This window comes from Fictibacillus sp. WQ 8-8, assembly GCF_024494405.1.
GTDB lineage: Bacteria > Bacillota > Bacilli > Bacillales > Fictibacillaceae > Fictibacillus_C > Fictibacillus_C marinisediminis.
This window is the reverse complement of record NZ_JAMXKG010000018.1, coordinates 1-57,671: the sequence shown is the minus strand read 5'-3', so window position 1 is coordinate 57,671 and position 57,671 is coordinate 1. Positions and strand designations below refer to the sequence as shown.

The window sequence follows — 57,671 nt, the reverse complement described above, 5'->3', positions numbered from 1 at the left end:
TTTTCTACGGGAGATATGGAAGATGTTGTTTTAGATATGATTGATCATTTTGAGGAGGGAACTGGTACAGCGTATCGCAATCAGACTTTAACTAAAAAAGCGAGTGAGCATGAGACAACAAAAGCCTATGTTGAATTTGTCAAAAATGCGTTAGTTGATGAGTTAAAGAAAAATGGAGGTAATTTGGCAGCACTTCAGTTTGATAAAAGTACAAAGGACACTAATAAATTTTATCAATATATACAGGATAATGCTTCTTACCCGGTGTTTCATAATAACAGTGATATTATAGACGGACTTACAATTACAGTAAATGATACTTGGGGGAATACCGTATCCGTAAAAGATTTTTCAGTAGAGAACAATCACTTTAAAGGTGTCATGCATGTTCGTTTATATGATCATTTTGGGTTAGATCAGCCAGATGTGGAGAAGGTGTATGTCAACTTAGCAGGATTTCGTGCCTGGTTTGTCTTACAGCATTATGATGAATATGATGGCAAATATAAGCCCTTTGTTTCTTTAATGGAAATGAATATACCATTCGAGGGGGAATTGTAATTAAAGTTAATTTAAAAATTTTAGTTTTGATTATTGGTATATTCTTCATACCATTATACTTAATTGGATGTACAAAGAATGGGGAATCAAGCGGGGAAACAAAGATTTTCGAAATTGCCAATACAGAAGAGATCGTTGGTAGAAAGGATGAAGAAGTGACGACTCTTAGAAAACATTATATGATTCTGAATCCACCCAATGATTTAATAGATTTAAAAGAATTAGTTGAAAAATACATTAAGAATCATCCAGTTGAAGATGAAATTAAAGTAATAGAAGGCAAAAACAGGATTTTTTATATGTCCTTCTATAGGGAAAGTGACGATTTGCCAAGAGACTGGCAGCCTGATGAAAGTTACATGAATACGGATCGGATGGAACATCATAAGCGTGATCTCATTGCATCGATCATTTGGTCAGATGCTGAACCACAAAGAGAATACAATGTTTATGATAAAAGTAAGGAAGGAAAGGTCATGAAGCGGATGCATTTTATTGAGGATCAGCTTGTTGAGTAATACACTAACATATAAAACGATATGCAGCCGGTTACAACGTTAAATAAGCCAGCTGGTAACATAATCGTAGTTCACGGAACCAAGTCAAACATGCAAAACCCTGAATTTGGCCAAATAAGCCTAAATTCAGGGTTTTGCTTTGTGCCAAAGAGAGGGAAAAAGCACGTTTTCCGGAAGGGGCAGCGTACCTTGGTTTATCATGGCCAGCTCTTTAAGCCGTTTGTTAACATCTCCGGAATAAAGTCCTCCGTGATAGCAAATTACCTGTTGAATATCCAATACGGTAAGCTTCTGAAGGGACCTAATCGCTTCTTCCATATCCAATGTTTGCTGAGAATCAGGCGGGTGCAGAACGCCGTCTATAATGACTAAAGCATCTCCTGCAATAAGGGTTTTGCTTTCCAAATGATAGAGGCTCGTATGTCCGGGTGTGTGTCCGGGAGTGAAAACAACTTGTATTCCATAGCCGTAGGGGAGGAATTCTCCATCTTTTATTGTCCTGTTCACTCGGCCTTTTGGCGGGTTATTGAGTACTGCTTTAAAAGCTTTTACCCAATCTTCGGGAACATTGGGAGGAATCATTGAGTCGACTTGTGCTATGGCTTCAGGCGTCATCTTTTTCCCCTCAATATAAGGCTTTTCCAATTCAGTTGTGAGAACTTCAATCTCCGTGGGAGCATGTTCCAAAATTGCAGGCAGGCTGCCAATATGATCTAAATCCTGGTGAGTTATGATGATGTTTCGAAGTTTCTCCAGCGGGACATCTGCTTTCTGGAATGCTTCTAGAAATAAAGGAAGCTGTCCGGGGTATCCGGTATCAATGAGAACAGCCCTTTCCTCATCCCAGATCAGTGTGGGGTGGACAGTATCCTTTTTTCCTAATACTGCCGCAGAAATGTCCAGCATTTCAATTCCTTTGTGAATCCTCATGCGCATCCCTCCATACATATATTTCAGTTAGTACTCAATTTCCGATCTTAGTTGTCTACTATTAGAATAATGAAGGAATACAACTGGTGTCAATGAAAAATATTTTATTATAACATAATAAAATATTTTTGTCAATATAAATTTTAGATCAATAAATCAACTTTTTATTCTATTAATAGGTGTGCCTAGATTCATCATATTATTGTTTCAGAGTTATAAAAACATTATTAAAAAGCAAGGAAATGGTATTTTTAATAATGTTTTGAAAGTTGGCAAAGAGGGAAATTAAAAAGGAAAAATCCCTATATAAGGATAGTAATATACATTTTTCAAATATAGAGAACTTGCATATTTACCGATTCTTAACCTAGTAAGCTCATTTCCACACGGATTATGTAGGTTCGTTGGGTACATTTTTTGGAGTAGATCACATGGCTTTAGATGCTACAAAAAGTAAACTTTTTATTTCTTTAAGTGGAGTTCTTGCGGCAATTAAGACGGATGGCAAGTACTATGTTATGGATGTTCGAAAAAGGGGAGGTATGCCAAGTGACATTAGAAAAGTTGATACCTGGTCTTGGGGATTATCTTTTCATCGAACCAAAGTTCATAAGGTCTTCAGACAACAAAGATTTTGAGGAACTTGTCTCAGAAGTAGCTCCATCAGCACAAGTGTTAGAAAGTACTGGAGGAGATGACACACAGATATTACAGGATGCCATTGACCATTCCAATGGTGAAAGCTGGATTGTCCTTAATGGGGAATTCAACCTAAGTGGAAACTTGTCAGGAAAGAAAGCAAGAATACTGGCCAATGATGCTGTACTAAAAACCAGTGCTGCGGGCGATGCTTTGACCATTCAAGGGGTAAAAGTTGGGAACTACCAAGCAACAGGAGGTTACACCCAAGGAAGGTCTTATGTTTTGCTGAAAGATACGACAGGAATAAAAGCGGGTCACCTAATCCGTTTCGTGTCTACTACTGAACAATACCATCCATCAAGAAGCTATTTCTACAAGGGTGGGGATTTTATTGTCACCAGAGTTGCCGCAGATAGGGTATATCTCACTGGAGCTTTAAATCACGACATTAGTGCTGTGGATACGGTTGAAGTTTATGAGCCGGGACAACTAATGCTTCAAGGTAAGCTTAGAATTGAAAATACGGGTGCTTTACCAAACGGACAAACTGGTCTAATGTTAAAGTATTCTGCTAACAGTATCATAGAAGGGTTAACAGTCGACAACTTCGTCACTTGTATCTCCACTACCTTCTGTGTTAATGTCAACCATATCGGTTCAACCACAGAGAGAGCTTGGTATACAGGCTCAGGAACCAGCTATGGATTTGCAACCATAAGCTCAAGAAACGTTCAATATGAAAGCTGTTCAACACGTACTGGACGACATGGTCATACAGGAGGTGGATGGGAGCCAGTTGACAATGTCGTTATGAAAAACTGTCATTGGTTTAGCGAACAACAGGGCAATCAGTATTCCCTTGACTTCCATGATAACTGTGGCTCAATTACAATCGAAAACTGTGAAATGGATAGTTTCACAATAAACGGGAACGTGAAAATGGAAAACTGTACGGTTCATCACCGGGAGAAAGTGGACAGCTCCTATAAATCGGGAGATGATGCCAATAAGTGTAACTACGTTTTTGACAATATCCAGTTCCCTAATGGAGGACAGCTAACGTTGTCAGGTTACGCTCAGTCTGGCGGTACTTGGACAATGGATAAGGTTGGTTCCATTAAGCTAAGTAACATCCACGTTAAGGGTGGGTCACTACAATTCAACATGAGAGCGAAAGACAGCCAAGCTTCCATGCCTACACAGAACATTGACAATGTTATCGTAGAGAACTGTACAAACGTTATGGTGTTGATGAAAGATAGTATCGAGAACCTAACGTTACGAAATTATAAATTCCTAAATGATGCTGTTCATATCTACCAGTATACAGGAGCTTCCTTGATAAAGAACATAATTATTGAGAATGCTTATACAGCTGCTAGATACACAGGCATTCAGCTATTAAACTTCAAAAGAGCAACGTTCATCAACTGTTCTGATTTGAGTATGGGATATGATTCTCCACGTGGAATCATAACATCTCCAAATACTCAGGCCCACGTTACGTTCATAAACTGTGATTACACTAACCATACTCAAGGCTTTTCTTTTGACATATCAGTGTATACCAGAATTGATTCAGCAGTAGGAACGTATGGAACACCTAAAGGTCAAGCCATAACTCAAGTTCCAACCCTAACAGGAACAGCTGCACCTACAGTGATTCCATCTGCGATTGGACAAGAGTTCCTAGATACTGCAAATAAGAAACTGTATAAAGCTTTTGGAACTACGGCGGAAACTGATTGGGTTGTACAAAACTAACACTAATTAAATATCATGATTTTAGAAGCTAGGGAGTTTTATCATTTTCTGCCTGCCGATGTAATTGGTTGACAATGACATATAAGTATTGATCCGGACCAATCGAAAAAGTATCCGGCCATAAAATTCTCGGATCATGTGCGATGGTTTTCATTGTGCCATTCGGCAATATCTTTCGAATACTGTTGTTTTCATAGTCACCAGCATAAACGGTTCTTTTTGCATCCGTGATCATTCCATCAGACGCACCTTTTTCTCCCCAATATTCCACATGATAAAGTAAATCATTATGCGGTATAGTTCTGTCTCTCAGTGCTTCTGTTGAGATCGAGAACAGATGACGGCTGGTTAGTGGACAAAAAAATAAAATCTTTCCATCTGGAGAAATTGCGATACCATCAGACGCCAGTCTAAAGGGAGAAGTTGAGCCATCTTTGTTTCGATTCATCAAAATTTTACCTTCTACTTTTGGTAAAAAATAGGGATCGGGTGAAGTTGGATTGGCTCCATTTAACCGTCTAAACGCATTTCCATTTTCTAAATCTACGACAATAATAGCTCCTGGTCCTTTGGAAGAAGAATCCGTTATATAGGCATAACCTGCTTTACCAACACGAAAATCAAATCGGACACATTCAGATAAGTTGTTGGGCAGTACAACATCTTCTGTAAAGGTATATACTTTTCTTATTGTATTGGTTTTTAAATCAACAGCGACCAGTTTTGCTCCCCCTTTAATAGGTTCTGAAAAATTTGGTGCCGCTGTGTCTAATACCCAGAGTGTTCCCTTCCCATCAGCAACTACACTTTGGACACTGATGAAAGACATTGTGATATTCCCTGGGTTTACCAAATTGGTTTCTAAACTAGGATAAGGCTGCAAATCATCCCCAACAATTTCCCCCACTGTAAATTTAACGTCGTCTCCCCATTTCGGAAAGCAAATGAAAATACGCCCAGTTTCTGAAACACTTACACCTGTAGGCATAGCCCCATAAAATGAATAAACTAATTCTAACTTACCGAAATATTTTTCCATAGGGAGTATATATCCCCCTCAACAAATTAGAACGAATATACTTATATATGATTGAAATTTTTTCTAGTGCCTGGTTCTTAATGAGGTTTTCATGTAGATTCAATTCATTGTTTTGGAATCTATGAAACGTCTCAATAATAAGGTTTTTCTTAAGAAAGCGAGATTAAAAGTAAAAAGGCGTTAAGGGCTTTGACGAGAGTCCCAGCAATTCCTCCTAGTGGAGGATATAACTGGCTGAGGGTTTTTTACACCTTTATTAACTATGAAGGACGTATATCCAGAACTGATATAGACAAATACGTATCAACAGGATTATGTGAGTAGAAAAAAGTTCTTGCTGCCGGCAAGAACTTTTTTGACAGATTGATGATTAGCTAATTGTATAATTAAATGGAACTAGGAAGTAAGAACAAAAATTAGTTAAAAGCGATTGAATAAGGGGGATCCGTAGTTCCACATTCATACTGTAGAAAGCATAAATACGATGTCCTTATTTTTATAAATGGAGACGTAACGATAAGCAGTTATTGGATGTTAAAGTAAATTCATACATCTAACTTACTCACTAGACTCTTGCATAATTAGCTGATTTCCCGAAAAAAGGGCATACGGGTAGTGTAGCTAACAAAATCAATTTTTTAAGCGATCAGTTTCAGGGTTCTAAGGACCTGTTCCAACGGGGTATTTGCCAGTCCTTCCTGGTAAACATACACCACCAGTTGCCCCATCATCTCGCTTCTGATTCTTCTGACTGTGTCTCCCAGCGTTATGGGGATTCTTTTGACCAACAATAGGAAACTTTTAACCTACCGGACTATCCATGCTATACTACATGTAATCCTTGAGCTTTTTTCTTCTGGACTTGCCACAGAGGAATGGTTGGCAGAGAGCCATCCTGTGAGAGGAGAGGTTGTATGGAGATCAATCTGAAAATTAAAATCTCCCCAGAAATGATGCAGGTTATCATTCTGGAATACTCTACTTCTGCTTTTAAGGCAGAGGGCAAAGGTCATCACTTTCCTTGTTGGGGGTGGTGGCTTTTGTTTTATCCAAAGTGGTCTTACTGTTTGACTCAGCAATATCGCAGGGTGAAATTATTACAGCCTTATCCTCTGGGAACAGCTCAAGCTGACTGTCCAAAACAGATTTATCAAACCTTGTGGTTACATTACTTGAAAATTCGATTTTTCCTCGAATCAATCGATGAAGAATGAACCCACCGAAAGAAGGGTGCTATGTGTGCCGTTCAATTTTTCTTCAGACCACAAACAAAAATCCTAACTGACAACCCATTGATAGGGTTTTTTTATTCTAGTATTTTGAATAAATACCCCTAGATACAAAATGAATTTCCAAGTGATTTTCGAATAAGTTATAACACGATTTGGAAAATAAGCATTTTTACTCATGAAATATGTTTAAAATCGATATAAAATCAAATCATGTTATAATTATTGTTATAATCAAACTGTGTAAAGGAGGGGATTTATGGAGGGATTTGGCTCAAAAGAAAAAAGAAAGTGGGGATCCCACCTTCTAGTTTTATCTTTCATTTTTCATATACTCGTCTATAATACGAAATATTCTTTCTTTGAATTTCGCTTCTGATGATTCTGGATTATTTGTAATAATGATCTTCCCATTATCGTAAGTCATTCGAACCAAATCGTCTTCTCCTACACCTAAGTTTTTTAACATTTCAAATGGAATTATTACACCTAGTGAATTTCCAACTTTTCTAATTTTTATATCTTTCTCCAATACAGCATCACTCCTTAAATCTCGCAATAAAATAACTGGATGAAGGAGCTGCACCTCCTTCATCCGTCTTAATTGATTATACTACATCGCCACATTAAAACAAAAAGACGTGGATGAGGGTTGCTGTTGACTTTTTAATTACGCAAATAACTACAAATGAAAAAAGGGAGTTGGTAGTCGTGACAGTATCAAGTAAAGGTCAGTTTAAAAAAATGGGTGTTGTGTTTGTATTAGCCGCATCCGTTAGTATGGGAATTGGAAACGGACAGGCTTTTGCAGATACTTATCAGGAAACGGGAAAGATGTCCGGCCCCCATTACGGTAATGATGCACTTTTAAAGTATCTTCCAACTTTACCCGATGACGGTTACAGGCTTGCTGAGGATGCGTATACAGGATGGGAATATGAAAAGGTAACAAAATCAAAACACAAGAAAACCTATTGGGATCATGAAGCAGACAATTCAAAAAACAAAGAGAAACGGACAGTATCGATGAGTGTGGAACGGTCTAAATATACAAGCTCAACGGCTTCATCAACAGGAAGTCTTAAAGCGGCCGTAGCAGAAATTGCGATCCATTATGAAACCGGATGGGGTAAGACAAAGAGCGTGAGTACAACATGTACGTATACTATTCCTGCAAAACAAAAACATCTTCTGAAGTTTGGTAGTAAATATGTAAAATCGGCTGGATATGAACGCTACTATAATATGGGCAAATTAAAAAAGAAAAGATCCATCCATAATAAGTGGACATATAGGGAGTATTCAGCACAAGAACCCATTTAAAGGATGAGGAGAATGAACAAATATTTGGCCTGCCTGATATTATCTATAGCAATCACAGCTTGTTCCAATGAGGAAAAGAAATCTAATCCTAAAGAAAGAGAAGCCTCAACCCAAGAATCTAAAGCTCACAAAAGTCAAACAGCGCAGTTAACTAACCATGAAAGATTGGATTTTGGTAAACGGTTTGACAACTTCAATTTTCATCCAACATTATTTAAGGTACAAATTAAGAATAATAAGCTCGTTCTTGATATGGATTATCAATTAAGTGGAAAGCTTGTAAATTTCTTATCAAAAGGAATCGTTTACTCCTATGGAATTGGTTTTCCTGATCAGACTGTTGAAGTAACTTCGCTGGAACAATCCACATTTAAGCCTGGCCCATCTTTTTCTCAGGGTGATTCACAGCGCAAGTTTTGTCATTTGCGCTTAGTTGAAGACATCCCTCATCGCTTAACGAAAAAGCAAATCAATACTTTAGAAAAGCAAATCAAAGGTTATTCATTCGTTGTTTTAAATAAAGATAATGATACTGTATTTATCATGAATGACATCTATGAACGGTCAACGATCGACCCTGGGAATGCTATACAGGAGGATTTAGGAAAAGTGAAGATAAAAAGCTTACAAGGATCCATGCTCGCTCCACAGTTGGACAAATAGGGACTTACTTTTTAGAGGTTACCCAATCATAAATACTTGCGATTATACAAACATTTATGAAAGTGTCAACACAAGTGTTTATGTAGATGTAGATAATAAGCTATACACGAATAAAGTAATGGGCTCTGTCAGTGATTATCTTTGTATTCAAAAATTCAAAAAACTGAAAGGACCAAACCCGGTCTGTCTTCTCAGCTAAAGCCTCATAACTTTTTGAACCATTCACGTACTTCATAACGGCTTTCTGTTTAAAGTCATCGGAATAGGAAACAAATCGCTGTCCCTTTTTAACCATAGAAAATCCCCTCCAAGTAGTGACTTTGCCTCCATGGTACCATGGAGGCTTTTTCTGCCCCGTTTTTTCTTAAAACCACTGTATCGGAATACCTGAAGCCTCCAATTCCGGGAATATAGATTCCGGGCTCAACGCAGAATACCATGCCTTCCTCTAAGAGTAAATCACTTCAAAACGGATATAAGGCTCTTCGTGGGCAGAAAACCCGAGGCCGTGTCCTGTCCGGTAAACGGCATAATCCGCGACGCCGGCTTTTTGGAACACATCTTGTAATCTGGTCCACCTCTGAAGCGGAAACTACTGACTTTATGAAATCAAGCGCCATTTTCTGGGCTGTTGTTGCCAGATCAAACATCTTTTGCTGATCATCATTTGGCTTTCCTATAAAAATCGTTCGTTCCAGCTCTGCGCGATAACCATTCAGTGCAACCTGCCGGCTATGAATAACTCCATTCCCATTTTGAAACCGTCTCGTGTTCGAGAAAACATGGGGAAGAATCTTCCGTTCTTTTCCTGAAGGCGACATAACAATCGTATCGAGTGTGGATCCTGGATAATCCCTTGATGCCTTTGCGTACAAAGCAGCATTTCCTTTCGCATCCACCTCGAGTTCACTGACGTTTTCTACACACGCTTTTAATGAGGTTTCCAATGCGAGGTTAACCAGTTCTCCCGCTTTCTTCATCATGGCAATCCTTCACCTGGTAGCCCCAATATGTTAATGCTTGATAAAGGCTTGTGGGTGCGTTTGCAAAATCAAGGCCAATCGTGGAACCTTTGGTATTTCCTTTAACAACAGATTCTACTAAACTCATATGCTGTGTTTGTGATTCTTCAGGATGTTCATAATAGACCTTGACTTCTTCTACTTGGGCTGATTGCCCGGCATGGAGTTCTTCAAGACCAGGAAAAACAAGCGTTGATCTTTCTTTATTTATAATAAGGAAAATAGAACTTGAATAAATCAGTGCTTTAAAACTAGTTAGATAATATTGGTGATCCGGCAGCATAATAACTGCCGCATCCATGCCCCACGTTCAAGATACCTTCTGAATGTTTCAACTCGATTTCGGATGTTCAACATTTTTCATCACCTTTCTTATTTTATGGAAATTGTATTTTGGTCAAGCGCTTGTGGCTTATTAATGGTAAACAGACTGATAACAATAAGAGCAAGGATTGAAAGCGGCAGGGAAAAATGCTGTTCCAACCCATCGGCTTGCCGAGAACCAATTCCCAAATAAGAGTGGCTAGTCCACCTGTGATAATAGAGGATATTGCACCTGCCGTCGTCGCTCTTTTCCATAGAAAGCTGGCTAATATGGTAGGTGTAATGGCTGCGCCGTACATCGTGTAGGAATACATCTGGATTGACAAAACAGACGGGAAAAACTGACCCATCGCATAAGCTAATATGCCAAGAATAATCACGACTATCCGGTTAAATCCTAAAAGTTTTTCCTCTGGCACAGAATCGAAAGGACAAAATTTATAAAATACAAATATAATTTAATGAATATTCTAAAAAGTTTTGTTATAATAAATGGGATCCAATATCCCATTTTGAACGGTTACGATTTTCCAAACAAATTGATGGAGGAATAATTATGGATTTAGTTGATCGAGTCACCATTTATGAAGTGGGTCTCAGGGATGGTCTCCAATTAGAGTCCAAACTTTTAACCAGTAATGAGAAATTGAGTGTTATTGAATTATTACATCAGGCAAATGTTTCTGAAGTTGAATTTGGCTCCTTTGTTCATCCAAAGCTTGTTCCGCAAATGGCGAATACAGGGGAACTGTATTCGCAGCTTAAGACCTTCCAAGGGGTGCAATTTGTCGGACTTGTTCCAAATTTAAAAGGTCTTGAGATCGCAAAAGAAAACGGTGTGAAGGCTGTCAACTATGTCTTATCAGCAAGCAATACGCATAACGAACAGAATACGCCAAACGACAAAAGCTTCATTGGAAAATTTTAAGTATCTCGTACAGTTTGCCTGTGAAAACAGCATTGATTTACACGTAACATTGGCCACCACTTTTGGCTGTCCATTTGAAGGTCCCGTGCAGCAAGAGAGCATCATGAAGATTATTGATAAGCTTCTATTACATAACATCAAAAGAATAACATTAGCAGATACCACCGGAATGGCAAATCCTAAACAAGTGTATCAGTTAACCAAACAAGTAGTTAACGAATGGAGGGCTATTGAATTTGGCTGTCATTTTCACAACACCAGAGGAATGGGACTCGCTAACATTCTTGCCGGGTTAGAGGCAGGCATTACGATTTATGATGCGTCCATTGGCGGAATTGGCGGGTGTCCTTTTGCTCCTGGTGCGACTGGAAATGTTTGTACGGAGGATGTTGTACACATGTTACATGAGATGGGTGTCAAAACGGGTATTGATCTTGATCCACTAATAGAGGCTTCCAAACGAATGAGAGACCTCCTAGAGCATGATTTACCTGGACAAGTCATGAAAGCAGGGAAAAGTTCGCGGCTGTACCCTGTCCCCAACTTAAGCTAACAATAGACAATTAAACTATTTCTAATCTCAAGGAGGCATTACCATGGCAGTAGCAACCTATGAAACGATTACGTTATCGAGAGCAGATCAAAATAATGGAATAGCGGTTTTAACTTTAAACCGTGCCGATTCTATGAACGCAATGAATACCAAAATGGCAATTGAAATCATTGAGGCTTTTCGTGAATTAAAGTATGACGATACGGTTCGAGCGGTGGTTATAACCGGCAGTGGTACGAGAAGTTTTTGTGTTGGAGCCGATCTGAAAGAAAGAAATGGGATGTCCAAGAAGGATTGGAAAAAACAACATGATTACTTTGAAGAAGTGACAGAGTGTATCCGTCAATTCCCATACCCGGTAATTGCTGCGGTTAACGGATATGCACTAGGAGGAGGGCTGGAAATTTCCCTTAGCTGTGATTTGCGAACAGCATCTGATCACGCAGAATTTGGATTACCAGAAGCCAAACTAGGTCTTATCCCTGGCATAGGAGGCACTCAACTTCTTCCCCGCATTTTACCGATTGGCATCGCAAAAGAAATTTTATATACCGGTAAGCGGATATCAGCCGAAGAAGGAAAACAATGGGGGCTGATAAACCATGTTTATTCAGCGGAAAATCTTTTGGAAGAAACTACTAAACTCGCTGAAAGTATCGCTAAGAATGCTCCTCTGTCTTTAGTGGCTCTAAAGAAAGCTGTAAATAATGGCACTGAAACGGATTTATCAACAGGGATTGTGCTTGAACTCGAAGCTTATTACAAATGTGCAAATTCAGAGGATAGAATGGAAGGCGTTTGTGCCTTTAATGAAAAAAGGCTCCCTCAGTGGCAAGGCAAATAGCTCATAACCAAACGTATTCACAGTGAGTTATTAACACAAAAATTTCGGAGGTAAAATAATCCATGTCAACTAATACGATGGTAAATAGTGAACACGAAATGATCCGTAAAAGCGTTAGAGCTTTATGTGAGCGCTTTCCTGAAACGTATTGGAGAGAACTCGATGAAAGAGATGCCTACCCAACGGAATTTGTAAGTGCTTTAACACAAGAGGGATGGCTGTCCGTACTTATCCCTGAAGAATACGGTGGTGCGGGACTTGGAATGGTAGAGGCCTGTATTATTTTAGAAGAGATTAATCGTTCTGGAGGCAATGCTGGAGCCTGCCACGCACAAATGTATACCATGGGTGCGTTGCTTCGACATGGCAACGAGGAACAAAAACAAAGGCTTCTTCCTAAAATAGCCAGTGGCGAACTACGCTTACAGGCCTTTGGAATAACTGAGCCGACAGCTGGCAGTGATACAACGAACATCCAAACGTTCGCTGAGAAAAAAGGGGATCGCTACATTGTTAATGGCCAAAAAATTTGGACATCCCGCGCAGAGCATTCGGATTTAATGATGCTGCTGGCGAGAACCACACCGAAAGATCAGGTACAGAAGAAAACAGATGGTCTAAGTCTGTTTATATTAGACATGAAAGACCAAGTGGATAAAATCGATATTCGGCCCATCGATACCATGATTAATCATGCTACTACCGAAGTATTTTTTGAAAATGCAGAAATCCCCTCTGAAAACTTGATCGGCGAAGAAGGAAAGGGATTTCGTTATGTGCTGGGAGGCATGAATGCAGAGCGCATATTGATTGCCTCTGAATCTGTTGGAGATGGCATGTACTTCGTTGATAAGTCGGTTCAATATGCCAATGAACGAGTGGTATTTGGAAGACCTATCGGACAAAACCAAGGGGTTCAATTTCCAATTTCAAAATCCTATATGGATATACAAGCGGCGAAATTAATGAGAGACAAGGCCGCAGAGATGTTTGATAGTGGTCTGAATTGCGGTGCAGAAGCAAATATGGCAAAATACCTTGCATCTGAAGCCACATGGCGTGCGGCGAATGCTGCAATGGATACTTATGGTGGATACGGGTTTGCTGCAGAATATAATATTGAGAGGAAATTCAGAGAAGCCCGTCTCTTTATCGTAGCCCCCGTTACCAACAATCTCGTGGCCAGCTATGTGGGGCAGCATGTCTTAGGTTTACCACGTTCATTTTAAGTACCCCAAAGCAAAAAATCATTAAGGCAAAACATGAGGGAAGAGTTGTATTCCTAGAATAAATAAGTAAGAATCTCCTGCTTAATCAGGAGATTCTTATTTAACTGGCAGTGAACAAAATCAGGGTATTATTTTCAAAGGATTTCTCAATTACTTCGTTACTTCTTCACGATGCACAGGTTGGTCTCTTTTTTCTAAATAATTAAGGGCCTATAAAGTAAAAAAAGAAATAAGAAATTTTCATAATATATAGACAATTTATATCGGATCCTGTATCCTAAAATAAAAAGTTTAATCGTTGGGTAGGGAAGGAAGCAGCAAGATGGTTGAAAATCTTCGTTTAGAAAATCGCGACACACTCCATCAAAAAGTGTGCAGTATCTTAAGAAAAGCAATATTGCAAGGTGAATTTAAACCAGGTGAAAGGTTAAAGCAATCTGATTTGGCGGATTCCATAGGAGTAAGCAGAATGCCAGTAAGGGAAGCACTTAGAAAGCTTGAATCAGAAGGTTTGGTGGTCCTTGAACCACATAAAGGGGCAATTGTTAAGTCCATTCAGGTTGAAGACATATTAGAAATATATGAATTACGTTCCCAGCTTGAAAAAATGGCAGTTGAACTAAGTGTAGAGAAGTTAAAGGATGAAGATGTTGAACAGCTAAAAAATCTAGTCGTGAAAATGGAGTCTACAAATGAAGTTGATGAGTTCGTTTATACTAACATTGAATTTCATCAATTATTAATTAAATACTGTCCATGGAAACGGCTGTTGAAGTTTATAGAAACGCTCTGGAATGGTTTTCCTCAAGATACACCCCAGATTTTAACAGGACAAATTGATAAATCAAATCAGGAACATAGGGCGATTTTAGAAGCTGTTTTAATAAAAGATAATGTAAAAGCTTCTAAATTGGTTTCAAATCACATTAAACGAACGGGAACCATGTTGGTTCAGAAGTTACAAGATGGCCAAGCCGATAAATAGGAAAAGCGAAGCACGCTCCAACATACTAAGCAATTCAGACATTGCTTAGTTTTTTTAAAAAATATTGGATCCAATATCCTATTTTGGGTTATCCAAAGTCGTCGGTTTCCGCTTTTGTGAAGCCAATCATCAATTTAGATGCCACAGAAGATGCTGAGTCTCTATTAATTTTTGAATCTAGAATATGTACCTTTTTTATGAATGAATGGAGGAAGAACTGTGGAAGTGAAACAAAAAACTTGGACAGTCATCCCTAGGGGTAATTCGAGTAAAAAATTTATTTATTCACGTTTACACTCATTGGCAGGGATTGTTCCGCTGGGATTATTTTTGATCGAACATTTCTACTCAAATGCTACGGCAATGTTTGGCGAAGAAACTTATAACAAACAAATTGAAGGGCTTCAAAGCATCCCATTTTTACCGGTTATTGAAATTATTTTTATCGCTATTCCGTTGCTTTTCCATGCTGTATATGGCATTTATCTATCATTTGTTTCTTCTAACAACACAAATACATACCAATACAGACGAAATTTAATGTACTTGTTCCAGAGAATTTCTGGCATCGTAACACTAATCTTTGTTGTGTACCATGTATGGTCCTTTCGATTGTCCACAGCATTTACGGGGACTGAAGTAAATTTTCAGTTAGTCAGTGAACATTTACAAAATCCATTGATTTTCGCATTTTATATACTCGGTGTGGTCTCCACCACTTATCATTTTTGCAACGGCTTATCTACCGGTCTAATCACTTGGGGAATCACACTCGGCAAAAATTCTCAAAAGATCGCCGTGCAGCTTAGTCTTTTATTATTTGCAGTAATGTGCCTGATAGGGATTGCAACTTTGTACACTTTTGCATGAGAGATTTGAAAGCGGAAACAATTTTCTGATGAGTCTTTTTTCTCTACATTAAATATATGTGTATTACTGATTACATACCGGAGGTGGAGCGAGTGAATACAGAAGATTATATTGTAATTGGCGGTGGCTTAGCTGGATTAATGGCTACCATTAAAATCGCAGAATCAGGTGGTACAGTGAAGCTATTTTCGTTAGTACCCGTTCGTCGGTCACACTCCGTTTGTGCACAAGGCGGAATAAACGGAGCAGTAAATACAAAAGGTGAAGGCGATTCAGCCTGGGAACATTTTGATGATACGATTTATGGCGGTGATTTTCTCGCAAACCAGCCTCCTGTGAAGGCTATGTGTGATGCTGCACCAGATATTATTTACTTGCTTGCACGTATGGGTGTTCAATTTAACCGTACAGTTGAAGGGAAAATTGATTTCCGCAGATTAGGTGGAGCTAAATATTCCAGGACGGCCTTTGCAGGTGCAACTACCGGGCAACAAATCCTGTATGCATTAGATGAACAAGTTCGGAAATACGAAGTTGATGGGTTAGTAGACAAATATGAGCATTGGGAATTGTTATCTTTAGTGCTGGATGATGAAAAAAGGTGCCGTGGCATCATAGCACAAAACTTAGCAACGATGGAAATCAAAGAATTTCGGTCAGATGCTGTTATTATGGCTACCGGGGGCATTGGTAATATTTATAGAAAAAGCACAAACTCTATTATCAACACTGGAAGTGCCCACAGCATTGCTTATCAGCAAGGCGCTCATTATGCGAATGGTGAATTCATTCAGATACACCCAACGGCTATACCTGGAGATGATAAATTACGGTTAATGTCAGAATCTGCGCGGGGGGAAGGCGGAAGGGTATGGGTTTATAAAGAAGGAAAGCCATGGTATTTCCTTGAAGAAAAATATCCAGCCTACGGGAACTTGGTTCCTCGTGATATCGCTACACGGGAAATCTTTCACGTTTGCGTTGATCTTAAGCTAGGCATTAACGGTGAGAATATGGTTTATCTGGATCTTTCGCATCTGCCTGTAGAAAAGCTGGAGCAAAAACTGGGTGGAATATTAGATATCTACGAAAAATTTGCCGGGGATGATCCGCGGAAAGTGCCGATGAAAATTTTCCCTGCTATGCATTACTCTATGGGCGGATTATGGGTGGATTATAATCAAATGACAAACATTCAAGGATTGTTTGCCTGTGGGGAATGTGAGTATCAATACCATGGTGCAAACCGGCTTGGTGCAAACTCTCTGGTTTCCGCTATATACGGCGGGATGGTGGCAGGCCCAAACGCTGTCAAGTATGTGAAGGGGCTTGATCAGCGCTGTCATGACCTTCCGGATTTGCTTTATGAGGAGGAGCGTTTGTTCCAAGAACATCAAATGGAAAAAATTTATCAAATGGATGGGGAGGAAAACCCCTATCAGCTTCACGTCGAAATGAGTGACTGGATGGTCGATAATGTAACGGTTGTAAGATATAATGATCGGCTTCAAAAAACAGATGAAAAGCTTCAAGAGTTATTAGAACGTTGGAATCATATTGGAATTGATGATGATTCATCTTGGAATAATCGGACCGTTACCTTTGTCAGACAGCTACGAAATATGATGGAATTAGCAAGAGTCATTACACTCGGAGCCTTAAATCGAAACGAAAGCAGGGGGGCGCATTATAAACCTGACTTCCCTATTCGTGATGATGAGAACTGGTTGAAAACCACCATCGCTAAATATACACCAAATGGCCCCGACCTTAGTTATGAGCCAGTAGATTTAAGTTACATAAAGCCGCGCCCAAGAAGGTACGATGTCGTAACCAGCAGTAAAGATGAGGAGGAAAAGGCAGAGTCAGTAGCTACAGGGAAGGGGGATGCTAAATGAATCAAGTAAAAAAGAAAGTGCTTCGTTTTAAAATTAAAAGGCAGGATGACTCAGACGCACCTTCATATTGGGATGAATTTGATATTCCTTATCGCCCGAATATGAATGTCATTTCCGCTCTGATGGAAATCCAGCGGAATCCAATCAATGTAAAAGGGGAAAAGGTTCGGGCGGTTATATGGGACTACAATTGTCTTGAGGAAGTTTGTGGCGCCTGCAGTATGAGAATTAACGGAAAAGTAAGACAAGCTTGTTCCGCCCTGGTAGATAAATTAGAACAGCCGATTATTTTAGAACCGATGAGTACGTTTCCTATTGAAAAGGATTTGGCTGTCAACCGGCAGCGAATGTTTGACGGATTAAAAAAAATTAAAGGCTGGATTCCGATTGATGGAACATATGCACTGGATGCGGGCCCAAATATATTTCCAACCGAACAACAGGAGGCCTATGATTATTCGACGTGTATGACCTGTGGATGCTGCTTGGAAGCCTGTCCTAATGTGAATAGCCGATCTCCATTTTTAGGTCCTCAAGCGATGGCGCAAGTGAAATATTTTAATATGCATCCAACCGGTGCTATGAAAAAAGATGAGCGAATGGAAGTGCTGATCGGTGAAGGAGGTATATCCAATTGTGGTAATTCACAAAATTGTGTGGAAGTGTGCCCAAAAGAAATTCCATTAACAAGTGCCATTGCTGAATTGAATAAAGAGGCCAACCGCTATGCGTTAAAAAGCTGGTTTAAAAAATAGAAAATAAGTGGTTAATAGATTGCTGAAATAATAAGTTTTAAAACCTATTAATGAACGACTACTATTGTTTCAAAGAGGCTGACAAAACATGAATGAACAAAAAATAATACAAGAAATCAAAGAAAGTTTAGATGAATTTAATCAACAAGAACTTCAACAAATCCAGCATACGATACATTCAATTAAAGCTTCAAAAGAAGGCGGTTTATACTTCTTAGGCCGGCTTCTAGGCATAGATGTAACAAATACGGATCATGTAACGATGGATCTTGGAATGCAAAATGCCAATACGTATGGAGTCGCACAAGGGGGAGCCGTGTACACCTTAGCCGATGTAGCTCTCGGTTATAAAATTATTTCTGAAGCTTCAGAGGCAGGTAAGGTGTTTACCATCGAGTTAAAAGTGAATTACGTTAAGCAGGGGAAAGGCAGTAAACTTTATGCTCATCCCGTTATTTTGCATAATGGGAAAAATACGGTTGTCGGTCAATGTACTGTCACCGATGATGAAAATAATCTGGTTGCAGTTGCTCTTGGCACATTTTTTATGATGAAGCCAGCCTAAGGCTAGAAGGGGGTTTTAATTTTGAGAACCGTAGACTACCGAGACATTGTGGATAATGTTGCTGTGATGTGTCAGGAAGCGAATTATGACCTTGGAGAAGATGTAGTTAACGCGTTTAAATCTTCTTTAAAAACAGAAGTGTCCGAAACAGGAAAAGACGTTCTTAATCAATTGATTTTAAATGCAAATATCGCCACTAGTGAACGCGTTCCCATGTGCCAGGATACTGGGGTTTCAGTTTTTATTGTTGAGTTAGGTCAGGATTGTCATATTGATGGAGGAAGTTTATATGACGCGATTAATGAAGGAGTCAAAAAAGGTTATGAGGAGGGCTATTTAAGACACTCTATTGTTGATCACCCGATTACGAGGGAAAAAGGTGCCGGATACAATACACCTTCAGTCATTCATGTTGAGCTTGTGCCAGGCAATCAACTAACCATTCACATGTCGGCTAAAGGTGGAGGAAGTGAAAACATGAGCACGCTTAAGATGTTAAAACCTGCAGACGGCCTCCAAGGAATAAAAGAATTCATTCTCAATACGGTCCGAGTGGCGGGTCCTAATGCCTGTCCACCTCTCGTTGTAGGAGTTGGAATCGGCGGCAATTTTGAGAAATGTGGTTATTTGGCTAAAAAATCGTTGTTTAGGCCCATTGGTGAACGCAGCAATCTTGATGATATTGCTAAGCTGGAAAATGAGTTAATGGAAGAAATCAATCAATTAGGGATTGGCCCACAGGGGATGGGCGGCAGCACGACAGCCCTTGATGTGAAAATAGAAATTGCTCCATGCCATATTGCTGCGCTGCCAGTAGCGGTTAACTTAAATTGCCATGCCAGCCGTCATAAAGAAATTACACTTTAATGGAGGTGATCATATTTGTCTGTGATAAAAATAACCGCTCCTTTTAATGAAGAAACGGTTCAGTCACTAAAGTCAGGAGACCGGGTGTTAATCAGTGGAACGGTCTATGCGGCAAGGGATGCTGCGCATAAACGAATGATAGAAGCACTGGAGCAAGGAGAAGATCTCCCTTTTAACATAGAAGGCGAGGTTATCTATTATGTCGGACCCACTCCCGCCAAGCCCGGACAAGTGATTGGTTCTGCAGGGCCTACAACCAGCGGCCGGATGGATAAGTATACTCCTGCTCTTTTGGAGAGAGGGTTAAAAGGGATGATTGGAAAAGGTTATCGAAGCCAAGAAGTCATAAATTCAATTGAGGAAAATCAGGCTATTTATTTTGGTGCTATCGGTGGTTCAGGCGCCTTAATCGCTCGCACTATTAAAGAAGTTGAAGTGATAGCCTATGAAGACCTGGGAACAGAAGCGATTCGAAAAATTGTAGTAGAAGACTTTCCTGCTATTGTCATAAATGATGCCTATGGAAACGACTGGTACAAGCAGGGTGTGGAAAAATATCGTTTAAACAATGAAACAAGTTCAGGAGCGGAAGAAGATAAAGAGATAGAAAGAGTAACAGAAATCGAGAAGATCAAAAAATGAGGGCCGTAATCCATCAATCCTAGCACATTAGCTTTTCTCGAGATCTTACATCGAACATATAAAGGAGGCAAACTTCTATGTTGCCATTACAGGGGATAACGGTAGTATCGTTAGAACAGGCGGTAGCTGCTCCATTCGCTACCAGACAGTTAGCGGATTTAGGAGCACGTGTTATTAAAATCGAGAGACCGAATACTGGAGATTTTGCCCGTAATTATGATACCACTGTTCATGGCATGTCCAGCCACTTTGTTTGGTTAAACCGCTCCAAAGAATCCTTGGCTCTGGATTTAAAAAATGAGGAATCCAAAACAATCGTGGATAAAATTCTTTCTGAGGCGGATGTTTTTATTCAAAACTTAGCTCCTGGCGCTGTTGATAGACTGGGTTTTAGTCCGTCTGTTCTCAAAGAAAAATATCCCGAACTGATTACCTGTGGTATATCCGGCTATGGATCATGTGGGCCCTATAGGGATAAAAAAGCCTATGATTTGCTGATTCAGTGTGAGGCAGGAATGGTTTCTATTACTGGAACAGATGACACTCCATCAAAGGCAGGAATATCCATTGCAGATATAGCGGCCGGCATGTATGCATATTCAGGAATATTAACTGCTCTTCTTGCTCGGTATAAGACAGGAAAAGGCACGGTATTGGAAGTTTCAATGCTTGAGGCGCTTGGAGAGTGGATGGGTTATCCGCTTTATTACTCAGGGTATGGCAGCGATGAGCCGAAGCGAACAGGTGCCAGCCATGCCACCATTTATCCATATGGCCCCTTTGCTGCAGGCGATGGCAAGCTCGTATTTATGGGTATACAAAATGAACGAGAATGGACCCAGTTCTGTGAACTGGTATTAAAGCAACCTGAACTGGCTGCCGATAGCCGCTTTAACAGCAATTATAATCGGGTATCCAACAGTGATTTACTGAAACCGTTGATTGACGCAGAATTTGAACAATTAAGTGCAGACCAGATCATTTATCGACTTCAGGAAGCTAAGATTGCGAATGCACGATTGAATACGATACAGGAATTTATTAACCATCCTCAATTAACTGCCCGGAACCGATGGAGAGAAATCGATTCCCCTGTCGGAACATTAAAAGCATTAATTCCACCGGTCACTTTTGAAGATATTGATCCAGTTATGAACCCTATCCCTACAGTTGGCGAACACACAGCAGCCATATTAAAGGAGTTTGGATTTGAATCGGTAACCGTTGATCAATAATTTTTTTGAAGTCATTTAGGATCCAATATCCATATTCTTTTAAAAGCGTTAAATATGGACAGTTTGCATTTTATAAATCGTTTGGATCTTTTATAGAGAGGAAATACGTCATCCAGCACTATAGAATTAACCATCGGCATTAGAGTATTACGCAGTATTACGCAGTATTACGCAGTATTACATTCGGAAGTAAAAACAATAGGAGGTGAATCACATGTCGTTATATCGCAGCTGGATGTTTGTCCCGGGGTCTGACTCAAGAAAGATTGAAAAGACTCGGCAACTTGAAGCGGACGTCATCATTTTTGATTTAGAAGATGCTGTAGCTGTATCTGAGAAGGAAGTTGCACGAACAAAGGTAAAGCAAGCGCTTCAACAATACCCAAGGCCTTATAACGTGGTGCGAGTGAACGCTGCAAATACTCCATATTTCATTGAAGACGTAAAGGAAATGGTGAAATATGGAGCAAAAGCGATCATGTTGCCCAAATCCGAAACCAGCGAACAAATTCTCCTTTTGAAGGAAATTCTTAGTAATGCTGAAAAAGAACAGGGACTCGATTACACCATTGATATTATCCCGTTAATCGAGAGTGCACGTGGTGTTCATCAAGTGGATCAAATAGCTGCATCCAGTACTAGAATTAAATGTTTAGCCTTTGGTTCAGTAGATTACGCTCTAGACATTGATGGGGAATTAACCAAAGAGGGTTTTGAACTTTTATATGCCCGCTCCCGAATCGTTAACGTTTCACGTGCGATAGGTATAGAACAGCCTATTGATGCAGTCTTTACCGATATTAAAGACCGCGAGGGATTAAAGAAAGAAACACAATTTGTGAAACGATTGGGATTCCAAGGAAAGCTTGTTGTACACCCAAACCAGATAGATGTTGTAAATCAAGCCTTTGTTCCTTCTAAAGAAGATATTGAAAACGCACAATTAATTATATCGGCATATATGGAATCATCACAAGAAGGTTCTGGGGCTGTTGAAGTAAATGGTAAAATGGTGGATTACCCAATTGTTGAAAGAGCCAAAAGAATACTGGAAAAAGCTCAAGCCGTAAGCTGTTGATTTATACTACACGTTATAAGGCTCGAGCTGCCATGCAGAAGAATTTTCATCGATGAATTTCAACCTGGATAAGCCAGTAAGAAAATTAACAGAAGCGTTTCACCGTGCATTGGAAAGATGATAAAAATAGCGTCCTTACACGCATTTAAATCCTATTCCAAGGTCCTATCCCGCTAACGACTGCGCGTCTTTTTACCGTTAGCGGGAGATAATGTGCCTCCACCTCATATTGGAGTGGCACTAAATGAAAGCGCTAACTTCGGGTTAATCAATGAAGTGAATACGAAGGAGATGAATTCATCGTGGTGAAAAAAATTTCTAAAAACCTTACTTTGCAAGTCATCATTGCCATATTCTCAGGTATTATTGTTGGAATGTTATTCCCTAGTTTTGGTATTGAGTTAAAAGTTCTCCCTGATATTTTTATTAAAATGGTTAAGATGGTTATCGCCCCCATAGTTTTTTTTACAGTTGTCCTCGGAATTTGTGGTATGGATGATATAAAAAAGATAGGTAAAATTGGCGGAAAAGCGATTATTTATTTTGAAATCGTCACTACCATTGCATTAGCTATTGGATTACTTGTGGCTAACCTTGTGAAACCCGGTGCAGGCGTTGATATAAATTCTGGCGGAAAAGTGGATGTGTCAAGTTTTACCAAGGAAGCAAAAGAGTCGGAACATGGTTTTATTGATTTTATAGTTGGACTTATTCCGGATAATCTGATCGGGGCGTTCGCTAGCGGAGAAATGTTGCCTGTACTATTCATTTCTGTTTTGTTTGGACTGGCATTGGCACCCATGAAAGATACAGCTAAACCTGTCATCACTTTATTTGACAAATTAATGCATGTATTTTTTAAGGTCGTTCATATCATCATGAAGTTTTCCCCATTCGCTGCATTTGGGGCAATGGCATACACCATTGGAGAATTTGGAACAGGCACTTTATTCGCAATGGGTAAACTAATTGTAAGTGTCTATGCATGTATGTTTATCTTCATTATTGGTGTATTAGGTTTGATCTTAAAATTTTATGGATTTAATATCTTCAAGTTTCTCGTATATATAAAAGAAGAAATTTTCTTAACATTTGGTACTTGTTCTTCAGAACCAGCATTGCCTGATTTAATGAAAAAAATGGAGAAGTACGGTTGTTCCAAATCGGTTGTTGGATTTGTAACTCCTACTGGTTATGCATTTAACCTCGATGGGACTGCAATTTACTTAACTTTGGCATCTCTTTTTATCGCACAAGCATATGGAATAGACTTAAGTTTATGGCAACAATTAACCTTAATGGGTGTGATGATGCTAACATCCAAGGGGGCAGCTGCCGTAACAGGTGGAGGCTTCATCACACTTGGTGCCACACTCGCTGCTTTTCCAATGTTACCCATAGAAGGTCTTGCCATCCTTCTTGGTGTAGACCGTTTCTTAGCCGAAGCTCGTGGTGTAACCAATTTGATTGGTAACGGGGTGGCAACGCTTGTCATTTCCAAATCTGAAAATGAATTCAATCCAGCTATGGAAACAGAAGATAATCAACCTGATGAAGTTGATGGAGATCATCAACTAATGAAAAAAACGAATTCATTATAACATTCACATCTTGCCGACAGGGACGCTTGCTTAATTTTTAGGCGAGTGGGATTGTCGGCATTGTTTTTCCCAAGATTGCATGTATCAAACGGCGTTGGGTGCAACGTCATTCTTCAAGTTAATAGGTTAATTAATGATTATCTGGAGTGGGGAGAGAGCTATGGCAAACGTCGGTATTCGACAAGAAGATTTGGCAGTTCCACTTAAAAGAGGCCGATGGCTGGTTGTACTAAAAAGTCCGATTTTTATTGTTGTGTCCATTTTGTTATCGATCCTAGTCTACACACAATTGCCTGCAAATGTGGACTATGAACCTAGGGCGACTCTGGCTATAAGTACAGGGGCTATCGCTCTTTGGGTTCTAGAACCCATACCTTTTTCAATGACAGCCATTTTAATTTTGATCTTGCTTCCTGTATCAGGCGCGGTATCCATGGACCTGGTTTTGTCGGGATTTGCTTCCCCAGCCATTTTTCTTATTTTAGCTGGAATGATGCTGGCCTGTGGGTTAGATCAGACATTACTTGGAAAGCGATTGGCTTTTCAACTTTTATACTGGTTTGGTGAAAAACGTGGCGGTATTTTAGCTGGAATTATCTTAATTCCACAAATTATGGCTATTTTTATTCCTGCTGCAGCTGTAAGAACGACTATGCTATTGCCGATCGTATTTTCCGTTTTTTCAATTTTGGGCATCGAAAAAGGTAATGTACAAGGAAAGAAGTTTATGTTGGGTGCAGCTATAGGGTGCAATGTTAGCGGAACGGGGATTCTACCGGCTGCTATCGGAAACGTAGTTACCGTTGATCTTATTAATTACTATTTGAAACAACATATCACTTATATGGATTGGCTGATCCTGAGCCTTCCCCTGTGGTTGATTTTAATACCGGTCTCTTGGTGGGTGCTTAATCGTACATTCCCGATGGAGGAGAAAGTCCCGAAAGGGCTCAAGAAAGAGATGAAAAGGTTGATAGTTGAACTTGGGCCCATTACAGCTCAAGAAAAAAGAACTTTATTGATATTAACGCTTGTTTTTCTGATGTGGGCTATGGAAGATATCACGGGTTGGCCCCCAGTGATCCCGACCTTTATCGGAGTGCTACTAATGGCTACGCCAGGTATCAAAATCGCGAACTGGGAAAAACTTCTTGACATTAAATTTGGTCCGTTAATCCTGCTAGCGGTAACCCTTTCTTTGGGACGTGCCCTTTTTGAGACGGGTGCGATTAAACATATTTCCCAGTGGTTAGAAAATGACTATACGCTGTATCTTTTTTCACAACCGGCTTTATCTGTATTAACTGTGGCCATCCTAACACAATTGATACATAAAGTAACCTCAAATGTTTCAACGGCTGTGATTGCTACCGTCCCTGTGGTGATTTCTTTAGCGCAGCATGCAGGACAATCATCATCACCTCTTTTATTAGGATTTACCGCCGGAATAACATGCTTATTCGGATTTCTGTTTGTAGTTGAAACGATTCCTAATGTAATGGTCCAACAAACAGGGTGGGTGACTCAACGAGATTTCATTAAACCAGGATTATGTTTAACAATCATTACCACCGTTTTAACTTACGTGTTGGCATTAACGTGGTGGCCATGGTTAGGCTATTTATAGCTGACAAACATAAAAAAAATTGATAGATAGTAGTAATTAAAATGCAACGGGGCCGATAAATGTGGATAGACCAGCAGCTAAGCAATAAATGGCAAGTGAGTTGCCCTTGTCTTTCTGTCTGCTACCGACGCAATCACTTAAAGGCGCTAGCTAATTATCATCCGGGTAGCTATGTTTACTGTTAATTAGTTGTTCCAAGTTCCCTCAAATAGAGAATCTGAAGTTCGGGCTGCCCGACTTTCTATGCAGGATGAATGGTAAAATATGGTGTTTTTGTCTGCTCCTTTATTTCACTATGCCTTTCACGAAGCCTTTAGATCCCAAAGTTACTCTATCTATCCGTTAGCTTAAATTCAGTGGTTTTGAAATCCTGTGAATAAGCGAGTATTCGCAAGAAAATCGTATTAAACTGAGGGAGTTGATGAATACGTATTAAGTTACTCTACCTTCATGTATGAAAAAGGAAAAAGAAGGGGAATATAATTTTTGCGTTGGACAGGAAGAACCCTCTCACAGGAATATAGATGTAAGGTAACAATTTTTTTTATTTAAACATCGAGAAAGCTCTATCTGTTTTAGATACCAGGGCTCTTCTCTTCTTTTGCTGTCTCAATTAGAAGGAAGAGGTTAAACAAAGGTCATACTTCGCGTTGGTTTTAAATATTATTTATTTTCTTAAAATTTTGCTTTCTCTTCTGTTTTCTGTTAGAATAAAAAAGGATTATTTTTGTTCGGTGTAAAAGAAGTTTAAGTATTCGATTTTTCATCTTGATGATCACTTTGGGCAAGGATAGTAACATTTTGTGTGTTTAACGCACTAGGAGGAAACAATTATGGAACAAGGTACAGTTAAATGGTTTAATGCAGAAAAAGGTTTCGGATTTATCGAACGCGAAGGTGGAGAGGACGTATTCGTTCATTTCTCTGCTATCCAATCTGAAGGTTTCAAATCATTAGACGAAGGTCAAAAAGTTACTTTTGATGTTGAGCAAGGTGCTCGTGGACCTCAAGCTGCAAACGTTCAAAAAGCATAATAATTATTTATTTTATATAAAACAGGTCCTTTTTATGAACTGCACCCCAAATTTTAGACACCATCTAAAATTTGGAGGTGCTTTTTCTTTTGGCTAAATTTACTAAGGAAGATAAATTAGAAGCTGTAAAACGATATCTAGAAGAAGGCGAAGGGTGTTGTTCCATCGCTAATGATATAGGTGCGCATAAAAGTGTCGTTGAGTATTGGGTGAGGAGATATAAATACCACGGGGAATGTGCTTTTATCAAAAGCTATACAAATTACTCCGTAAACTTTAAACTAGACGTACTCAATTCTATGAACGAACATGGGACGTCTATCTTTGAAACTGCTGCGATCTTTAATTTGCCTTCTCCTTCTTCATTGAGGAACTGGCAACATGTATTGGAGACGCAAGGGTGGGCTGCCCTAGAACCAAAGAAAAAGGGGCGTCCAAGGATGAATAATAAAAATCAAAAGGCTTCCAAGAAATCGGCATCAGCTGAAGGATCCGTAGAAGCTCTTCAACAGGAATTAGAACAGTTACGTATGGAAAATGCGTATTTAAAAAAGTTGAATGCCTTAGTTCAAAACAAGGAAAAATCACCAAACAAGACAAAGCGCAAGTAGTCTATGAATTGAGGCATGAGTTCCCGGTGAAAGCCCTCATCAAGCTCGCGTGTATCCCTCGCAGTTCTTACTATTATTGGGTGAACAACAGGAACCGTCCTGACCCAGATGCGGAGTTGAAAAAGCTGATTCAGGCCATTTATGATGAACATGAAGGACGTTTTGGCTATCGTCGGATTCGTGATGAACTTAGAAATCGAGGACACAAAGTGAACCACAAAAAAGTTCAGCGTATCATGCAGGAAATGGGCTTAAAATGCCTCGTACGCATGAAAAAATACCGCTCTTATAAAGGAAAAGTCGGCAAGATTGCACCAAATATCTTAAATCGTAACTTTGAAGCTGAAAAGCCAAACCAAAAATGGGTTACAGATATTACAGAATTTAAGTTGTTCGGAGAAAAGCTGTATTTATCACCTATCTTGGACTTATTTAATGGAGAAATCATCACATATACTCTTGGTTCCAGACCGACATATTCCCTTGTCTCTACCATGTTAGACCAAGCTTTAGTACGTTTGACAGATAAAGATACGCTCCTGATGCATTCTGATCAAGGTTGGCATTATCAAATGAAACGATACCGAAAGGTCCTGGAGAAACATGAGATCACGCAAAGTATGTCTCGAAAAGGGAACTGTTACGATAACGCTGTGATGGAAATTTTCTTTGGGATTCTAAAATCTGAACTTCTTTATCTAAAGGAGTTTGAAAGTGTAGACCACTTTAAGATCGAACTGGATAAATACATAAAATACTACAATCACAAGAGAATTAAGGCAAAGTTAAAGGGTATGAGTCCGGTTCAATACCGTACTCATACCCTGCAAGCTGCCTAATGAAATAACCGTGTCTAACTTTTAGGGGTCACTTCATTAAAAGGGCCTGTTTTTTTGATTTCTAAAAAAAGCACAATAAAAAACCCGCTCAACGCAAGAGCAGGTAAATGGTACAAGTAAGTAAATGGTTTAACAAAGTATAACATAATGATTTAAGATTTCCTAATTTTTTCTAATTTTTTGTAATGGGGTATGGTACGTTTTTAACAAGGAAAATTTAAGATACTGTATCAACAAGAATGTGCTTGTCAACCTCAGTAATTGTTGTTTCCCCTATAAAAAATCAACCAAACCAGACGTTGACTAAATTACTACATTATTTTTTGTATTCTTTATATAACTCAATCATTGGTCGAATAGGAATGAAAAGTGCTCCTCCAGTCATCCATGCAAAGGCTAAACAAAGGACCCTTTAAACAAAGGCAAACTATACACATAGTCTTTTAAAAACCTGATTCCCGGCCATTTGGCAATTAATACTAGACTTAAACCAATCACAATTAATTGCTGAACTTCCATACTATGCTATTTAACGGTTTTTCCTTCACCCATCACTGCCACAGCGAATCTCCCTGTCTTACTATTTTCATTTTATTGGAATCGTCTCACTACTTTGGGGGCGACTTGGGGAATAATTGGAGGACTTATTGTAGCCGATATGTGAAAGCATTTCTTGTTCTGCTTTTGCTGGATTTCCTTCCTGAAGGCTAAATAGATACGTTCGTGATCTTCAACAAATTCCGCAAAACTCTTAAAACGGTTTTTTAAAATACAGTTTCGAATATAAAGGACTTTAGCGACTACAACTTTATCTCTAAAGTCAGCAAAGATAGAATCAATGATATTCAGATGTGGACTCGTTTTCATGTACTATTTTAAAAATAATGCATTATTTTAATAAAAAAATACATTATTTTTAATTTTACTATTGAAAAAATAAAAAAAAGACACTATGATAATAAAAATAGATGGAGGTATTGCATGGAGAAAAAACAAAAAAATTCTGTTTCACGTCAAAAAGGAACCGAATTTCAAATCGATGACGTGGACAAACAAATAATTCAATTCTTACAAATAGACGGTAGAAAATCCTATACCGATATCTCCGAAGAATTGGGCATTACAGTGGGCACTGTAAGAAACCGGGTCCAAAGACTGATGGAAAACGACATTCTCAAGATTGTCGGGGTAGTGGATCCCTTCAAAACAGGAACCGCTACGGTTGCCATGTTAGGGTTAAGGGTGAGGTTAAGTAAACTGGAGAATGTCATAAGCGAGCTTGTAAAGATCCCTTCTATTCGCTTTGTGGCAGCATCAACTGGAAGCTTTGATTTATTTGCGGAAATTATTACATCAAGCAATGAAGAACTTTATCGCATATTTACAAATGAACTAAGCAAAATTGATGGGATTGAATCAAACGAATCGTCAATGATTTTAAAAATTCATAAACAGTCATATGACTGGGTGGATTAAGCCCAAAGAGGATTGATTGTAATCTTCCTAGAGGAGGTCACGTTTATCCTCTATATTTTTTAAAATAATTTTTCTGAATATTACTCTAATTTTGTAAATTCTGATTTCATATAACATAGCTTCGAGTGATGTTCAATGTTTTAATTTCTTTTGCGAATGTCGCAACAGTAGACGAACCCTTCAGCTCAGATTGCGAAGAAAATTTCCTAAGTCTCTTTAAAAAAGAGATTAATAAAAAAGTTTCTGGTAGTAAGGAGGTGGTGTGTGCACCAAAAGGAGATTGTACAAGCTAGGGCCATCCCGCAAATACATGATGGATCTCGACACCTGTCTTGGGAAACTTAGAGGCACTTAAAAGAACTCGACTAACAAAAGGAGGATTTACATGCAACCATCTTATCAATTGGAGCAAGCCCCAACTGAAAAAAAAGTCCGTAAAGCGGTGATTGCAGGGGCAATAGGAAATGTATTGGAAATGTATGATTGGGCAATTTACGGATTATATGCAGCAATAATTTCAGATCAATTTTTTCCCGCAAGTGATGCCACTGCTTCTCTTTTGCTGACCTTTGGTGTTTTTGCTGTCGGTTTTATTATGAGGCCGTTGGGTGCTCTTTTTTTTGGACCACTTGGTGATCGGGTTGGACGAAAAAAGGCATTATCCATATCAGTTATCATGATGGCGGTTGGGACGGTTTTAATTGGTATCCTTCCTAACTATAATCAAATTGGCATTGCTGCACCGATTTTACTCGTCCTAGCTCGTTTCATTCAAGGTTTCTCTGCAGGAGGAGAGTGGGGAGGATCCACCACTTTTCTAGTTGAATATGCACCAAAAACAAGAAGAGGATTTTTCGGCAGCTTTCAACAGGTTAGTACAGCTGGAGGTGTTTTACTAGCAGCCCTTGTTTCATTGGCTTTTTCGTTAATGATGACACCTGAGACTCTTAATGCATGGGGCTGGAGATTACCCTTCCTAATCGGAATTCTCCCTGGATTACTAGGTCTTTATCTTCGTATGAGGGTGGATGAAACACCAAAGTTTAAGGAAATTGAAGAAACACAGGAACATGTAAAAATGCCTCTTAAAGAAATCGTTACTAAATATCCGATACCATTTTTAAAAGCTATTGGGTTTACGATTCATTGGACCGTTTCATATTATATTTTCATAAATTATATGCCAGCCTATATGAATAAAGTACTCAATTTGCCTTTCAGTACGGCATTGGCTGTTAATGTTACTGTTCTCTCTTTCTTTATTATTTTAATTCCGATTATGGGACATCTCTCGGACCGCATTGGGAGAAAACCACTGCTTATATGCTCATGCCTAGGATTTATCGTCTTATCGTACCCTATGTTTTTATTAATAGGGAAAGAAGGAATTTTATTCGTCCTATTACCTCAGTTTATCTTGGCTATATTTGAATCCATGTATTGCGGTACAGGACCTACTGCATTGGCTGAATTATTCCCTACAAAGGTACGTAATACGGCATTATCTGTGGGATATAATCTGGCTGTTGCAGTGTTTGGGGGGACTGCTCCATTCATGGCCACTTATTTAATTTCTGTAACGAATAGCAAAGTATCTCCAACCTATTATCTTATCGGATGTTCTATCGTTACCTTACTCGTTCTTTTTACTCTAAGAGAAACGAAAAATGACGAACTGGATTAATTCAATCCATAGATACATACATGATTCTTCCTTGGATTAGAGGGAGCAGGATTCCCTCTTTTCCTATCCTTTTGGTGCAGCATGTTGAAGTAACTTACTAATAAAAAGAAGAAAGCGAAGGAGTTCATTAAATATGAAAAAAAAATTCACGATTGCCGCGGTCGGGGATCTGGCTCCTCTGCGTAGTGTAACGGACTGCCAGCCAGCCGTAAATAAGGTTTGGGATTTATTGCGAAATGCAGATTTGTCCATTGCGAATTTGGAACTTCCTTTAACCAATTCTGAGGTAAGAGTAGATAAGGCGATTACGTTAAAGGCATCACCTAGTATAGCCCCTTCTTTAATGGAAGCAGGAATCGACGCGGTAACTGTGGCTAATAATCATGCTTTGGATTTTGGAGCGACAGGGCTTTTGGAAACAATGGAAGTCTTAAAGGCTTCTGGGGTTCATGCGGTTGGTGGAGGGATAAATATGGAAGCGGCCTCACAGCCTTTATTCATGGAGATCAATGGCATGCGGGTAGCTATTTTGGGTTTCTGTAGTGCATTACCAACCGGGTATGCCGCAGGTACAAATCGTCCAGGGATCGCTCCTATTCGAGCACATGCTAGATTCTATATTGATAATATGACACTGGATGAACAGCCAGGAATATCTCCATGGGTAGAAACCACAGTCAATCAGGGTGACCTAGAGTATGCTTGTAATATTGTAGAGTCAGCCAAAAAAGAGTCGGATTTTGTCATTGTGAATATGCATTGGGGAATTCCCAACGGATGGTGTGCAGCTTTCCAGGGACCTTTAGCAGATTATCAACAACCGCTTGGGCACGCTTTAATCGATGCGGGTGCCGACATTATTCTGGGGCATCATCCTCATGTAATACACGGTATTGAGAAGTACAAACATGGACTAATCGCCTATAGTTTAGGTAATTTCTTATTTCACAGTATGGGTGAGGATCACGAAATGAAACTAACAGTAGCATATCCTCCATATAAGGTGGACAGCCTGGAAACAGGGGAAGCTCGGGAAGCTGTGGTTGTGGAATTAGAAATGGAGAATAATAGATTAGTAAGCGTTCGATTGCTTCCTATTCATCTTAACTCGAAGGGAGAACCCGAGTTTTTAAACCCAGAAGCCTCAGAACGAGTATTAAAGCGACTCGAACAACAATCCTTAACGCTCGGTCTACCAATTTCAGTGGAAAAACAAGTGGGTAGCTTCTATTTATAGCAGATAACAAAAATGGAGGAGACGTTATGAATTTTGTTCGGAAGCGAGTTATCATCACTGGTGCTGCCGGATTGATTGGTACATGGATTGCCAAGGCGTTTGCTGAAAAAGAGGCATGCCTCTGGTTATTGGATATACGCAAGGAAGAGTTGGATGAACTAATAAAAGAGGATTCTTTTGGCAGGGCTTCGGAGGTTAGAATTGAACAGATCGATTTATTAGATTATGAGGCCATTCAATCATTTGCAAAAAAAGTAGAGGAAGCGTGGGGAGCACCCGATATAGTGATTAATAACGCCGGCGTGTACCCAAGCCAAATGTTATTAGATGTAACGCAAGAAGAGTGGGAGAAAGTGCTAGGGTTAAATTTACATGCTCCTTTCACGTTAACCAAAGAATTAGCAAAACAAATGATTCTGGAAAACGTTCAAGGATCGATTGTCAATATCATCTCGAGATCTGCTTTTGTTCCGAGATTGGGTTCCGGTTCTTATGCGGTTTCCAAGGCGGGACTACATATGTTGACGCGGTCGTTTGCTTTAGAATTAGCACCACATAAAATTCGAGTAAATTCGCTAAGTCCAGGTTTAACTCCTGGCAGTCAAGTCAATTCATTGTCAGAAAATTATATTGAGGCTATGTTAAAAAATATCCCGCTTGGCCGAACAGCGGGTCCAAACGACGCACCCCAAGCCATTCTCTTTTTGTGTTCCGAGCATGCTTCGTTTATCACTGGCGCTACTCTAACAGTGGACGGTGGAAATTCAGCAGGTATTTTCAACCTGCCGCTTAGTAACGAATAAATATTTTTACAAATGCTGTGGCAAGCTTCTTTTTGCAATCGTTGTCTGATTCCTGGTGTCCTAGTATCTACTCTAAGATTATTTACAAACAAATTCCAGAAGAATGTCTCAAGCCAACTCCAAAAAGAAAAAAGCAACATAATCTACCCACAATTAATGCGAAGGAAGGTCAGTTTCATAATGAATGATTCACTAGCTGGAAAAACAGCCGTTATCACCGGGTCTGCCTCAGGAATAGGGAAAGGCATTGCCAACGAATTTCTGAACGAAGGTGCTTCTGTACTTCTTGTAGATATTAATGAAGAAAAATTAATCGAGACCGTTTCCGAATTAAAAGGCGAACAAATGCATAACGATGTAGATTATCTGGCAGTAAACTTAAAAAACTTGAAAAACATGAATACGATCGTTGAGACAGCTATTTCAAAATTTAATAAATTTTCCATTTTAGTAAATTGCGCAGGCGTTTATCCTTCCACCTCTGCTTTAACTATTTCAGAAGAAGAGTGGGACAATGTTTACGAGTTAAATGTAAAAAGTACGTTTTTTCTATCACAAGCTGCCGCCAAACAAATGGTTAAGCAAGGTAATGGCGGCTCTATTATTAATATTACGTCAACGGCAAGCGAAGTAGCCAGACCGGGCGTAGCTCATTACTGTTCCTCTAAGGCAGCAGTAAAAATGATGACCCAAGTGTTGGCATTAGAATGGGCGAAGTATGGTATCCGTATTAATGCGTTAGGACCGGGACTAGTAGAAACGGAGACATTGCTTCAGACCTTGACCACGGAAGCGGCCCGCCGTGAACATGAAGAAAAACTAACATATAGTCCGATGAATCGGCCAGCATTGGTTGAGGAAATTGCAAAAGGAGTATTGTACTTTGCTACTAACCAGTCAAGCTATGTAACTGGTCAAACCCTTTTAGTAGACGGCGGCTACTCCGCAGGAAGGTTTTTCAACACATCTTTGGTTGAGGAGGAGGCAGCACGATGAATGAAACGCTTAAGTTTTTGAAAGAAAAAGAGAGTGAAATGCTTTCTACATTGCGGACTTTAGTAGAAAAAGAATCCCCTTCATTAAATAAAGAGTTAACAGATGAAGTAGGTGAGCTAGTCCTCGACACTTTTTGTGGGTTAACAGGAGGCAGTGCAACCGTCATTCCAAATCAAGAATATGGAAATCATATCCGCGGTGAATGGGGAGAAGGAGACGAACAAATTCTTATCCTAACTCATTTTGATACGGTGTGGCCGGAGGGAGAAATTGAGAGGCTCCCGTTCAAAATCGAAGACGGAAAAGTGTACGGGCCAGGTGTTTTTGACATGAAGGGAGGATTAGTACAGGGTATTTACGCGCTCCATGCTTTAAAAGAATTACAACGAAAAGTAAGCTGTAAGGTTGTCGTTTTATTTACATCGGATGAAGAAATCGGCAGTCCAACTTCTCAACAATTAATTGAGGAGGAAGCAAGGAAAAGTAAATTTGTTTTAGTCCTCGAACCCGCATTGTCGCCAAAAGGCGCTCTTAAGACATCTCGTAAAGGGGTGGCGATGCTGAATGTGGAAGTAAACGGTCTGCCTGCCCATTCAGGGGTGGAACCTGAAAACGGGATTAGCGCCATTGAAGAGCTCGCACACCAAACCATTTATTTGCACAGTCTGAACAATTATGAGCTTGGAACAACGGTAAACGTTGGTGTCATTAAGGGAGGTACCCATTCGAACGTAGTGGCAGCAAGAGCTGAAGCGGAAATTGATGTCAGATTTAACTCTCAAAAAGAGTTCGATCGCGTAATCCCCTTTCTAAAGAATTTAACACCTCATATACAGGGGACCGAAATCAGTGTAACAGGGGGAATCAACCGGCCTCCTTTAGAAAGAACAGAGCAAGTGGGAAAGATGTATGAACTTGCAAAGAATATAGCGCGAGACGAGCTGCATTTTGATTTGCTTGAAAAAGCTACTGGCGGAGGAAGCGATGGTAGTTTTACGGCATTGATTGCCCCGACATTAGATGGATTGGGAGCAGTGGGCGATGGCGCTCATGCAGAACATGAGCATCTAATTCTTTCGGAAATGCCTGTAAGAAGTGCACTGCTTGCATTATTAATTGAAAAGCTTTCAAGTGTGTCATTTGCCTATCATAAAACAAAAGTTACCCATTATTGAAATATACTTCTATGACTAGAGGAGCGAAATTATTATGAAAATAACGATTGTTGGTGCAGGCGCCATTGGAGGAGTCATTGGCGCCTATCTAGTAAAAGGAGGACAAGACGTAACGTTTGTTGATATAGCAGTAGATCATGTTAAAAAAATGAATGAACAAGGTCTTACAATTAAAGGCACAGAAACATTTACCGTTCCAGTAAAAGCGTACACTGCTGCGGAATTTGTCAAAAGAGACGAAGAACTGGAACTCGTCTTTCTCTGTGTGAAGGCCCAGCATACACGAGATGCCGTGCGCAGCTTTAAACATATGCTAACAAAGAATTCCATGGTGGTTTCGTTTCAAAATGGACTGTGTGAGCAGGAGATTGCCGATGAAATAGGAGAGGAACAAACGATAGGATGCTTTGTTAATCTTTTTGCCGATTATTTGGAATCTGGCACGATTTCATATGGTGGGATCGGCAGTGTATATATCGGTGAATTGCATGGAGAAATCTCTCCACGTGTTGAAAAAATAGTGAGCATATTAGCCTCATGGGGAAATGCCAGAGCAACGGATAACCTGTCTGGTTACATATGGGGAAAACTCAGTTATGGAGCTATACTTACTGCGACAGCCTTAACCAATGAAACAATTGCGGATGTGTTGGACAACCGCCAAAATCGAGCAATGTTAATGGATCTGGCATCAGAAATCTTGGAGGTTGCCAAAGAAAAGAAAATAAAACCTATGGGGTTTGACGATTGGGAACCAGGTCTTGCTTTTCCGCCTGAAGCAAGAAACTGGGATGAACTCCACGCTCAATTGGACAAGCTGGTCAGCAGGCTGAGAACATACTCTAAAACAAGATCGGGTATATGGCGGGATCTTGCGGTTCGAAAGAGGAAGACAGAAGTCCCATCCCACTTAACCCCCATTATCGCTGAAGGAAAGTCTTACGGAATCGATATGAGGTTAACGGAAGCAACCTTGTCCATGATTATTGAGATTGAAGAAGGTAAAAGGGAGCTGTCTATTGAGAACCTTGAATTGCTTCATTCTATCCATGAAGCAAATCTTGCCCGAAACTAACTGAGGTGAGTATCTAGTTAAATTGCAATATCTAATTATGAAAGGGGAATGAAAAATGTCAGTCAGCCAATCTATCTTTGTTTCTGAAAAAGCTCTTCTTAGCCAAGTTTCAAAAGAGAGGTTAATGGAGTTTACAAAAGAAATTTCAAAAGAAGTAAGGTTATCCGGTACAGAGGAAGAACTAAGGGCATTTCAATATGCTAAAGCTAAACTTGAAGAATTTGGGCTTGATACAGAACTGCAGTTTAATGATGCCTATATAAGCTTGCCTGGACAAGCTTTCCTCCAAGTTGGCGGGGAAGACTTTGAATGCATTACGCACTCTATGGCAAAGTCAGTTGAGAATATACAAGCAGAACTTGTATATGTTGAAAAAGGAACCGCTCCAGATTACAAGAATAGCAACGTAAGTGGAAAACTTGTTCTTGTGGAGGGGCTCGCTACCCCTGGCGGAGTAATTCAAGCGGCCAAACACGGTGCTGCAGGTGCCGTATTCATTAATGCCAAATATACGCATGAAATGATTGTTTCACCTGTGTGGGGCAACCCTACCCCTGATACGGTTGAACTCCTTCCTGATATCCCTGTGTTATCGGTAAATACCTCTTCTGGTGAACATATTAAAAACAAACTGCTGGACAATCAAGACGAATGTAAAATTTCAGCAGAAGTAGTTACGGGCGTCCGCCGTATTCCAACCTTAACAGCAGAGATAAAAGGACAGGAAGAACCGGAAAAATTTGTTTTGTTCAGCGGTCATATTGATTCTTGGCATTATGGTGCAATGGATAACGGAACAGCAGATGCCGTAATATTGGAAGTCGCCAGGGTTTTAGCTCAACATAAAAATAGTTTGAAGCGTTCGCTACGGCTAGCCTTTTGGTCTGGCCACTCTCATGGCAGATACGCTGGATCGGCCTTATATTGCGATACAAACTGGGAAGATTTAAGGGAAAATTGTGTTCTTCATATCAATATTGATTCTGTTGGGGCAAAAGATTCTACTGTATTAACGGAAGCCAACTGTATGGCAGAAACAAAACATCTTGCAGAAGATGCCATTGGCTCTCTTGCCGGAGCAAAGTTTGAAGGCGCTCGATTTGGCCGTGCCGGAGACCAATCATTTTGGGGTACTGGAACACCTTCATTGTTTATGGGGCTTTCAGAACAAGAGCCGTCTGATGAACCAGCTGCTGCCGCGTTTGGCCAATTATTCGGGGCAGGAAAGTCGGGTGGATTTGGCTGGTGGTGGCATACAACAGAGGATACAATGGATAAAATCGATCCTGATAATTTGGAGAGAGATTGTAGAATCTATCTATCCATTGTTTATCGGACAGTTAGTGAGCCCCTTTTATCTGTTCAACAGACAGAGGCAGTCAAGGACATTGAGGAAAGCCTAAAGTTTTGGCAGGACAAATCCCAAGGTCATTTCGATTTGTCATCTGCTCTAGATCGTGTGAAGGAGCTGAAAATTAAAGTACAGAGCTTTGAGCAAAAGCTCAAAACCATTAATCTGCAGGAATCTGGAAAGTTAAAGCTTGCGAATGAAACGATTATGGAACTTTCAAGACTTTTAGTGCCATTAAATTATGTCAAAGGCAGTAATTTCGGCCATGATTTAGCCATGAAACAATCACCTGTTCCAAAACTCGATGCCATTGAAAAATTAGTTTCAAGCCCTAAAGAAAGTATCGAGTACTTCTCCACACAAACTCAATTGCTAAGAAACTATAATGAAGTAAACTATACGCTTAAAAAAGCCATTCAACTAGTAGATGGCGCAAACCAAGGAATTGTCCAATAAAGGAGAGATAATGTTATGCCAGGACTATTCGATCCGATTGCAATCAAAGGTCTTGAACTTAAAAACCGTGTCATGATGTCATCGATGTGTCAATATCAGGCGGAGGGCCTTGATGGTGCTCCTGTTGATTGGCATTTCATTCACTATGTCTCCCGGGCTATAGGGGGGACAGGATTAATTGTTTTGGAGATGACGAATATAGAGCCACGTGGAAGAATTACAGAAAAGTGTCTTGGATTGTGGTCTCAGGAACATATTCCTCATTATAAAAGAATAGTTGACGCATGCCATAGTTACGGGGCGAAGGCAGGAATTCAGATAGCTCATGCTGGGAGAAAATCTGTCATTGAAAAAGGGGATATCATCGGACCTACAGCACTCCCTTTTTCAGAAAATTCCCCAATGCCTAGAGAGTTGAAAAAAGTAGAGATCGAGGAACTGATTGAAGGGTTTGGAAAATCCGCTGAGCTAGCGGTACAAGCTGGTTTTGATACGATCGAGCTGCATGGTGCCCACGGTTATTTGCTTCATCAATTTTTTTCTCCTGCCAGTAATAAACGGGAGGATGAATATGGAAGGTATAACCGGTTTCCACTCGAGGTCATTAAAGCGGTGAAAGCAAAAATGCCGGGGGATATGCCTCTTATCATGAGGATCTCAGCTGTGGAATATCGAGAGGGCGGATATGGTTTTAATCATATGCTAGAAATGATTCCTGATTTTATTGAGGCGGGAATCGATGCCTTTGATGTGAGCACAGGCGGAGATGGACCTGTCCGGCCAAAGGTTTACCCTGCATATCAAGCGAAGTATGCGGAAATCATTAAGAATACATTTCATGTTCCGGTTATAAGTGTCGGAAATTTGGAAACCCCGGCAGTAGCTGAATCTGTCATTCGCAGTGAAGTGGCGGATCTTGTGGCAATCGGCAGAGGAATGTTGCGCAATCCATACTGGGTAAAAGAGGCATCACTCCAGATCGGTGAAAACATTGACTTACCTGGTGTATATAACTTGGGTTATTAATTTTACAAACGTTCATTTATTTTCAAAACACGCATTTTAATGCGTGTTTTTGTTTTGGCATGGAAATTGCATAGTAAAAGAATGAAAGAAAAAAAGGAGGTTAGGGATTTGAAAATAGTTTATGTTTTACCGGGGCCGATGGGCCGTACTGAAGCAGGGCGAAAAGAAATGGATAGGAGACTGTCCATTTTGCGTTCCTATGCATGTCCTGATACTGAGGTGGATATTGTCGATGTTGATGAAGGCCCGGCATCTATTGAATCTCTTTACGAGGAGTATCTTAGTATTCCAAATACGGTAGATTTAATGTTAGAAATGGAAAATAAGGGATATGATGCGGCGATTCTGGGGTGTTATGGTGACCCGGGACTTGATGCAATCCGTGAGGTTACTGAAAAAATGGTTGTAGTCGGCCCTGGAGAAGCAGGTGCAATGGCTGCCGCTTTATCTGGTTACAGATTTTCCATTATTACTGTGACGAACAGCATTGTAAATCCGTTGTATCACTTGGTGGAAAAAGCGGGAGTTGGTAAAAAACTTGCTTCGGTGAGAGCGATTGAAACCCCAGTCCTGGAACTTGCCTCCAATAAAGCCCAAACCGTACAAAAGTTAATTGAAGAGGGGCGTAAAGCGATTGAAGAGGATCGTGCTGATACCCTTATTCTCGGATGTATGACCATGGGATTCTTAAACGTTGCCGAAGAAATGGCTGAGGAATTAGGTGTTCCCGTTATTAATCCCGGAAAGATCTCATTAAAATTTGCTGAAGCACTTGCAGGCGCAGGCCTGGTGCACTCTAAATTGGCATATATGACTCCTCCCAAGATTGCTTCCGGAGAGGTGTCAGGATCGAAAGAATTGCTAGTTCAAAAAAATCGATAACATGAGCTTGAATTACTTGCACTTGTTGGGGTTATATAGGTTCATCTTGAGGCTCCTAATACACCCTAAAGGTGGTAAGCGGATTAAGGTTAGAACTTAAATATGAACGATTTTTTATTAAGGAGTTGGATGCATTGCAAATCGCAAAAATAGAGGCCAAAGTGATCAGTACACCTTTCCAGGGAAGCTTTAACATGACGTATGATCAAATGCCTTCTTATCAATTAAAAGGCCATGCTGCTATTCCTTGTCGAGAAGGTTTAGAAACAGAAGACTTTTTTGAGGAATTTGTCGGGGTCTAAACCATGGGCCGAGTACAATGGTTTGTCGTTCTTTACGTAAGTTTCATCCATTTTATTGCGTTTGCCCATCGAATGGAAGTTGTTCCTTTCTTTACGGATTTGAAGGATACGTATCAAACCGGTTATGCAGAGATTGGAGGACTTGTATCCGCTTTTCTTTTGGGCTATGCCGTTTTCCAAATTCCGGCTGGAACATTAGCAGACCGATATTCTCCTAAACGATTAATCCTGATTGGCCTTTTAATCATGCTTTCCACGTCCTTTTTGTTTACAGTTACTCATTCTCTGCTATTATCATTGTTTTTGAGATTCTTAATGGGAGCTTCATCCGCTATGTTATTTTCTCCTGGAATCAAATTGATCTCCTCCTTCACACCTAAGGAAAAACGGGGGATGAGCATTGGGATATTAGAGGCTGCTGCCGGTATGGGAATGCTCCTTACATTGACCATATTTCCCATTCTTTCAGTCTATATCGAGTGGAATCTTTTGTTTGTAGTCCTTACCATTATTTTACTTCCTGTAATTGCACTCTTTGGTAAGGTGCCAGGGGAAAACCAGCCAGTAAATGAAGGACAATTGGAAAGGAGCAAAATGCCCTTTCTCACTTTGCTAAAAAATCCAAAGGTCCTCCGGTTAATGGGAATTGCTTTTTTCGGTTTGTTTGGACTCTACGGTTTTATCGCATGGCTCCCAACCTATTTAGAAACAAGTATTGGCTATTCTAAACAGGAAACAGGAATCATTATGGCAGTCACAATGGTTTCTCAGGTCATTATGGCACCGGTATCAGGAAAACTTTCCGATTGGATGGGTCAAAGGAAAGCTACGTTAATATATGGTTCGTTTTTAATGACGATTAGTTCATTATGGCTGCTGCTATTTCATAACATGGGGATCTATTTTGTTGCCGTTTTAATTGGCACCGGAATCTCCTGGTCGATGGCGCCTATGCTAACCCTTGCTACCGAAGTGGTTAGTGTGAACAAAGCAGGTTCAGTCATTAGCATAATGAACACTGTTGGCCAGCTGGCATCAGCAATTTCAGGTTTCGTTTATGGAATGATGTACGATTGGTTTGGTGATTTTCAAATGGTCTGGCTGGGATGTTTAATTGCTTTTGTTATCCGCATATTATTTTGTCTTGGAGACCTTGAAAATAAAAGAGCTATTGAACAAACAGACAGGAAAGAAGTCTCAACATAGAGGTGTGTGAAACTTTTTTACACCTTATTTTCAGAAGTTTCCAATTATTTATTTAAAGGGGGAGAATGATGAAAAAGGTATTGCTCTTCAGTATTATCGGGTTTTTTCTGTTTTCGGGAAGTGCTGTAGCTGCAGAGGTTTCACCGATTATCAAATCAGCGGACATTGATGTTGCCCTTGAAAGCGGAAAAGTGAATGTTACTGAACATTTTACCATTTCTCATGCGGAGGCCATTAAAAATGGGGAATTAGAGCATATTTTAACAACCAGTGAAAATAAGACTGCAAAAGATTTAACGATTACGTCTTCAAATAAAAATTTACAATTTGATAAAAAAGAGGGAAAAGTTCTTCAGAAAATACAAGTAAAGCTTCCTGATGGAGTAAAAGGTCAATTTGACTATGAGATTAAATACCATTATGTAAGCGAAGAGTTAACGAAAATTCCTCTTGTAATCCCTGCTATAAATGCTGAGGGAACCGGAAATGGAGTTACTCTTAAAGTCGACCTTCCCGAGGGGAAATACCTTCATGATTCATTCCCTGTTATTGACTCCGGGGACTCCGGGAGTGTCCAAGAGCGCATGATGAACGTGCCTAACTACTTAAATTTAAAGGTGGGGTCTTCCCCTGCAGGATTTTTTACCACTTCCAATATGTATACGATCTTTGGGTTAGTTGTCATCTTTGGAATCATAGTAGCCTGGTTGCTAAATGAACGAAAATCAAAAGTTGGAGGGGTAGCCAATGTTTAATTTAGGAGCACCTTTTGGGCTTTTCGTGATTTATGCCGTTCTTTGGATTGCTGGTTATTTTATCTGGGCAGTAAGAAGCGAAAAATAGTGGAAGGGGAGGGGGATGTCCATGTTTGAAGTTAGTCCTGTTTTTTATATCGTTCTTGTTTTATATTTTATTGTCATTCTTGGCATTGGATTATGGTCAGGTAAAAAGAATGATGGAACCGAGGATTTCCTGGTAGCCGGCCGGTCAATCGGGCCGTTAGTTGGTGGTGCAGCCTTTGCGGCGACACAGATGAGCGCAGGTACATTCGTTGGTACATTAGGCGTCCATTACTTAACAGGCGGAAGCTTTCTTTGGATTTGGTGTGGATTATGGTTCGGCTGGCTCATAGCAGCAACTCTCGTTGGCCCTAAGTTTCAGGCTTTTAAAGGACTTACTGTGCCGGATTATGTAGGAACAAGGTTTAACAGTAAGGCGGCTAGAGGGATATCAGCCCTTTTAATACTGGTGGCTTATACCGTTTATCTTACCGCTCAGTACCAGGCCGGCGGTAACATTATACAAACCTTATTCGGCATCCCTTTTATCTGGGGAGCCATTATTACCATTGGCATTACTCTCATCTATACGATGGTAGGCGGAATGAGAGCAACTGCCTATAGTGACTTTGTCCAGGCGATCATAATGGCCGGTTGTTTCTTCGCTGCTCTTCCATTGCTATTTGGCAAAGCGGGAGGAACCGAATTTGTGGGTGCCTTTCTCTCAGAATTCAGTCCAAATATGCTTAGCTGGCATTTCGGATTCAAAGAACTTCTTGGATTTGGTGCGGCATTCGGATTCTCGATGGCTGCAGCACCATATGAACTGGCAAGGATGTATACGTTAAAAGACAAAAAAACCGTTAAATTGGCCATTGGGTACTCATTTATTTTTCAGGCAATCGTAGGGATCTCTGTAGCGGCAGCTGCCATGGCGATTCGCACACTATATCCATATATGCCGTCACCAGATATCGCATCTACTATTATGGCCATTAACATTCTTCCGCCAGTTGTAGGGTCGCTCATTATTTTAGCCATTATATCCGCGATTATGAGTACTGTATCGGGAATTATGATGGTCTCAGCCTCGGCATTTTCACATGATTTTTATGCAACGATGATTAAACCAAATGCGAGTGATAAGGAAAAGATGACAGTGAATCGAATTGCTGTCCTCGTCCTTGGAATCATTCCCCTCTTTTTAGCACTGAAAAAACTGGATATCGTACAGTTTATCGTTGTTTTGCAGGCCTCGTTAACCGCCAGTTTCTTCTTTGCCACCGTCGTACTAGGCTTGAATTGGAAAAGGGGAACTGCGGCCGGAGCCATTGTTTCTATGATAGGAGGCTTCTTTACCGCTTTATTCTGGTATATCGGCGGTAACCCCCTTGGCTTAAATGAAGTCATTCCAGGGGTGATTGTAAGTGTTGTCCTGTTTATTGTTGTCAGTTTAATGACCAAACGAGTTCCTAATGAATCCCTCAAGCCATTTTTTAAAGATGTGACCTAATTAATTCACGTGTTACGGAAAAATTACGAAGGAGGAAACATCCATTGGCAATAAAAAATAAGGAAGATCTTTTATTTAAGTCGATCGATGAAATCAGTCAGCTATACCGAAGCAAGGTGGTATCTCCTGTTGAGGTATTGGAAGCAACCTTGGAATTGCAAAGGGAATTAGAGCCACGTCTAAATGCATTTATTACTGTTATGTCTGAAGCCGCATTGAACAAAGCAAGGGAGGCAGAAAAAGCTTTTGTAAAAGGGGAAGCTGCAGGCAAGCTGGTCGGTGTTCCAGTTTCGATCAAAGATATTTTTATGACGAAAGGCATTCGGACGACTATAGGGTCACGAATATTGCAGGACTTCGTTCCAGAAGGAGACTCTCATATATATGAGGCTCTCCAAAAAGCAGGTGCGATCGTGTTTGGAAAGACGAATATGCTTGAATTTGCTTATGGTTCAGTGCATCCTGACTATGGCCAATGCAATAATCCCTGGGATGTAACAAGAACTGCGGGGGGCTCCAGCAGCGGTTCAGCATCGTCTGTGGCGGCGGGTATCGGTTTTGCTTCGATAGGTACGGATACGGGCGGTTCTATCCGTCTCCCCTCCTCTTTTTGCGGAATTGTGGGTTTAAAGCCAACAACAGGACAAGTTTCTTCCAGTGGGCTGTTCCCTTTATCCCATTCATTTGATCATATCGGTCCGATGACGAGAACGGTTAGAGACAATGCCATTGTGCTGGAGAGCATTTCTTCCAAACCGGGCAACTTTGAATCAATTTTTACCGGGTCGATTAAAGGAACGAAAATAGGAGTCATTCGTTCATTAATAGATTCACTAACACATCATGAGGTTGAAGAGATCATCAATTCAGCCATAAACCGGCTTTCTGACTTAGGTGCTGAAATCATCGAGATAGAAATACCTGAGATTAGTAACGTAAAAGAATTTGCCTTTCCGATACTTCTTTCAGAAGCCTCCTATTATCATCAAAAGTGGTATCCTGATCGGTCAGCAGATTACGCAAACGGAACTCTGATGAACATTAAGGAAGGATTTAACATTTCCGCAGTCAGTTATTTAGATGCGATACAGAAGAAAAGGGAATTCACAGAAAAGGTCAATTCTGCATTTGAAGGTATGGATTTTCTGGTATGTCCGACTTCACCAAGTCCGGCAACGAAACGGGATCCTTCGTTTGAGGACACAGAGTATGACTTTACAGAAAGAACATTACCTTTTAATGTTTCTGGCCATCCGGCAATCACGGTTTCTGCCGGTCAAACACCATCGGGTAATTTGCCTGTAGGGCTACAATTCCTTGGTCGGCACAACGATGAAGCATCAATATATAATGCAGCAGATGTTTTTCAGTCGGCATCAGGAGGCTATAAGCATCCTTCTTTTACACAGCTGAATCACAAATAAAAAATTGGAGGTAAAAACATGACATCATCTATCAATATTGTTGCTGTTGGGGATATTACGCTGTCTCAAAAACCAGGGGAAGAGTTATTACGCAGTTCCTGGGATTCCGCACATGTGCGTATAGGAAATCTAGAAGGCCCATTAGTAGAAATCCCAGGTGCACCTGCAGACAAGCAGTTTCGTTTGCAGCAGCCCATTCAGGCTGGTGAATGGCTAAAAGAATTGCAGCCAACGCTAGTTTCAATCGCCAATAACCATACTATGGATTGGGGTCCAGAGGCGCTCTATCAAACCATTGAAGAATTAAATAGAATCGGTGTAAAGTTTTCTGGTGCAGGACGAAATATTGATGAAGCAATTCAGCCCGTATATATAAATGTCGAAAATCATAGGATTGCTTTTCTATCCTGGGCTTCTACTCTCGCTCCAGGATTCCAAGCGTTAAAAAACCGTCCGGGCATCGCAGGTCTAAGAGTGAAGACTTCATATGAAATAGACCCGAGTCTGGATTCTGAGCAGCCAGGAACACCGCCATGGATCAAAACCGAGCCGCTGGAGGAAGATTTAGTTTTGCTGGAAAAAACAATCGAAAAGGCATACAAAGAAGCTGATTTTGTGATATTAGCTATTCATTGGGGAGTTCCACCCCAATGGTGCGTTCCCTATCAAGGTTTAATTGCAGAATATCAGCCGATCATAGCACAGCGAGCGGCTAAAGCAGGAGCAGATATCATCATAGGGCATCATGCTCACGCTCCTTATGGAATGGAGTCATTTTCTGGTAAAGGTGAAAGACAAGTACCGGTTCTCTACAGTCTAGGTAACTACATTTCTCATTACGAATATTTAAAAGAGGGGCTCGATATTTCATCGTCCACAATGCCTCACTTCCCGCCAAGTTTACCTGAGAACAAACAATGTTCTATAAGTGAGATTGAATTAACACCTGTTGATGGAAGGCTGAAGGTTGAAAGGTTAAAGATTCAACCGGCGGTTTTAAGCCAGATCGGTGAAACAATAGAAACAAGCAAAGATGAAACGTTACTGATTGCGAATCGCTTGAATGATTTTTCAAATCAACGCGGTACACAAACATTCGTAGAAGATCACTACGTGGTTTGGGAAAATAACCAGAACCAAATATCTAACAGTACAGCCCTTTCCAGTGAGAAAGTAAACCTATAATAAAAACGATTTAGAGGCGCTAAACGCCTCTTTCTTTTGCACTGAAAATGCAATAGCTGGGATTAGGAAAACCTAAAGAACCTAATTGAACCTAAAAGTCGTTCCAAAACAACTCTTTATATAAAAAAACCTTTTTTTAAACTTGGCACAATAATTGCAAGAATAGTAATTGAGAGGAGTGATATCAATGGATCAAACAATAAATAACACCGTTGATTCAATGCAAAATGAAATCGTATCTTTTTTACAAAAACTAATTCGGATTAAAAGTGAAAATCCGCCGGGTAATTACGAAGAGATTTGCAGGTTCTTAGAAGAAGAATTAAACACATTAGGTTTTGAAGTAAATGTGGTAGAGGTTCCAGAAGAACTTACAAAAAAAGAAGGTTTGCCTACTCCACGCAAAAATGTTATTGCAACGATGAAGGGTTCCGGTGGTGGAAAAAGCATAATTTTTAATTCCCACCTCGATACGGTGCCAGCGGGAGATGCGGAAAAATGGACATATCCGCCGTTCTCCGCAGAAATCGCGAATGGACGCATTTACGGGCGAGGGGCAACTGATTCCAAAGGCCGTTTAACTTCATATGTCATGGCTGCAGTTGCCTTAAAGAGATCTGGTATTCCAATACTAGGTGATATCACCATCGCAGCGACGTGTGATGAAGAAACCGGCGGCGTTTTCGGAGCCGGCTATGTAACTGAAAAAAAACTGGTATCGGGTGATATGGCAGTCATTGAGGGCTACAGTAATCATATTGTGCGCGCAATGGCGGGTGTTCTCCAACTTCGAATCGTTTCAGAGGGAATCCCCGCTCACTCCGGCTTCAAGTGGAAAGGAATCAATGCGGTAGAAAAAATGGCAAAAGTGATTCAAGGGTTATCGGAACTTCAGCAACAATTAGAAATTGAGCCTTCCAATATTCCAGGAATGAGATATACAACGGTTAATATCGGTGTCATTAAGGGTGGGACAAAAATCAATGTTGTGCCGGGTTCAAGTGAAATTCAAGTGGATTTCCGGGTGATACCAGAGCATTCGATCGATGGCATATATAACCGTGTTGAATCTATAGTTGAGCGGCTGCAGAAAGATGACCCTGACATGAACATTCGAGTGGAAAGAGTGCTGGATTTTCAAACCACTCCAACTGTGACGGAAGAAAGTTCTCCGATTATAGGTGAATTACAAGAAGCATTAAAAGAGGTAACTGGTGAAGCCTTGCCTGTAGTTGGTATGTTGGGTCAGTCAGATACCCGCTGGTTTATAAATAGCGGTATCCCTGGAATTAATTTTGGTCCGGGTACAAATGACAACAATCTTCATAGTTATGATGAGTTTATGGATATTGAAGATCTAGTCCAGACTACGAAAGTGTTATCGGTGCTCGTGCGAAATTACTGTGGAAATAAACGAAGTGATTACAAGATGTTGAAAGGTGGGATGCCCAAATAGTTAATGATGAATTTAGATTAATGGCACCGCACTTTTCTCAACTTTGGGCGTAAACAGGGTGAACGATTAATAAAAAAGTTAGGGGGAGGAAAGAGATGACTACATTTCTTGGACTGTCGCTTTCAAATTGGATGATATGGATCGTTATGATTGTTTTTATTATTGGTTATTTTGGAATCACAGAAGCGATCAATAAACGCGAGGAGAATGAATAATGTTAATTTCGGTATTGGTCCTATATATGGTAGCGGTAATTGCCATTGGCTTTTATATGAAATCCAAGATTCAAGATGAAACCGATTTTCTTGCAGCCGGAGGAAAATTAGGGGTGTGGGTAGGAGGGGCAACTCTGGCAGCTACACAAATGAGCGCAGGAACAGCGATCGGTACGGTTGGTTTCCATTACCAGGTTGGTTACAATTTTGCCTGGATTTGGGTTGCTATCTGGGCTTCCTGGTCAATCATGGCCATTTACATTGCACCAAAAATGAAAGCTTTTTTCAACTCCTCCAAGGCTTTGACCATCCCAGATCTTCTCGGAACACGGTTCGAAAGCAACGCTGTACGCGTCATTTCGGTGGCGATTTTAATTGTATGTTTTGGGATGACCATTGTTGCGGAGCTTGTAGGCGGTTCTTATTTATTAAATACGGTTTTTGATATTCCGACAACAGCGGGCGTATTAATTATTGCGGGGGTGTTTATTACCTATACCGTTGTAGGAGGGCTATTCGCGATTGCCTATACCGATCTTTTGCAAATGACAGTGTTTGCTGTTGGGTTTGCTATCGCTGTTCCTTTTACCGTTTCAAAAGCCGGCGGATTTACCGCATTGAATGAAAAATTAACGGCTATCGATCCTCATCTTATTGCCAACGGTATGCCAACGGGCGCCTTAACTGCTGTAGGATTATCATTTTTTATCATGATGCTCGGGTACCCTATTATTGCAATTCGCTTTTATTCGTTAAAAGACAATAAGACGATACGGCGTGCAGTTGGCGTTTCATTTATCTTCCAGGCCATAGTAGGTGTCTCAGTTGCTTTACTCGGAGTAAGCGCAAGGGTTATATTTCCTGAGCTATCCTCCCCTGACCTTGCCAGCTCCACAATTGCAATAAAAATATTACCTCCAGTACTGGGTGGCCTGTTACTAGCGGCTATTTTAGCTGCCATACAGTCTACTGTCAGCGCCGTTTTATTGATGCTTGGCAGCGGTGTTTCACATGACATCATGAAAAAAGTCATGAAAAAAGATCTATCCGATAAGCAACAGTTAACGATTACGAGAATTGTCGTGTTAATTATGGGATTATTGCCTATACCTTTTGCTCTGTATCCCCTTCCGCTCATCCAGCAAATTTGGATAAATGCGGCCGCTTTAATCGGTTCATCCTTCGCAGTCTCGACTTTATTAGGCCTGTATTGGAAACGCGCAACAACAGCGGGGGCCATTACTTCAATGGTCGGTGGAATCGGAAGTGCGATTTTATGGTTGTATTTAGGAAATCCTTTCGGTTTGGATGCCGTTTATATTAGTGTTCCTGTCAGTCTTTTAGGAATGGTCTTAGTCAGTCTAGCAACAAAACCGGTTTCAAAAGAAGCGCTTGAGCCGTTTTTTAAAGATACCAGTGCAACAAAAAAGAAGACAATCGCTGGTTAATTAATAAGGAGGGTTATACCAATGGCCATTAAAGTAAAGAAAGACTTATTGTTTAAAACAATTAATGAAATTGCGGCCATGTACCGAAAAAAGGAGATCTCACCCATTGAAGTTACGGAAGCTACCTTAGAAAGACTCGATGAATTAGAGCCGCAATTAAATGCTTTCGTTACGGTGCTTGCTGATGAAGCACTCATTCAAGCAAAAAAGGCGGAAGAAGCTTTCGTTAAAGGAAGAGACGTTGGGAAATTATACGGTGTTCCGGTATCAATCAAAGATATATTTAATACGAAGGGAATTCGTACATCTCTCGGTTCCCGAATTATGCAAGACAACGTTCCAAGCGATGATGCATTTGTCTATACAGCACTTAAAGAAGCTGGAGCAGTGGTTTTCGGCAAAACCAATATGTTGGAATTTGCATATGGTTCCGTTCACTCTGACTATGGCCAATGCAATAATCCTTGGAATGTAAACCGAACGGCAGGAGGATCAAGCACCGGATCAGGATCCTCTGTTGCGGCTGGTATTGGTTTCGGTTCAATAGGTACAGATACTGGCGGTTCAATTCGTGTTCCTGCTTCATTCTGTGGAATTGTGGGCTTAAAGCCAACATACGGAACTGTTCCCAGACAGGGATTATTTCCATTGTCCCGTTCACTGGATCATATTGGACCCCTTACTCGTACAGTTATTGATAATGGGATACTTCTGGAAAGCATCTCTTCTATTCAATTGGACTACGATTCTGTTTTTTCAGGAGAGATTTCTGGTGTCAAAGTAGGAGTTATCCACGCTTTAACTGAATCCATTACTCATCCAGAAGTGAAAGATTTAACCTCAGCTGCTTTATACAGGTTACAGCAATTAGGTGCGGAAAGCATCGACGTGACCATTCCTTCAATAGAAAAGGCAGAAGAGATCGCCATTCCTATTCTTTTATCGGAAGCGTCATCTTATCATCAACAATGGTATCCCCATCGTGAAGGTGATTACGCACCGTCAACATTTGCAAACATTAAAGAAGGATTTAATATTTCGGCTGTAAGTTATCTATCAGCGTTGGACCAAAAGAGGAAATTTACTGAAGCAGTTAATGATTGTTTCAATCAAGTAGATGTTCTTGTTTGTCCTACTGTTCCTTATCCTGCAACGGAAAAAGATCCCTCATTTGAAGATGGAAATATTGATATATCTGTACGCACTATACCATTCAATATCTCAGGACATCCCTCAATCACTGTATCAGCAGGAAATGCCACTGCAGAAAATCTGCCGGTAGGATTCCAAATTGTTGGGCGCTATCACGACGAGGCAACGGTTTACCGGGTTGCCCATGCCCTGCAACTTGCGTCCGGTGGTTATATCCAACCGCCGCTTTAGGACTTGATGGATAATTATTAGAAAAGAGAGGAGGAAGTTAAAATGGCAGAAAAACAGTTAGCGAGAGAACAAATAACAGGAAAACAAAGTGTTCCAGATGAAATGAGAGCTGTAATGATTCGTCACCACGGCGGACCAGAGACTCTAACGTTAGAGAAAATAGAGACTCCTGTTCCTGGTCCTGGTGAAGTTTTAATTAAAGTAGAAGCAACAGCGTTGAACCACCTTGATATTTTTGCAAGAGAAGGGTTGAAGGGTCCAGGCGTTCCTGAGATTACTCTTCCCCATATTTCAGGTGTAGATATCGCAGGAACCGTGAGTTATTATGGTCCTCTTTTTCCAGGACAACAGGAAATCACGAAAGAAGGAACAAGAGTGCTCATTAACCCGGCCATCGGGTGTAATGAATGTCGCTGGTGCAGAAGAGGAGAGCCAAGTATGTGCCCCGATTACAAAATTCTAGGTGAGCATTTCTGGGGTGGATTAGCTGAATATGTTGTGGCGCCTGCAAGAAATATTATACCGGTTCCCGATCATGTTTCATCTACTGTCGCGGCAGCGATCCCGGCTGTCTATACAACGGCTTGGCGTGGCGTGGTGACGGTAGCAAAGATTAAGCCATCTGACATCGTACTTGTGGTTGGAGCGTCAGGGGGACTGGGTTCTGCTCAGCTAGAAATCGCTGCGGCTGCAGGGGCAACAGTGATTGGAACAGCAAGTACGGAGGAGAAACGTGAAAAGGCCCGAAAAAAAGGCGCGGCGATCATGTTTGATTCAAATGGAGACTGGGAAAGTGAGATCATGGATTGGACAAAAGGGCAAGGCGTGAGCGCAGTATTTGATGCTGTTGGAGCCCCAACGATCCGCCACAGTCTTCGTTGTCTCGAAATGGGTGGTAAACTTGTTCTTTCAGGAGCGACTGCAGGTGATTCACCTGAATTAAGTATCAGGGAAATTTATCAGCGCCATCGAATAATTTTAGGTGCACCATTGGGGAATTGGGAAGATTTTCTTCAAGTTACGAGTCTCGTATGGCAAAAAAAATTACAACCTTCCATACATAAAGTGTATCCGTTGGAAGACATTGCGGAAGCACAACTTGAACTTGAAGGAAGAAAACACTTTGGAAAGATTGTAATTAAGATAAGTTAAAAAAGATCAAGCGGTTGTCAAAAATGTTGACAACTGCTTTTAATTTTTAGAATATTCAATCAGAATACTGTATAATAGGCTTAAATAGGGGGTGGTTAGGTGCCTAAATTAGTAGTTTTATCAAAGGATCTTAGGACTTTTCAAGTTTTTCAAAAACAAATCAATGACTTTTTTCAAGGTGAAATCCTAATACTGTCACAAGATGAGTGTATGGACTATAACGAAGCAGATCTTATCCTCCTATCCTCATCCCAACTGCAGCATGAACAATATCCCTTAAACAAGACCCTTATTGCAAGAAGAGCCATCAATATTTCCAAACTAGAGGAATTGGTTTCTCTCCCGGCACGTACAAAATGTCTAGTTGTGAATAATTTGCCTGAAACTGCAGCAGAAACAATCGAGCTATTAGAAAATCTCGGCCTTAATCTACAGCTTTATCCTTATTTTCCCGGAATGGATAAAAGGTATAAAGGCATCGAGATTGCGATCATTCCGGCTGGCATTGAACTGGCACCAAAAGGCATAAAGAAAATTATTGATATTGGTATTCGGCCTTTGGACTTTTCCACCCTCGTTGAGCTTTCAATCAAATTAAACATTAATATAGATAAGGCAAACATTCATTCAGCAAGATATATTCAAGAAATTATTGCTTTAAGCAGAAGACTATCGGAGTCTTATCATGAAGTTAGCAAGCTTAATCACCAGCTCGATGCGATATTAAATACTGTTCATGATGGAATCCTGGCTACTGATAAAGAGAACAGGATCATTAAATACAATAACTCCGCTAAACGGATTCTCGGCGTTTCCTTCCGGGAGGAGGAGGTGATCGGTAAAAAAATAACAGAAATCTTCCCGAAACTTCACCTTGAAAATGGTTTGGAAGAGGAATCATATACTGATCATCAATTGATTTCATTTAATGAGAAAAAACTAGTAGTAAACAAAAGCTCAATCAACATCGGTCACAATAAATTCGGGGATGTTACTGCCTTTCAGGATGTTACCCGTATTCAGGCCTTGGAGCAGGATATAAGAAAGATTATTCAGAAGAAAGGGTTTTCTTCAAAGTATACTACAGAGGACATTATTGGAAAGAGTGTAAAGATAAAAGAAATAATCAGGATAATGCATAAAATTGCTAAAACAGAACGGACGGTGCTCATACTTGGAGAGAATGGTACAGGCAAGGAATTATTTGCTCACTCTATCCATAATATGTCCGGCCGAAAAAATGGGCCATTTATTCCCGTTAACTTCGCCGGTCTGCCTGAATCTCTAGCAGAAAGTGAATTGTTCGGTTATGAAGAAGGAACATTTACAGGTGCCGTAAAAGGCGGCAAGCAAGGACTTTTTGAATTAGCGCATAACGGAACGATCTTTCTTGATGAAATTGGCGATGCATCAAAAAATTTGCAAACTCTTTTGCTCCGGATTCTTCAGGAAAAACAAGTCATGCGTGTCGGTGGAAGAAGTATATTGCCTGTTAATGTACGTGTCATCGCAGCCACGAACAAAGATTTGAAAAAACTGGTGCGAGATGGTCAGTTCCGTGAGGATTTGTACTATAGATTGTTCGTATTGCCTTTACGCATACCTTCATTAAAAGAAAGAAAGGAAGACATTCCTGAGTTATTAAACTATTTTATTAAGGAATATTCTCCGACATGTCCGGAAATATCGGAAGAAGTGATGGATGTCCTCATTAATTATGAATGGCCGGGAAATGTACGCGAACTCGTCAGCGCTGTTCAATATATGACGACGGTTATGGATAGCAATGTTGTAACGATTGATAATCTGCCCGAGCAATTCAAAGCACATGATGAGCGCAACAATGAGCCTAATGACATATTTGAAAAACTTAAATATGAAGGCGATCTCAGAGATTTCCATTTAATATTGTCATGCCTGTTTGAGGCGAAAGAACAAAGAAAAAGTATTGGGAGAGGAACGGTCGTCAGTTATTCCCAGGATAGAGGATGTTTATTATCGGAACAGCAAGTAAGGAGAAGGATGGAAGTGCTCCGTGACCTCGGACTCATTTGTTCTGGAAACAAAGGACAGGGAAGCAAAATATTAGATTCCGGGATTCAAATTTTAAATGTATTAGAGAAGACGAGTATTATAATGAACCGTTGATTAGAGCTGTTAACAGCTTCTTTTTTTGTTATGTCTACATGAGTTATGGATGCATGCCTAACAACCAACCTATTCAACCAGGTTGATAGAAAAATAAGAAAAAAACGCAGGGAGACTGTTATTTTCAATTTGGCATAAATATTGCATACAGAATACATATTGAAAACTATTATTTGAAAGGGGAATGTAAAATGTCAACGACAATAAACGAGACGTTGGAAAAGGAATTACTAAGTGAAATTAACACTAAGGTCGCAGAACAAGTGTTAGACAGATTCAGTTCGTTAATTCGAGAATCAGGAAGTGAAGATGAGAAAACCGCGGCTAACTTTTTAGCGGACTATTTAGAAAAATGGGGCGTTCCGCATAAAATTCATCAGCCTGAGCTTTATTTAAGTGTACCGAAACGTGCATATTTAAAAGTGACAAGCCCTCTGGAAAAAGAATATCGGGTAAAAACTCCTTCCTTTTCTATTGCCACAGGTGACGAGGCAGTAAGTGGTGAACTAGTTTACATAAATACGGGCCAGGCAAAAGGAATCAATGATATTTTTGGTTCGCACATTGACGAAGATATCGAAGACCTACAGGGTAAGATTGTAATAACAGAAGGTTTTCCAATGCCTGGCAAGGTTAAAGACTTCTCGGAGAAAGGCGTAAACGCCATCGTCTTTATAAGTCCGGGTGAAAATATTCATGAAGGAATTTGTACTCCGATTTGGGGTGCGCCAGATCTTGATAATATGAATGACGAACCGAATATTCCAGTACTCGGCATCAATAAATCCGATGGACAGGAATTAAAGAGTTTATGTGCAAATGATACAGTTGAACTGGAGTTTAAAACATATTTGGAAAAAGGTTGGTTTCCCTGCCCGGTAATCGATGTATTTATAGAAGGAACTGAAGAGCCGGATAAATATGTGCTGCTTCATGGCCATTTGGATTCCTGGCACGAAGGAATCGGAGATAATGCCACGGGGGATGCGGCATTGTTGGAAATGGCGAGAATCTTTTATAAGCATCGTGATAAATTAAAAAGAAGTGTCAGAATTGCGATTTGGACAGGACATTCCACAGGAAGATATGGAGCCTCAACCTGGTTTGTAGACCAATTCGGATTAGATCTTGAGAAAAATTGTATTGCGCAAGTAAATTGCGATTCCCCGGGCTGCCGTTGGGCGTCATCGTACGAATATATGATGTGGATGAGTGAGGTGGATGAATTTTGTAAAGATGTGGTTCAAGATGCAGTCGGGCAAAAAGCAGCAGGCACCAGACCTCTTCGAGCAGGGGACTATTCATTCAACAATATAGGCATCACTTCGTTCTTTATGTTGTCTTCCAGCATCCCGGAAGACGTTTTAAAAGAAAAAGGATATTATCCTGTAGGTGGCTGTGGTGCTAACATTGAGTGGCATACAGAGGAAGATTTAATGCATGTAGCGGATTTGGATATTTTGGTTAAGGACATCAAGGTTTATGTTACCGGAGTTCTTCGTGCAGTCAACGAGCCCGTTCATCCGTTTAACTTTGTAAATACAGCAAAAGAATTTTCTGATACGATCAAAGCTTATCAGCAACAAGCCGGTTCACACTTTGATTTTAGTCCCGCACAAGATGAAGTCGACAGCCTTCAGCAGGATTTAGTCGCGTTTTATGAAAAAGTAGAAAAGCTAAAAGGATTAGATGTCGCTGACCCTAAAGTTAAGAAAGCGAACGAGGTCATAGAGAAATTAGCACGTATTCTTGTGCCAATCAATTTCTCAAGAAAAGGAAAGTTTCGTCATGATCCAGCACTGAATGTTCCAGCTCTTCCTGATATCGCGCCGGCAACAGGCTTTAATCAATTAACGGATGGCTCACATCAATACAAAGTTTTAAAAACTCATTTAACCAGAGGGCAAAATCGTATTGTTTGGGCCCTTTATGAGGCACGCCAACTTCTGCAGGGTGTTGAGTAATTGATAACTAAGTAGAAAACTGTTTAAAGTAATTTAATATAAGTTAAAAGCATTGGCCCTTTAAGCCAATGCTTTTTTGTATAAACAAGTAAATACTGTCAAACCTGTCCTGATGAAAAAGAGTCTTAGCACCAAATACAAAAAGCGACCGAACGGAATTTTTTCATCCTTTTCACGCATAACGTTACCGCCTACACGAAGCTGCGCAAAGATAAAGTCAACAACGAATAGTTAATCTTTCGAGATAAGTGACTATGCACTTTGTACACCTCAGGATCATAAGGGCTTACGCTAAAAACAAATCCACACGTGTCGCGAAGATGTCCCGGAGAAGCAATGGAATTCAAATTTCATGGATAAAAGGGGTGGGTTCGTTTGACTATGCCTTCACGAAGCCTTTAGATCCCAAAGTTACTCTATCTACCCGTTAGCTTAAATTCAGTGGTTTTGAAATCCTGTGAATAAGCGAGTATTCGCAAGAAAATCGTATTAAACTGAGGGAGTTGAAGAAGGAAATAAACTTTAAAAAGGAGAATATTTGGAACTTAGACCTATTAAGGACCTTATACTTTTCAAAGAGGATGATGATTATGAAGAAACAGAAGAAGATCTTGATATTTCTTAAAACAATAACTACTTTTCTGCTTTTAATGATGTTTATACTGTCATCTACGAAAATGATTCATGATTATCTCAGTGCAGCTGTCATAATAATTATTTTAGTTGTTTTCTTTTATACAGAAGGAACAATTAGAAAAAAAGGACTCTAATCATATTTAAGCATAGTAGTCGGAACGTCCCATATTTGGAGCGATTTTTACCTTTAAACACTGGAAGTAAAGGGGGTACCGCAATGGGGTCAGATCCATCATATATTCTTGAGCGAATTGTTAAAGAACTGGGTGTGGAACAGATCGTTGAATTACTGACTGATCGAATACCAGAAACCGATTTATACACGCTCTTACTTTATGTTTTTCGAGAGAAGACCCAGAGGTTAGTTCCCAGCGAATTACTTAAAAGGTACCAGGTAAACCGTTCGGTGCATCCTGCTTCAGTTGATCCTATCCAGTTAAAGCAACTAGAACTAGATATTTTGAAAATAGCAAGCAACCATTTCGCTACACCAGTTCAGTTATCTCCCGTGGCTCCTTTAGGA

The 57,671-nt window shown here is 40.2% G+C and carries 50 protein-coding genes and 3 pseudogenes (1 of these 53 running past the window's edge); 46 read left to right on the top strand and 7 right to left on the bottom strand.

What is annotated here, in order from left to right:
• On the top strand, positions 1-561 hold the end of the coding sequence (locus tag M1K46_RS22775; protein WP_256227829.1) for a DUF3289 family protein. Its footprint begins 2,229 nt before the window's first position; the window shows 561 of its 2,790 coding nt (coding positions 2,230-2,790); its start codon lies beyond the left edge, outside the window; its stop codon occupies positions 559-561.
• A 26-nt stretch (positions 562-587) separates the two neighbouring features.
• Positions 588-1,079 (top strand): hypothetical protein, encoded by a 492-nt coding sequence (locus M1K46_RS22770; protein ID WP_256227828.1) that lies wholly within the window; start codon positions 588-590, stop codon positions 1,077-1,079.
• Positions 1,080-1,205: 126 nt separating this feature from the next.
• Here M1K46_RS22770 and M1K46_RS22765 read toward each other — a convergent pair whose 3' ends face one another.
• On the bottom strand, positions 1,206-2,009 hold the full coding sequence (locus M1K46_RS22765) for an MBL fold metallo-hydrolase (RefSeq protein ID WP_256227827.1): 804 nt from the start codon (positions 2,007-2,009) through the stop codon (positions 1,206-1,208).
• 549 nt (positions 2,010-2,558) lie between these two features.
• Here M1K46_RS22765 and M1K46_RS22760 point away from each other — a divergent pair.
• Positions 2,559-4,415 carry a hypothetical protein gene (locus tag M1K46_RS22760; protein ID WP_256227826.1) on the top strand — a complete coding sequence of 619 codons (1,857 nt, stop codon included), beginning with the start codon at positions 2,559-2,561 and terminating at the stop codon, positions 4,413-4,415.
• Positions 4,416-4,467: 52 nt separating this feature from the next.
• Here M1K46_RS22760 and M1K46_RS22755 read toward each other — a convergent pair.
• Positions 4,468-5,454 (bottom strand): annotated as a pseudogene (locus M1K46_RS22755) (L-dopachrome tautomerase-related protein); the annotation flags it as partial.
• Positions 5,455-6,368: 914 nt separating this feature from the next.
• Here M1K46_RS22755 and M1K46_RS22750 point away from each other — a divergent pair.
• Positions 6,369-6,668 (top strand): hypothetical protein, encoded by a 300-nt coding sequence (locus M1K46_RS22750; protein ID WP_256227825.1) that lies wholly within the window; start codon positions 6,369-6,371, stop codon positions 6,666-6,668.
• Between the two features lie 328 nt (positions 6,669-6,996).
• On the opposite strand, the gene M1K46_RS22745 is transcribed toward M1K46_RS22750, so the two are convergent.
• Complete coding sequence (locus M1K46_RS22745) at positions 6,997-7,215, bottom strand: AbrB/MazE/SpoVT family DNA-binding domain-containing protein (protein ID WP_256227822.1); 219 nt, start codon at positions 7,213-7,215, stop codon at positions 6,997-6,999.
• Between the two features lie 179 nt (positions 7,216-7,394).
• On the opposite strand from M1K46_RS22745, the gene M1K46_RS22740 reads away from it, so the two are divergent.
• Together M1K46_RS22740 and M1K46_RS22735 are read left to right on the top strand one after the other, a co-directional pair.
• A complete protein-coding gene (locus M1K46_RS22740) occupies positions 7,395-8,006 on the top strand; it encodes a hypothetical protein (protein WP_256227820.1) in 612 nt (203 codons plus the stop codon).
• Between the two features lie 12 nt (positions 8,007-8,018).
• Positions 8,019-8,669 (top strand): hypothetical protein, encoded by a 651-nt coding sequence (locus tag M1K46_RS22735; RefSeq protein WP_256227818.1) that lies wholly within the window; start codon positions 8,019-8,021, stop codon positions 8,667-8,669.
• A 100-nt stretch (positions 8,670-8,769) separates the two neighbouring features.
• Here the strand turns inward: M1K46_RS22735 and M1K46_RS22730 are convergent, their stop codons facing one another.
• The 4 genes and pseudogenes from M1K46_RS22730 to M1K46_RS22715 all read right to left on the bottom strand — a co-directional run bounded on the left by M1K46_RS22730 (position 8,770) and on the right by M1K46_RS22715 (position 10,395).
• Positions 8,770-8,964 (bottom strand): hypothetical protein, encoded by a 195-nt coding sequence (locus tag M1K46_RS22730; RefSeq protein ID WP_256227817.1) that lies wholly within the window; start codon positions 8,962-8,964, stop codon positions 8,770-8,772.
• A pseudogene (locus M1K46_RS22725) lies at positions 8,957-9,649 on the bottom strand (M24 family metallopeptidase). The gene M1K46_RS22730 and the pseudogene M1K46_RS22725 overlap by 8 nt, the downstream one beginning before the upstream one ends.
• Positions 9,624-9,992 carry an aminopeptidase P family N-terminal domain-containing protein gene (locus M1K46_RS22720; protein WP_256227816.1) on the bottom strand — a complete coding sequence of 123 codons (369 nt, stop codon included), beginning with the start codon at positions 9,990-9,992 and terminating at the stop codon, positions 9,624-9,626. The pseudogene M1K46_RS22725 and the gene M1K46_RS22720 overlap by 26 nt, the downstream one beginning before the upstream one ends.
• 76 nt (positions 9,993-10,068) lie before the next feature.
• Positions 10,069-10,395: a hypothetical protein gene (locus M1K46_RS22715; protein ID WP_256227815.1), complete on the bottom strand. Its 327-nt coding sequence runs from the start codon at positions 10,393-10,395 to the stop codon at positions 10,069-10,071.
• A 176-nt stretch (positions 10,396-10,571) separates the two neighbouring features.
• Between M1K46_RS22715 and M1K46_RS22705 the strand changes: the two are divergent.
• From M1K46_RS22705 to M1K46_RS22515, 40 genes and pseudogenes are all read left to right on the top strand, one after another.
• Positions 10,572-11,496, top strand: a pseudogene (locus M1K46_RS22705) (hydroxymethylglutaryl-CoA lyase).
• 43 nt (positions 11,497-11,539) lie between these two features.
• A complete protein-coding gene (locus M1K46_RS22700; protein WP_256227812.1) occupies positions 11,540-12,340 on the top strand; it encodes an enoyl-CoA hydratase/isomerase family protein in 801 nt (266 codons plus the stop codon).
• A 62-nt stretch (positions 12,341-12,402) separates the two neighbouring features.
• Positions 12,403-13,569: an acyl-CoA dehydrogenase family protein gene (locus tag M1K46_RS22695; RefSeq protein WP_256227811.1), complete on the top strand. Its 1,167-nt coding sequence runs from the start codon at positions 12,403-12,405 to the stop codon at positions 13,567-13,569.
• 322 nt (positions 13,570-13,891) lie between these two features.
• Positions 13,892-14,554: a GntR family transcriptional regulator gene (locus M1K46_RS22690; RefSeq protein ID WP_256227810.1), complete on the top strand. Its 663-nt coding sequence runs from the start codon at positions 13,892-13,894 to the stop codon at positions 14,552-14,554.
• A 219-nt stretch (positions 14,555-14,773) separates the two neighbouring features.
• Positions 14,774-15,424, top strand: coding sequence for a succinate dehydrogenase cytochrome b558 subunit (locus M1K46_RS22685; protein ID WP_256227809.1), 651 nt, complete (start codon positions 14,774-14,776; stop codon positions 15,422-15,424).
• A 56-nt stretch (positions 15,425-15,480) separates the two neighbouring features.
• On the top strand, positions 15,481-17,322 hold the full coding sequence (gene sdhA / locus M1K46_RS22680; protein ID WP_375162238.1) for a succinate dehydrogenase flavoprotein subunit: 1,842 nt from the start codon (positions 15,481-15,483) through the stop codon (positions 17,320-17,322).
• A complete protein-coding gene (gene sdhB / locus M1K46_RS22675; RefSeq protein WP_256227806.1) occupies positions 17,319-18,077 on the top strand; it encodes a succinate dehydrogenase iron-sulfur subunit in 759 nt (252 codons plus the stop codon). The genes sdhA and sdhB overlap by 4 nt, the downstream gene beginning before the upstream one ends.
• Before the next feature lie 88 nt (positions 18,078-18,165).
• Positions 18,166-18,642: a PaaI family thioesterase gene (locus M1K46_RS22670; protein WP_256227805.1), complete on the top strand. Its 477-nt coding sequence runs from the start codon at positions 18,166-18,168 to the stop codon at positions 18,640-18,642.
• A 21-nt stretch (positions 18,643-18,663) separates the two neighbouring features.
• Positions 18,664-19,509, top strand: a complete 846-nt coding sequence (locus M1K46_RS22665; RefSeq protein WP_256227804.1) for a fumarate hydratase — start codon at positions 18,664-18,666, stop codon at positions 19,507-19,509.
• A 21-nt stretch (positions 19,510-19,530) separates the two neighbouring features.
• Positions 19,531-20,151, top strand: coding sequence for a Fe-S-containing hydro-lyase (locus tag M1K46_RS22660; RefSeq protein ID WP_309144602.1), 621 nt, complete (start codon positions 19,531-19,533; stop codon positions 20,149-20,151).
• 77 nt (positions 20,152-20,228) lie between these two features.
• Entirely contained in the window at positions 20,229-21,386 is a 1,158-nt protein-coding gene (locus M1K46_RS22655) for a CaiB/BaiF CoA transferase family protein (protein WP_256227802.1), read from the top strand.
• A gap of 214 nt (positions 21,387-21,600) precedes the next feature.
• Positions 21,601-22,464, top strand: a complete 864-nt coding sequence (locus tag M1K46_RS22650; RefSeq protein WP_256227801.1) for an HpcH/HpaI aldolase/citrate lyase family protein — start codon at positions 21,601-21,603, stop codon at positions 22,462-22,464.
• A gap of 305 nt (positions 22,465-22,769) precedes the next feature.
• Positions 22,770-24,065 carry a C4-dicarboxylate transporter DctA gene (gene dctA / locus M1K46_RS22645; RefSeq protein WP_256227832.1) on the top strand — a complete coding sequence of 432 codons (1,296 nt, stop codon included), beginning with the start codon at positions 22,770-22,772 and terminating at the stop codon, positions 24,063-24,065.
• 160 nt (positions 24,066-24,225) lie between these two features.
• Positions 24,226-25,692, top strand: coding sequence for an SLC13 family permease (locus tag M1K46_RS22640; RefSeq protein ID WP_256227800.1), 1,467 nt, complete (start codon positions 24,226-24,228; stop codon positions 25,690-25,692).
• An 833-nt stretch (positions 25,693-26,525) separates the two neighbouring features.
• A complete protein-coding gene (locus M1K46_RS22635) occupies positions 26,526-26,726 on the top strand; it encodes a cold-shock protein (RefSeq protein WP_026694123.1) in 201 nt (66 codons plus the stop codon).
• Positions 26,727-26,815: 89 nt separating this feature from the next.
• A protein-coding gene (locus M1K46_RS22630; protein WP_256227799.1) for an IS3 family transposase occupies positions 26,816-28,176 on the top strand; the annotation gives its coding sequence in 2 pieces (ribosomal slippage) (positions 26,816-27,272 and positions 27,272-28,176; 1,362 coding nt in all).
• A gap of 517 nt (positions 28,177-28,693) precedes the next feature.
• A complete protein-coding gene (locus tag M1K46_RS25930; protein WP_375162239.1) occupies positions 28,694-28,840 on the top strand; it encodes a sodium:solute symporter family transporter in 147 nt (48 codons plus the stop codon).
• 317 nt (positions 28,841-29,157) lie between these two features.
• A complete protein-coding gene (locus M1K46_RS22625) occupies positions 29,158-29,652 on the top strand; it encodes an Lrp/AsnC family transcriptional regulator (RefSeq protein ID WP_256227798.1) in 495 nt (164 codons plus the stop codon).
• Between the two features lie 385 nt (positions 29,653-30,037).
• Positions 30,038-31,336, top strand: coding sequence for an MFS transporter (locus M1K46_RS22620; protein ID WP_256227796.1), 1,299 nt, complete (start codon positions 30,038-30,040; stop codon positions 31,334-31,336).
• A gap of 133 nt (positions 31,337-31,469) precedes the next feature.
• Positions 31,470-32,573, top strand: coding sequence for a CapA family protein (locus M1K46_RS22615; protein WP_256227795.1), 1,104 nt, complete (start codon positions 31,470-31,472; stop codon positions 32,571-32,573).
• Positions 32,574-32,599: 26 nt separating this feature from the next.
• Positions 32,600-33,376 (top strand): SDR family NAD(P)-dependent oxidoreductase, encoded by a 777-nt coding sequence (locus tag M1K46_RS22610; RefSeq protein ID WP_256227794.1) that lies wholly within the window; start codon positions 32,600-32,602, stop codon positions 33,374-33,376.
• Positions 33,377-33,556: 180 nt separating this feature from the next.
• Positions 33,557-34,372 carry an SDR family NAD(P)-dependent oxidoreductase gene (locus M1K46_RS22605; protein WP_256227793.1) on the top strand — a complete coding sequence of 272 codons (816 nt, stop codon included), beginning with the start codon at positions 33,557-33,559 and terminating at the stop codon, positions 34,370-34,372.
• The gene (locus M1K46_RS22600) at positions 34,369-35,547 is read left to right on the top strand and encodes a M20 family metallopeptidase (RefSeq protein WP_256227792.1); all 1,179 of its coding nucleotides are present in this window, start codon (positions 34,369-34,371) and stop codon (positions 35,545-35,547) included. Before M1K46_RS22605 ends, M1K46_RS22600 begins: the two co-directional genes overlap by 4 nt.
• Before the next feature lie 34 nt (positions 35,548-35,581).
• Positions 35,582-36,622 (top strand): ketopantoate reductase family protein, encoded by a 1,041-nt coding sequence (locus tag M1K46_RS22595; RefSeq protein ID WP_256227791.1) that lies wholly within the window; start codon positions 35,582-35,584, stop codon positions 36,620-36,622.
• Between the two features lie 55 nt (positions 36,623-36,677).
• On the top strand, positions 36,678-38,429 hold the full coding sequence (locus M1K46_RS22590; RefSeq protein WP_256227790.1) for a M28 family metallopeptidase: 1,752 nt from the start codon (positions 36,678-36,680) through the stop codon (positions 38,427-38,429).
• A gap of 15 nt (positions 38,430-38,444) precedes the next feature.
• Positions 38,445-39,455: an NADH:flavin oxidoreductase/NADH oxidase gene (locus tag M1K46_RS22585; RefSeq protein ID WP_256227789.1), complete on the top strand. Its 1,011-nt coding sequence runs from the start codon at positions 38,445-38,447 to the stop codon at positions 39,453-39,455.
• 108 nt (positions 39,456-39,563) lie between these two features.
• Entirely contained in the window at positions 39,564-40,337 is a 774-nt protein-coding gene (locus tag M1K46_RS22580) for an aspartate/glutamate racemase family protein (protein ID WP_256227788.1), read from the top strand.
• A 134-nt stretch (positions 40,338-40,471) separates the two neighbouring features.
• Positions 40,472-40,639 carry a hypothetical protein gene (locus M1K46_RS22575; RefSeq protein WP_256227787.1) on the top strand — a complete coding sequence of 56 codons (168 nt, stop codon included), beginning with the start codon at positions 40,472-40,474 and terminating at the stop codon, positions 40,637-40,639.
• 3 nt (positions 40,640-40,642) lie between these two features.
• Positions 40,643-41,845 (top strand): MFS transporter, encoded by a 1,203-nt coding sequence (locus M1K46_RS22570; protein ID WP_256227785.1) that lies wholly within the window; start codon positions 40,643-40,645, stop codon positions 41,843-41,845.
• 68 nt (positions 41,846-41,913) lie between these two features.
• Positions 41,914-42,600, top strand: a complete 687-nt coding sequence (locus M1K46_RS22565; RefSeq protein ID WP_256227784.1) for a hypothetical protein — start codon at positions 41,914-41,916, stop codon at positions 42,598-42,600.
• A gap of 109 nt (positions 42,601-42,709) precedes the next feature.
• Complete coding sequence (locus M1K46_RS22560) at positions 42,710-44,137, top strand: sodium:solute symporter family protein (protein WP_256227783.1); 1,428 nt, start codon at positions 42,710-42,712, stop codon at positions 44,135-44,137.
• A 44-nt stretch (positions 44,138-44,181) separates the two neighbouring features.
• The gene (locus M1K46_RS22555; protein WP_256227782.1) at positions 44,182-45,561 is read left to right on the top strand and encodes an amidase; all 1,380 of its coding nucleotides are present in this window, start codon (positions 44,182-44,184) and stop codon (positions 45,559-45,561) included.
• An 18-nt stretch (positions 45,562-45,579) separates the two neighbouring features.
• Positions 45,580-46,746 carry a CapA family protein gene (locus M1K46_RS22550; RefSeq protein ID WP_256227781.1) on the top strand — a complete coding sequence of 389 codons (1,167 nt, stop codon included), beginning with the start codon at positions 45,580-45,582 and terminating at the stop codon, positions 46,744-46,746.
• Positions 46,747-46,933: 187 nt separating this feature from the next.
• Complete coding sequence (locus tag M1K46_RS22545; protein WP_256227780.1) at positions 46,934-48,202, top strand: M20 family metallopeptidase; 1,269 nt, start codon at positions 46,934-46,936, stop codon at positions 48,200-48,202.
• A gap of 214 nt (positions 48,203-48,416) precedes the next feature.
• A complete protein-coding gene (locus tag M1K46_RS22540) occupies positions 48,417-49,865 on the top strand; it encodes a sodium:solute symporter family protein (protein WP_256227779.1) in 1,449 nt (482 codons plus the stop codon).
• Between the two features lie 21 nt (positions 49,866-49,886).
• Positions 49,887-51,248 carry an amidase gene (locus M1K46_RS22535; protein WP_256227778.1) on the top strand — a complete coding sequence of 454 codons (1,362 nt, stop codon included), beginning with the start codon at positions 49,887-49,889 and terminating at the stop codon, positions 51,246-51,248.
• A 42-nt stretch (positions 51,249-51,290) separates the two neighbouring features.
• Complete coding sequence (locus M1K46_RS22530; protein WP_256227777.1) at positions 51,291-52,400, top strand: zinc-binding dehydrogenase; 1,110 nt, start codon at positions 51,291-51,293, stop codon at positions 52,398-52,400.
• A gap of 99 nt (positions 52,401-52,499) precedes the next feature.
• A complete protein-coding gene (locus M1K46_RS22525; protein ID WP_256227776.1) occupies positions 52,500-54,548 on the top strand; it encodes a sigma-54 interaction domain-containing protein in 2,049 nt (682 codons plus the stop codon).
• A 215-nt stretch (positions 54,549-54,763) separates the two neighbouring features.
• On the top strand, positions 54,764-56,512 hold the full coding sequence (locus M1K46_RS22520; RefSeq protein ID WP_256227775.1) for a M28 family peptidase: 1,749 nt from the start codon (positions 54,764-54,766) through the stop codon (positions 56,510-56,512).
• Positions 56,513-57,365: 853 nt separating this feature from the next.
• Positions 57,366-57,671: hypothetical protein (locus M1K46_RS22515; protein WP_256227774.1), on the top strand; the 306-nt coding region annotated here is incomplete at its 3' end.

Coding starts and splice junctions, on each gene's coding strand:
- M1K46_RS22735 (WP_256227818.1), top strand. CDS start 8,019: ATGAACAAATATTTGGCCTGCCTGATATTATCTATAGCAATCACAGCT.
- M1K46_RS22640 (WP_256227800.1), top strand. CDS start 24,226: ATGGCAAACGTCGGTATTCGACAAGAAGATTTGGCAGTTCCACTTAAA.
- M1K46_RS22585 (WP_256227789.1), top strand. CDS start 38,445: ATGCCAGGACTATTCGATCCGATTGCAATCAAAGGTCTTGAACTTAAA.
- M1K46_RS22530 (WP_256227777.1), top strand. CDS start 51,291: ATGGCAGAAAAACAGTTAGCGAGAGAACAAATAACAGGAAAACAAAGT.
- M1K46_RS22690 (WP_256227810.1), top strand. CDS start 13,892: ATGGTTGAAAATCTTCGTTTAGAAAATCGCGACACACTCCATCAAAAA.
- M1K46_RS22595 (WP_256227791.1), top strand. CDS start 35,582: ATGAAAATAACGATTGTTGGTGCAGGCGCCATTGGAGGAGTCATTGGC.
- M1K46_RS22540 (WP_256227779.1), top strand. CDS start 48,417: ATGTTAATTTCGGTATTGGTCCTATATATGGTAGCGGTAATTGCCATT.
- M1K46_RS22700 (WP_256227812.1), top strand. CDS start 11,540: ATGGCAGTAGCAACCTATGAAACGATTACGTTATCGAGAGCAGATCAA.
- M1K46_RS22750 (WP_256227825.1), top strand. CDS start 6,369: ATGGAGATCAATCTGAAAATTAAAATCTCCCCAGAAATGATGCAGGTT.
- M1K46_RS22550 (WP_256227781.1), top strand. CDS start 45,580: ATGACATCATCTATCAATATTGTTGCTGTTGGGGATATTACGCTGTCT.
- M1K46_RS22625 (WP_256227798.1), top strand. CDS start 29,158: ATGGAGAAAAAACAAAAAAATTCTGTTTCACGTCAAAAAGGAACCGAA.
- M1K46_RS22590 (WP_256227790.1), top strand. CDS start 36,678: ATGTCAGTCAGCCAATCTATCTTTGTTTCTGAAAAAGCTCTTCTTAGC.
- M1K46_RS22610 (WP_256227794.1), top strand. CDS start 32,600: ATGAATTTTGTTCGGAAGCGAGTTATCATCACTGGTGCTGCCGGATTG.
- sdhB (WP_256227806.1), top strand. CDS start 17,319: ATGAATCAAGTAAAAAAGAAAGTGCTTCGTTTTAAAATTAAAAGGCAG.
- M1K46_RS22560 (WP_256227783.1), top strand. CDS start 42,710: ATGTTTGAAGTTAGTCCTGTTTTTTATATCGTTCTTGTTTTATATTTT.
- M1K46_RS22615 (WP_256227795.1), top strand. CDS start 31,470: ATGAAAAAAAAATTCACGATTGCCGCGGTCGGGGATCTGGCTCCTCTG.
- M1K46_RS22605 (WP_256227793.1), top strand. CDS start 33,557: ATGAATGATTCACTAGCTGGAAAAACAGCCGTTATCACCGGGTCTGCC.
- M1K46_RS22600 (WP_256227792.1), top strand. CDS start 34,369: ATGAATGAAACGCTTAAGTTTTTGAAAGAAAAAGAGAGTGAAATGCTT.
- M1K46_RS22720 (WP_256227816.1), bottom strand. CDS start 9,992: ATGGATGCGGCAGTTATTATGCTGCCGGATCACCAATATTATCTAACT.
- M1K46_RS22730 (WP_256227817.1), bottom strand. CDS start 8,964: ATGGTTAAAAAGGGACAGCGATTTGTTTCCTATTCCGATGACTTTAAA.
- sdhA (WP_375162238.1), top strand. CDS start 15,481: ATGTGTATTACTGATTACATACCGGAGGTGGAGCGAGTGAATACAGAA.
- M1K46_RS22765 (WP_256227827.1), bottom strand. CDS start 2,009: ATGAGGATTCACAAAGGAATTGAAATGCTGGACATTTCTGCGGCAGTA.
- M1K46_RS22650 (WP_256227801.1), top strand. CDS start 21,601: ATGTCGTTATATCGCAGCTGGATGTTTGTCCCGGGGTCTGACTCAAGA.
- M1K46_RS22570 (WP_256227785.1), top strand. CDS start 40,643: ATGGGCCGAGTACAATGGTTTGTCGTTCTTTACGTAAGTTTCATCCAT.
- M1K46_RS22545 (WP_256227780.1), top strand. CDS start 46,934: ATGGATCAAACAATAAATAACACCGTTGATTCAATGCAAAATGAAATC.
- M1K46_RS22620 (WP_256227796.1), top strand. CDS start 30,038: ATGCAACCATCTTATCAATTGGAGCAAGCCCCAACTGAAAAAAAAGTC.
- M1K46_RS22535 (WP_256227778.1), top strand. CDS start 49,887: ATGGCCATTAAAGTAAAGAAAGACTTATTGTTTAAAACAATTAATGAA.
- M1K46_RS22565 (WP_256227784.1), top strand. CDS start 41,914: ATGAAAAAGGTATTGCTCTTCAGTATTATCGGGTTTTTTCTGTTTTCG.
- M1K46_RS22695 (WP_256227811.1), top strand. CDS start 12,403: ATGTCAACTAATACGATGGTAAATAGTGAACACGAAATGATCCGTAAA.
- M1K46_RS22635 (WP_026694123.1), top strand. CDS start 26,526: ATGGAACAAGGTACAGTTAAATGGTTTAATGCAGAAAAAGGTTTCGGA.
- M1K46_RS22670 (WP_256227805.1), top strand. CDS start 18,166: ATGAATGAACAAAAAATAATACAAGAAATCAAAGAAAGTTTAGATGAA.
- M1K46_RS22655 (WP_256227802.1), top strand. CDS start 20,229: ATGTTGCCATTACAGGGGATAACGGTAGTATCGTTAGAACAGGCGGTA.